Consider the following 57,671-nt stretch of genomic DNA (forward strand, 5'->3'; position numbering starts at 1 on the left):
CGAATGGGCGAATGGTTGAATATGGTATAGGAATTCATCCAAGATGATTATCCCGATGAGTTCCTATCAGCCTTACCAAAGGAGAACATACAATGGCACAAGGACATGCAAATCAACAACAAGTGGCGCAAGCCATAGACAAGAAAGCCATCCGCGGGCCGTTTCAGATTCATTTTCCCGAAGCGGAGCTTACTGAGTTGCGCAACCGCATTATCGCGACAAGATGGCCGGAGAAGGAAACCGTTTCGAACCAATCGCAAGGCGTCCCGCTTGCAACCATGCAGAAGGTCGCGGAATATTGGGCTACCGAATATGATTGGCGCAAGTGCGAAGCTACGCTCAACAATATCCCGCAGTTCTTGACGGAGATCGACGGGCTGAACATCCATTTCATGCATATTCGATCCAAGCACGAAGATGCTTTACCTATGATTATCACGCATGGATGGTCGGGCTCCATCATCGAGTTGCTCAAAGTAATCGACCCTCTAACCAATCCTACCGCGTATGGCGCCAAAGCTTCGGATGCCTTCCATTTGGTCGTTCCATCATTGCCCGGCTATGGGTTCTCCGGTAAACCGACTACGACCGGTTGGGGTCCCGAACGCATTGCAAGTGCATGGATCGAACTCATGAATCGACTCGGATATTCGAAGTATGTTGCGCAAGGCGGCGATTGGGGAGCGATCATTACGGATTTCATGGCCGTTATGAAACCGCCGGGATTACTTGGTATTCACTCCAATATGCCAGGCGCCGTTCCACCTCACATTGATACCGCACTCATGAAAGGCAATCCGCTCCCCTCCAATCTGACGCCGGAAGAGATGCGGGCTTGCGAACAGTTGTCATTCGTATACAGGCATATCGCCTATGCCTCGATGATGGGAACACGTCCACAGACGCTGACAGGACTTGTGGATTCGCCGATAGGATTAGCCGCTTTCTTGATGGACCACGATGCTTGTAGTCTGGAACTGATGATTAAGGCATTCGATGGTCATCCGGAAGGTCTCACCAGAGATAATATTCTCGATAACGCTACGTTGTATTGGTTGACTAAGACAGCCATTTCGGCAGCTCGTCTATATTGGGAGAACACCTTCTCCTTCTTCGTCGTAAAAGGCGTCCAGATTCCGACTGCGATAACGGTCTTTCCGTATGAGCTGTATGAAGCTCCTTTAAGCTGGGCTAAACGGGCATACCCTAATCTTATCTACTTTAACAAAGTCGACAGAGGCGGACATTTCGCTGCTTGGGAAGTGCCGCTGCTGTTCTCCGAAGAGGTTCGCGCGGGGCTTAGGGCACTTCGTACATGATTTAACGTTAGATTCGAAACCTAATCCCACACAAAGAGGCCGCCTCAAAAGTCGTCTTGCACACTTTTGAGATCGGCCTCTACTTATTGCGACATCTTGTTAGCTCGAAGTTCCTGTAACCGGCTTGATATGGTGCTGCTCTCAGGAGCAATGGCTGTGCCGCAGGATAGGATACGAATCATCGCATCTTGTTCTTGATTATTCCGAGCTAACGCTTCGGTGATGCCCACGAACTCATAATCGGATAAATAGTAGCTTTCCGGTTCCTCACGCAGGATACGTTGATACTCTTCCATCGCTTGCTCCACACCATCAGATACAGCCAGAGAAGCAACTTGATGAGCAAGAGATCGCTTAATTTGGGACATGTCACTAAACCCCAACAATTGATCCAGTATGGAGAAGGACACGTTGTCCAGCCAGACATAATCGCTGTTAGCCATAACGGCTATACCGATTTGGTCATCCGGAAGAATGAACAAATGGGTTAGGAAGCCCGTATCCCAGCCGGCATGGGAGAGAATACGGGAGCCCTTGTAATCTCCCATAAACCAGCCCAGCCCGATATGCGATTTCTTAGGATCATAGCCTGTTTCAGCATGCGGCTTCCACATTGCAGCATGGCTGCCGGACTGCAGCGCGGAATATCCATTGCCTGCAATCCCTTGGTTTACATGCATCTGCAGATAGCGGCACATATCATCCGCGCTGGTATACAACGTGGAGCTTGGTGCATGTGCCCTGTTGTATGGAAACACATCGCTGACATAACCACCATAACCCGGGGAAGATCCGAGCACATGCGGCGCGGCCAGCCTCTCTTCTACTTCCTGCTTCAAAAAGGAACTGGAACGCATCCCGATCGGTTCCAGAATGGCTGACTTCATATAGTGCTCGAAGCTCAACCCGCTGACTTTTGCGATAAGATCGCCAAGTATCTCATAACCAATATTGCTGTAAGCAAACTTATCGCCTGGATCGCTTTGCAGCTTAAGATGACTACTACTTCTTACATATCTTTCTAAGCTTTGCTCATCGTATTCCGGCCGGTCCCAAGCGTAATCATTCTCATCCGGCATCCCTGAAGTATGGTTCAACAGCTGCCTGACCGTAATCGACCCATATCGCTCGTCATCCAGCTTAAAGTAGGATAGATACTTCATGATAGGCGCATCCAAATCTATTTTCCCTTGTTCAACAAGCTGCATGATGCCTGTAGCTACGAAGGTTTTGGATACGGAAGCTTGATGAAATAAGGTATCACGAAGCACGGGGGCTCCTGTCCCTTTATTGGCTGTACCATATTCGCCTGCAAAGCACTGATTACCGTTCCACACGATTCCTACCGATAGACCTGGAATCTGTTCATGTTCAACGTATTCGTTCAGCATAAGGTGCAGACGGTTTATTCGATTCAAATCCGTATTCATAGTTACCTCCCACATAGGCACATTTTTCTAATAGCTATTATGAATTATAGCGATCGGGAACGTTTGAACATAGATAAGAAACGAATAGAAACTATTCTTTACCGCTCGTCACGCTTGCTTTACCAGATTATCCGCCGTGCGGAAGGCAAGCGCAAGTATGGTCAGCACCGGATTGACGCCGCCATTAGTCACATGCACGGAACCGTCGCTCACCCACAGATTATCATAGCCATGTACTCTGCCCGTCGGATCGGTGACGGATGTCGCAGGGTCATTCCCCATACGCAACGTTCCGGACTGATGCTGTCCGCCGCTTAGCCCGTTTCCGGCACGTGTCCGCCACACTTGGCGCGCTCCCGCAGCCCAAAGCCACTTCTCTGCTTGCTCGGCCAGCTTGGCCGATGCGCGAAGAGACTCCGGATGAACACCTCCGGATAGCTGAACAACGGGAAGACCGAAGCGATCTTTCACCGTAGGCGATAAGCGAACTCTTGAATCAGCTGTCGGAATTTCTTGGATCGGTCCTTGAATTTGGCTGGTGCGCAGAAACGTCTCGCGCATCATTTCCTTGCCCGCACTCCCCCAACGCGCTGCATCCGGAGCAAGTGCTCGATTCCAGTGAATGAGGGGCAGACGTATGAACTCGTTGGCTAGCAGCCCTCCTCCGATTACACCTGCCTCATCGTTATGTTCGAATCGGAAGGTCGCGATGCTCACGCCCGGACCATTGCCGTCCTGAATTTGCTCGTCAAATATACCGTAAGCTCCGGCATAAACATGCCCCTGCAGATGTCTGCCCACTTGACCAAATCGATTGCCAATCCCGTTCGGTTCCGCCTCATTTGCGGATTGGAGCAGAAGTCTGGCGCTCTCGATTGCTCCGGCAGCGACGACTACATGCCCGGCGCGAATAGATCGGCGCTGCATCGAACCATCCGCACGCTCCTGGATGAGATGAACGCCAGTCGCACGTTTGCCGCCTTCCGTCTCAATACGCTCCACAATCGTATCGCAGATGAGATCGCACTTATTCCCTGGTGCGGTGGCTCTCACCATCATCGTATTATGTCCGCCGTTCTTGCTGTTCGTTGGACATGCGAAACCTACGCACTGACCACACTGCCCGCAAGCCGCCCGTCCATCGCGTTCAACCGAATTGATAAGCAGCGGCACAGCACCTGCATCCCATCCCAGCTTCACGGCCGCTTGGGCTAAACGGTCGCCTTCGATCGTTCTTGGCATGGCCGGCATCGGGTAGGAACGCTCTCGTTTCCCTCGGCCCGGAAAGGCAGTGCCATCACCGGAGACACCAACTTCCCATTCGGCGCGTTCATAATACGGTTCGAGGTCTTGATAAGTAATCGGCCAGTCGCTGAGCGAGCTTCCGTCCGGGATGCCATAACGTGTCGCCATGCGGAAGTCTTCCGGATGAAACCGCCACGCTTGTGCGCCATAGACCCTAGTTCCGCCGCCTACAGTCATCGCATTATTGTGGTATTCCCCTTCGTGGGGAACCGTAATTCGCTCCTGTCCATTAGGCAACAGAATCGTCCGCGGGTTGCCAACAAGCGCCGGACCGGTATTATGTCCGTATTTGCTCAACCGGTGATTGCGCAAGTGATCGCGCCCTACCTGATTATAACGCAGCCAGCTTCCTCGCTCGACGACGAGTACGTGAAGCCCGGATTCGGCCAGCACGCCAGCAGCTACGGATCCGCCGGCTCCGGCTCCTATCACGACGACATCATATTGATCTCGCAGCTCGTCAATAGATCGTTGTGGCAACTCCGTTTCCTCGGCAGGTACTGGATCGCCTGAGACAGGACCCGGACGAAATCCGATCATGTCCCATGACTTGCCGGCGCGATTGCCTCCTGCTTCGGGACTTCCATAATACCCCTCAATGACTAGCGTTAATAACGTATCGAAGAATCGCTTCGATGAAACCGGCCAATCCTGCACTTGTCCCAGCTGGACTGCCGTCAACAGAAGGTCGCTTTCGGCTGCCGACAGCTCAGTAAACGAACGGCTATAAAGGGATAATGCTTCTGCTTGCAAAGCCAGAAGGCCCGGCTCCACGAGGTTCAGCCAAGTATCAGGATCCTCGTCATAATGCCGCTCTAAGTATGTAAGAACACCTGCTTGGGTTGCTGATGGCCATGCATCTTCCGGAACCATACGGTCGGCAACCGCTTTCAACACTATTTCTAATTCCGTAGAAAGAGACTTCTGATCAACGGGATTCATATCTAATGCCACCTCATGCTCATCATTTAGTAGGTACCCCTCTATTTTCCACCTCTATTGTAACATCAATTAGCTGCCTATAAACCCACATAAGAAGACAAAAAAATCCGCTTTCGCGGATTCATCATTTCGATTTTCCTGAATTTACTAGTTCGACCTTTACTTTTACTTTAATCGTCATCTTGGAGTAAATCTCATACCAGTTCATCGCGTGCCATCTTTCATAGGATAAATGATTTCGTACGACTTTTCCTATTCCGATGGGATCTGATTGATATTGTTGCAACTTGGCGATCAACTTTTCCGAATTGGTTTCGATGTATTGTTCAATTCGTTTCTCCAATTGTTTGGCGTACTTTTCTTTGCTTATATCCATTGTACCTGTATATTCGAGGACGCTTCCTTTTACATCCAACTTGATTTCAGCCTGCATATTTCTTGTGTTTATTTTTTTGTCATTATTAGCATTAATGTTGCTTAACGCAAGCTGAACATTGTCTCCCGTCGAACCATCAGACAAATTGATCATCAATCTGCCGTTAGTGATGTCTCCGATTAAATAATTCAGCATTTGTGTTTCCGTTGAAGTAAGGAGTGCAACATATCGATCTTCTTTAAAAGCGGCTAATCCTTGTAATCCAATGGTCTTGCCTTCATAGGTAAACACGGGAAGCACCGGATCGATCCCATCGTCGTAATAATCCCTTAAGAAGCGATATTGATTCGTAACCAGCACCTTATCTTGTTTGCTCGCTCTCTCCAAGAACATATATATAAATTCTGCATTATCCTCGATGGACGGAAACTTCAATTCAAGAAGTTTTCCCGCTTGTCCCTCTACAAGGGCGAATTTAACGCGAGTTCCGATTTCCGGATCCCTCTTCAATGATTTGACGACATTGATTAGACCCTTTTTAGCTAGTTCCTCCCCAAATAGAATCGTCCCCTGACCGCCAACGATTTTGAGATTGGTTAGATTTTGAACTTTAACGAAGGTGTCATGAATGGATTTACCGTTTGCGGCAAGCGTCATGGTATCAAACTTTCCTTCTCTGGTAACGGTGGGGAAAAGAACGGTTGTCGCAATGGGGTTCTCCTTGCTTTCCGTCAAATCGTAAGCACCGGCTTCGAGCACTGCTAGCTTTTCAATGACATTACTCTCTTCGCAACCGGTTAAGAAACAACATATGACGAAGAATAAGATCCATTTAATTGGCATATTCGGTCTCTCTCTTCATCTGGTTTTTAAGCATTTGTATGACAAGGATGCCTAACACGAAGATAGGTATGACCCATGCAATAATAATGGCGCAATTGCTCAACCAATTTAACCACTTGTCTACATGGCCAATCGAATCCGGAATTAACGCGAGCACGAAGCCCGTTGTCAATATGCCGATTATCCACAAATTAGGTTTTACCTTCGCAGTGATATTTCTAAGGGTTTGCTGTGCTCCCCAGTAATAAATAACAGCTGTTGCCAATACCTTGAAAGCAAAAACGCAAAAGCACAGATTTTCGGCCCTCGAAAGGAAAGAAACTTCTGTATATTCAAACAAGGTCATTATGGGATAGAGATCATTTAGGATTTGATCGAAGCTAAAGAAGCCAAAGCTCATAAAGGTGACAAGCAAAGAAGCGAACATCGACAGGAAATTGCCAATAAACAGCGACTTCGTCCATTTTTTATCTACCATTGGGAAGAAGAGCATGGTAATTTCAACACCTAGATAAATGGAGTAAACATGAAGCGTCCCCTTGAAATAATCCGTTCCTCCTTTAAAGTAAAAAGGGGTAAAACGGGAAAATTCGAATTCCGGGATCAAGTAAAGCAGTAAAAAAATCATCGGAATGACGAAGCAAGTAAGAACGACTAATGCCTTCGTTATATGGTGAATGCCACCCGTGAGCAATTGAAAACTGAGCAGCGTAAAGAAAATGACGAAATAAACGGCAGGTAAGGCCGGATAGAAGAATATCTTGATAATGAAGATATATTCCCTCATAATCATGCTTGCCAATCCGACCCACACACAAATCATAAACATATAGAAGGGCATCATTACCCATTTGGGTACTGTCGCCTCAATGATTTGGAAAATGGATCGTCCTTTTCCCAGCTTATACATGATTGCAATCATGACAAGATTCACATTCACGAGAAAGAATACGAACAGGATACTTAACCATCCGTTCGTTCCAAAATAGCGGGCCGTAATTTGAGGCAGGGTATACAAGGCAAGTCCATTTTGTACCGTATAGATTAAGATAGACAGTTGAAATGGCTGCAGTCGTTGATTCATCGTAATCACCATTATTTCCTCGTATTTTCCCCTTCTTGCATCCCTCATTTGTGTTTATAAAAAGGCCTTATGATGACATCCTCCATCCATTTTTTGAAATAGGTTGGAGAAACCGCCTTAATATAAGGTGAGGAAAAGTTCGATAATCCAATCAAGTGGATCGTGATTATCCCTAACGCAAAGAAAATCCCGATATTACCAAGTAATCCTGCCATGATGATAAAGAGAAATCGAACGAGTCTAATGGAAGCACTCATCCCGTAACTTGGGACGATAAACGAAGCAATTGCCGATACGGCGACGACAATAATTAAGATATTGCTGGTAATTCCCGCTTCAACGGCTGCTTGGCCGATTACGATACCACCGACGATGCCAATGGTTTGGCCGATCTTTGTAGGCAGTCTCGCACCCGCCTCCCGCAGCAGTTCAATGACTACTTCTAAGAAGAGCGCTTCAATAAAAGGCGGAAAAGGCACCCTGCTTCTAGACTGCATCAGGCTTTGTAGGAGGGATTGAGGAATCATTTCGTAATGATACGTACATATGGAGACATAAAAAGCGGTAAGTACGATGGTAATAAATAAAGCTAAGTAGCGCAGAAACTTCACTGCTGTTCCTATCGTCCAATGCTGATAATTGTCATCCGGTGAATCAAAAAAATCAAAGAAACCGGAAGGCATACAAATAATATTGGGGCTGTCATCGACAAGTCCAATAATCTTACCGCTATATAGTTTGGTCACGGCTATATCGGGTCTCTCCGTCGTATAAAATTGAGGAAATGGCGAGTTTTGATGATGATCCAACTTTTGGATCAAACAGTTGGAATCCGTTATGGCATCCACCTTAATCGCTTGAATCCTTTCTTTCAGAAGATTCACCATGTCCAGTTTGGCAATACCCTCAAGATAAATGATAAGAACTTTCGTTTTTGAAATGTCCCCGACAGATAATGTAATCATTTTTAAACGAGGACTTCTGATTCTTCTTCTAATTAAGGATACATTCGTTTTTAATACCTCATTAAAAGAGTCATGCGGCCCATTGATTACGGCTTCTCGTTCAGATTGTGAAATAGCGCGCTCTTCGAATCCAGGCACATTGATTAAATAAGCATGGCCCTCGTCGAACAGTGCCACATTACCGTTTAATATGCCCTGTATGACTTCCTCCTGATCATCTACTCGTTGAAAGAGTGACTGTTGCGTGGACTGTTCAAAACTTTCGAACGGCATTTCTCTCAAGGGAGATAGGATTTCCCACTCTAATGACTGGGAATCAATTAAGGAATGCAAATAAATAATACGAATTCGATTCTGATGAAAAGAACGATGAACAAGGTCATAACTATCCCCGAATTCCGCAAGCGTCAGTTCATAATTAGCTTCTGTCATGGTCTTCTTCCTTTTGATAAAACGGATTTCTATCGTTCGAGAGCGCCTCATCATCTAGAACTTTCCGGTAGTATGAGCATCGTTCTTCCATTTTATGAACGATCATCAAAAAAACGCTGCCGAGTTGGCAGCGTCTTGATTGATCCATATTCATCTATTCATATACCTGCTGGCCGTAAAAAGCGAGTATCGGCATATACGTTCCGGAATCCAAAGGCAGGAAGCTGGACGGATTCATTTCATAAGCGGCATGCACGACGGTTTCGCCTTCGGCTACTCTGTCTAAATTCAGTGTAATCTCATTACGAGCGGTTATTTCCCAACTGCTTACATGAACCAGACCATTAACGTCTTCCACCGTGAAAACCTGTGAAACCGGTCCAATCGCAAGCAAGTAACCGACTACGCTCTCGAATTGCAAACGAATGCGAGGCTTGTCCTGCTTATCGATAAAGGTTGCAGAAGTAAGGCACGGTGCCGACGAGTTTAACGATGCACGCTCATACACATGAGTCAGAGCTTGCTTGCCCATTCGTTCTCCAATGATCATATTCCCCGCAGGACTGTTATGAATGCCGTCGGATAACGGGCAATCCAGCGCCGGAATGACATACACATGAGGAATATTCAGCGCAGCTTGACGCTGTGCTTCACGAACGCGCCCCCATGAACGATCGCCGTCTTCCGAAGAAGCATCCGTGCAACGATTAAGCTGAACCGTAAGAATCGGTAAGCTGGCATCATGTAATTCACGGCGCCACTGCTGAACGGTATGTTCAAACCGTTCCAGATAGGTAACCGAATCCGCAGGCGAGCAATCGGAACAACCTTGATACCACAGTATTCCGCGTACTTTCCCGCCGACGGATTGAATGATGTTCATCATATTGCGATGAAGAACACCATCCTCGTCCGGGTTCCACGCTTTGAGCGGAGAGCCGCCTAGAGCGGTTTGAACCAATCCGATCGGAATGCGCAGCTCCTTCTGAAGCAGCTTGCCAAATGCCAGAAACGGAGAATGACCGGGATTAGCCCCTTCTCGATTCTCCATATGTATCGATGCTGTCGATTCATTAAACGGATGCGAGGCCAAATCCCATTGTCCGTTATTGCGGAGCAAATGAATGCCAAGCTGCGGTGGATCCTGAAACGGCCCTTTCCCGTAACCTGCTGCGTTACTCTGCCCTGCTATAACCCAGAGATCGCCGACGCCGATATGATGGATCATATCGCCACGCGTTGCCCATTCTAGAGCCGGATTATCGTCAAGCTGCAAGCTGGTTTCGATACGATAAAGCCCTCCCTGAGCAATGGCGTGTAACGTAATTTCCCATCCTTGCTCGGCTAACATGACAGCCGGCTGCCATGCAACAACTTCTCTTGCATCCTCTTCGCTAACGACCCGAGCAAGCACTTGCGCAGTCTTGTAAGGCACACCTTCCGGAGCAACCCATACCCCGGTTAACGTAATACTGCCTACCCCATTCTCCTGTTGAATGATTGCCCAAGGCTGAGGACCTTGCTGAATGATCGTACCCACTTGATGCATGCGAATATCACAATCCTTTTCGTGAAAGTTGGAATGATTATCCGCTACTATTTCTCTATTATCCCGCCTACTCCTGCCGAGCGATGTTCGGAAATCGTAAAAAGCCGCATCAGAATAAGATCTGACACGGCTTGATTCATCCTATTGGACTTCGACTTAACGCAATGTTTTCAACGCGCCGCTCCAAGCGATAACTTGGTCAAGCATCGTGTTCACCGCAGGCTCTTGATGAGCACCTGGTTTGAATACACTGTAGTTCTCAAAATCAGTAATGAGGGAAAGTCCAACCTGAGCGCGTACATCAGCAATATGAAGCTCGCCAACGATCAAGCGCAGATTCTCGATTGCACGGGCGCCGCCGCTGCCGCCGTAACCTACGAAGCCTGCTGCCTTATCTTTCCACTCGTGGAACAGAAAATCAATGGCATTCTTGAGCGCGCCGGAAGTAGCATGGTTATACTCAGGTGTAACGAATACATAGCCGTCAAAGGAAGAAATTTTCTCAGACCAAGCGATTGTATGCGGTTTGCTGTACTGTCCCATGGACGCAGGAATCGGTTCATCCAATAGCGGCAAATTGAAATCCGCAAGATCGACAAGCTCGAATGATGCATCCGTGCGTTTGCTTGCGATGTCTGTTACCCAGCGTGCTACTGCTTCACCATTACGGCCGGGACGTGTGCTTCCAAGAATAATCGCGATTTTCAACATGATAAGTACCTCCGAGTTTTTATAATTTAGCGTTCGTTTCTTTGTCTTGACTATCTTTAATGCCAAAGCCGATTTTCTTAAACAGTTCGATCAGCTGCTGCTTCTCCTCATCCGTGACAAAGGACAGATTATCCGTAATCGTCTGCACATGCTTAGGGAAAATCGTATCGAAATAGCTGCGTCCTTCATTCGTCAACGCCGCATTCGTCTTGCGTCGATCGCCGGGAATCGGAAGCCGCTCCACATAACCCTTCTTCTCCAATTTATCAACCACATAAGTAATACTCCCGCTTGGAATGGAGAAGGTATCGCTTATTTTCTGAATCGGATGAGGACCCTTATTGTATAGAAACTCGAGAATTTGGAAGGTTTCTATATTGAGACCGTAACTGGTGATGTCGCGCTCTAAACTCCCAAACAGCGTGTTCACCATGTTTCTCATGACGCGTATCAGTCTTAAATCCAGAGTCGTTCCATCAGCATTAGGTTCAACCATTAAATAACCACCTTATCTTGCTTTCTTATACAAAGGATATTCGACTTCGGTTGGAACTTCAATGACAAATATGCGAAGTTTCTCTCCATCCGTGCGAATGCTGACTTCTCCCTCTTGTTCACTTTGGACAATAACAAAGTCTTTGTTCTCAAATGTCGCGGTATCTTGTCCAGCTGACACGATTGAACCGCCTGCACCTCGAATCGCCAAAGCCGCAAACGTCCGCTTCGGTACGATGGGATGAATATAGCTCGCTCCAGGCTCGATCTCAACGTCAAACATCCGCGCATCTGCCACCAACTGGTGGATCGGCGAACCATTTCCCAGTATCGTCTTTATATTCACGCCATCTTGATTCGACTGCGGAAACCGTTCATGTTTAAACAACTCGTACGTAGGCTTGCGTTTTACTGCATCATTCAGATAGGGCTCCAGCCAAATTTGAAAGCTCTCGAATCCGGCATCAACGCTTTCGGCATGCTGAAGACCTGAACCGGCTTGCATGAGCTGAATATCTCCGGCTTCCAAGTAGCTCTCAGTACCGAGTGTATCTCTGTGCAGACCTTTGCCTCGAATCCCATAAGAGAGAATCTCAAACCCTTGGTGAGGATGGAACCCGATGCCACCGGCTTTCCCCGCATGACCCCAAGCCCAGTAGAATAGAGGACCTAATCTGACGGTAACGGCACCTTGACCTGAGAAACCAAGCGGCTTCTGAGCATGAATGGCACCGCCGTCAAACTCCTCTTTCCCTTGAAGTGGAGGACCTAATACTTGGATGTTCACATGAATTGCTCCTTTCTTATCGTGTGTTCTTGCTCTACAACTTAAACAAGCTATCCTATAAATAATTATCCTAACACAATTTATTATAATATTAGGATATCTAACTGTCAACATGCCACTGACTGGATATTGCACGCAAATAACCTGCCGTCTGTAGTCGGGGCAGGTCTCTGATCCAAATAAGCATTGCCAATCTAGCATCCACAATTGCAGCGCGATTTCAATAGGAAGACATCCCTAATAAGGTCTCCAGTTAGGATCACAGACATCAGCTTGTGTGGGCTTCGTGACAAATTGTTTGTACCGTTCTTCACATGCGCCGAATGCCAAGTAGTTCTTCTGCCCCTGCTTTAAGGAAACCTCATTTGCCCCGCCTTCATAATCGGGATCATGAAATTGAATGCCGTCATCTTCCCAGAAACAAATGTGACAGATTTCATAAGTGCCTGTCGGTTGTTCGTCCAAGGTCTGATAGCCGCAGCAAGGACATGTATATTTTGGGGTCATTTGCATCGCTCCATCACACGTACTAGCAGCTTTAGTATTTCCTTTGATTCGAAAATAATAATCGAAAAAAGCCGTCCAAGATCACCTGCGGTGACCTCGAACGGCTCCTTCCAACTTATGGGCGAAACGACGCTGCAAGAACAGAGCGTCTCGCTGATTACTTCATTACTGGCTTTCTTGCTCTTGCATCAGCAGGTAAACGCGGTAGATCATCTGCGCGGTTTCAGCTCTTGTTGCTTTGCCCGTTGGGTTAAGCGCGTCATCGTTACCTTTAACAATGCCTGCTTTGACCATGGCCGCCGCCGCGTCCTTCGCGTACTTAGCCAGCTTGGAGGTATCCTTGAAACCTTCAAGATCTGCATCCGAGCCGCTCAGCTTAAGCTTACCGGTCACTTGCAGAGCACGCTGCAGAAGCAGCATAATTTCTTGCCTCGAGATGTTTGCCTTCGGATTAAACTTATTGTCGCCTACGCCTGTCGCAATGCCAAGCTTCTTCATAATGGCGAGCGATTCATAATAGTAATCCGTTGCTTTAACATCGGTGAAATTGCTGCTGTTGCTGTCTGTTGATTTGAGATCCAGCAGTTTGACCAGCATGACCATAAAGTCGGCTCTCGTCATGTTCTTGGCTGGTTCAAATGTTGTCGCGGAGGTACCGTTAATAATGCCCTCACTAGCTAGGGTTGAGATTGCATCCTTTGCCCAGTCGTAATGCTTGTCCACGTCCTTGAACGGTATCGTAGCCGGAGGAGCTGGCTTGTCTGGCTCTGTCGGTTTCCCTGGTGGCGTTCCTGTGTCGCCATTGCCGCCATTACCGCCATTGCCGCCATTGCCACCATTACCACCGTTACCGCTGTTTCCGGAACTGGTAGTCGTGAATCCCCAAATATCGGAACGCGTAAATCCGCTATTCGCATCCTCGGCTGTTACATACCATTGATAGTAGTTACCAACCTGAAGACCGCTCCATGTGACTCCCGTTGTTGTATCGCTGACAACATCATTGTTCTTTCCAATCAATTTGTCCGTATACACCTTGACGCCGAAATAGTCTGTCGCAACTTGTTTGTGCATCGGCTGCAAGTCGACATCCAGATCAAACTCGTCTTTGCCTGGATAAGTTGCCGGATCATAATAGTTGTAATCGTCCAAATATGGCGAGTACGTCTTCACATGAACCTTGTTGCTCTTCACGTCGAATTGGAGCAGGCGGATGTAACCAAGGCCGCCTTTCTCCGCGCCTTGATAATCGGCTAGCAATTGGTAAACCGTGCGATCCGTAACGCCATCGCCGTCATCGTCAATTTCGGTATTCAGTTGCTGAGCATCATGATAATGCCCGCAAAGTACTGCAATCACGTTCTTGTTCGGCACGACCACGCGCTCATGGATTTTCTCCGCAATCGGCGCACGTGTGTCGGACACGAGCAGATACTCATGGAAATCCAGAATCGCCTTACGATCCGGGTAAGCTTTAACGACTTCGTCCATCCACTGAATGTCTTCGTCGCGGATATCCCAGCCCATATAGATAATGATAAAGTCGTTGCCGCCTGCCGAAATCAAGTCATAGTGACCGCGATTGTTCTGATGCGAACCGCCATAAGTCGGTTGCTTCTTGAAGCGGTCCTCGCCGAAATACTTGTAGAACGTTGCATAGTCGGCATATTGATGCGACACGTCATGGTTCCCGGCAAGTACGCCGTAAGGAACGTTACCATCCTCAAGGACCTTCATATCCTTGCTCGCTTCTTCCCACTGGTAGTTCTTGTCCGCTTCATCGACGATATCGCCGGTGTGGATGACGTACTTGATCTTCATCTTATCCTTGTTATCGATGATCCACTTCACGTTGCCTTGATAAATTTCCGGATAGCTCTCGGAGTAGTATTGCGTATCAGACATCCAGACAAAGCTGAAGTCATATTCGTCCTCTCTGGCCGGCAGCTCATCCTGCACGATGACATGAATCGTTTTGTTGACAGAGTAGTCTCCCGCAAGTACTTCAGCCGTTAAGCTGAAATCCTCATTGCCTGCAAGCTTCTCGTCAAGTTTCTTCCAGTTCTCTTCGGCAGGGCTCCACGCATACATGCTTACTTTACGGCCTTCAAGCGACTTGCCCTGCCAATCGATTTCCACTTTATCCGTTTCTTTCACAGAAGGATCCAGCTTCACTTCGAAACGATGGTACGGGAATTTCTCATCGGAATCATTGCTTAGATATTGACCGTCTGCTTTGCCGATCAAATCATATTCCCCTTGATTCAGCGCGGTTTCCCCTTCAGGCTTCAGCATCTTAGGCGGTTCAACTTCGGATGCGTTCTTGTACGCAGAGAATCCGCTTTTGTGCAGACTGTCAAACAGATAGCCTTGATAGAAGCTTACGTTCATCTTATCTTCCGTTGGATCTTGAACCTTAATCGACAGATTGGGTGCGCCGGTTTCGTCCATGCCAGGCGTTACAAGCTGCGGCTTGACCGGGTTCTCGTTAGGTACCTCGAAAGACAAATTCTCTTCGGTAATATTACCGACGTTGTCTTCTGCTTTAATCGACAATACATGCTTGCCCGGGCTCAGCTTTGAAGACGAAGTAGCCAATGGCAGCGAAATTGTTTTGCCGTCAAGTTTAGCCTCCGACGTTTTCACACCTGCGATGGCATCCGTAACTTTGGCATCAAGCGTAAATGTACCACGGTATGTCTTCCCGTTCTCGACCGTCGGCACGATAACAGGTGCTGAATTGTCGACCTTGATATCAGCCTTCACTTCGCCGAGTTCCGGGCTGCTAACCACGATACGATGAGGTCCTTCGGAAAGTTCCGACGTGTTCAAATCATACGCCTTGGATCTCAAATCCGAATCATTCAAAGCAAAAGTGAAATCGTAAACGGGCTTCTTCCCTGTACTGTCCCCTACTTTAAGTTCCGTCAACGGATTGGCGTAGTTTGGATCTCTTACAAGTGTTCCGTCTGTGAATACCAGTCTGACATTCTTCACCGTGAAGTCATCTTTGTTTTCCGTCGGACGATCGTCGTACGGAGAAGACTTCGTTCCTGCACGAATGGAGATCACATTCTTGCCTACCTTCAAGCGATTCGCCGGAATCGGCACACTCAAGGTTTGATAGGAATTGATGGGATCCATGAAGATGCTCAGGATATCTTCCCCCATCGTAACGCCGTTCTTGAAGTAATAGTTGACCGCATTGGCATCAAACGCAAAGTAAGGATCATTCTCAAGTGCATGGTAGGTGCCCGAAGTCAGCTCCTTATCGTCGATGCTCATGTTCAGCGTATCCGGTCCTGCCTGCTCGGCCGTACCTTTGACAACCTTCGTTCCGCCGATGATATCGTCGTCCTTCAGGTTCAAGCGTAACGGCGTATGTTCTTCACCGCCAGTGATCTTAACCGTGTATGTAGCCGAGGTCACATCATGCGAACCATCCGAGACGACATAGTAATATTGAATCGAAGTTTTGCCAATTAGATCAGGCGAGTAGAGTGTGAAATGATACATGAAATCGTTATAGTCGCGGTACAAATAACGGCTTGCGAAGTTCGCATCTGAGTTTGATTTGTAGTAGAGCTTTACCGACTTGATGCCTTGATCGTCCAGAGCATCGCCTTTGATAGCCAAGTTCTTGGATTGATCGATTGTCGTAACGCCATTGATGTCCGCAATGGTTGGCGGGTCCAAATCATCCTTGCTTTTAATTGGAACAGCTGGCACTTGATCGGCAAGCAAGCTGCCCGGTGTTGGCGCCGCGATGCCAGAACTTACCTTAATCATCGTCGTGCTGCCGTTAGCCGGATATTTATAAACGATGGCTTTGCCTTCTTTTGTTTCTTCATTAGGCGGCATGCCTGCAAGTGCTGCAGTACCGTCATAGTACACGGCGGATAAGTCCACATGCGTATTGGTCCCAATAGCGGCACCTCTTTTACCTGTGTTGGACATGCCGTCCGCATACATTTTGAAAATATCTTTATTTTCAATCAGGTTCGTCTTATAGGTCTTATTAAAGTCTGCTACCGTCAAACTCTTAGCGACGCTGTTAATAATCCAGAAAACAATCGTCTTACCGGCTCCAATTGTCATGTTCTCGCTATCCGTCGGCCATACGATATCGGCATCCGGACCGGAATCCGTGTAGCGGTAATACAGCTTGTAATCTTTCAAATTCACATCTTTATCCGTATTGTTATACAACTCGATATATTCGTATTGGTCACCGCCAACGCCTACACTATTCGGCATCAGCTCTGTAATCAGCAGCGCTGGAACTTTGGCTGGATCAAATTCCGGTACATTGACCTTCACTGTATACGTATCCGACGTCACCGTATTCACGGTATCTTTCACTTCAATATAGTATTGCAGCGAAGCCTCGATCAGATCCTGGCGCGGAATGTCGGCCAGATACGTGTGACCGGTTGTGACGGACATCTTAGCTGCCGTGAATTTAACTTGTGACGAGGTTTTGTAATATACCGTTGCCGCAACGGGATCGACCTTGCCGTCATCGCTTTCCTTATTCGTGATTTGAGCGATAATTTTCAGATTCACATTCGTCTCGGCAGAGGCTACCGGCGTATGGGTAATCACCGGTTTCTCGTTCTCGCCTTCATCCGGAATTGAAGCCGGCATCTTAGGTACTTGACTCGCATCAACTACGCCAGGCGTAGCACTTTGCGTTCCTGCGGATTCCAGCAGCATCGCAAGCGTGCCGTCATCGGGATATTTGTAGAGGAGTGGTTTGTCTTCAATTCCGCTGACTTGCGCGTCATAATGAGCGGACACAATGTCCTTGTTTAAGGCATTGCGGAAAACAAGACTGCGAGCGCCGTCGTTCTCCATCCCTGCGCTGTCGATCTTGAACAAATCCTTGTTCAGGGTCAGAGTAGAGCCGAAATGCATGTTGAAATCGGCAGCCGACAAATTGTCGTTGGAGCCGTTGCCAATCCACAAAACCACCGATTTCTGGGACGGGATTGAGATATCGCCTGTCGGCCACTGCGTTTCCTTGGTTTGATTCGTGTACACATACATGAGCTTATAATTTTTCAAATTAATCGTACGATCGGCGTTGTTGTACACTTCGATGAACTCATATCCATCAAACGCAGATCCATTCACCGTGAGATTCGTTGAGTTAGGGTTCAATTCAGTGATAAGAATCGAAGGTACGTAGTTGTAGTTCAGACTCGCTCGAATGTCCACTGTATAGACGTCCGTGTCTTTCTTAATCGAACCGTCCGTCGTTTCAATATAGTATTGGAGCTTCTTCTGTGTCAGTCTAGGCTTGGGAATTGCGCCTTCAAATGCAGAATGATCCGGTGTAGATCTGCTCGGGTTCAGCGTCATAGGTACTGCCGTGTAGGTCGACTCCGAATCCAGCTTGTAATAGATGCTTGCCGTCGCCTTGGACAGGTCTGCGCCGTTCGCCGCCGAAACCGAAGCGATCATCTCCAGATCGCTGTCGTCGATGCCGTCCTTTACAGGCGTATGATCGATGACAAAAGCAGGCTGCGGTACTGTTGGCTGCTCATCCGAAGCCAGTGTCGGCATAAAGACACTTTCGACTGTACCCGGCGTAGCGGCATGGGTACCTGCGGCATAAGTGCCTTCTGTAACCAAGGTGCTATTCGCACTGCCGTCCGTTGGATAGGTGTAAAACAAGCCTTTATTAGGATTCGTTAATCCCTTAGGATTAGGGGTAGTTACATCCTTATTATCCCTAGAATCATAAGCTGCAGTGGCAACTTTATTCCCACTACTGTCCTTCAGATACAAATCGCGTGCGGCATCGTTTGCCATGCCTCCTCCGCCGTTTATTCGGAATAGATTCGTTCCTTCCACAAGCGATGTACCGGTACCGTAATTAGCATTGAACTGCGCTGCCGTCAAATCTTTGGTTACTCCATTCATCACCCATAAGACGATCGAACTCTTGGCTGGTATTACAGGGTGTTGACTTGGATCAGTGAGTGCCCAAGTCGCATCCACATCGGCGTTTGAAGCGTTCAGATAATGATAATTGATGCTGTAATTGTCAAACGAAACAGGCGCCAGTGAGTTATTATAGACTTCGATAAATTCATACTCGTCCGAATCGGACACATTGAAGCTGTCCGGCACGAGCTCCGTAATCAACAATTTCGGCACCTTCGAGAAATCCAATCCGGCCTCGGCTCCTGCCCCTTCCGCACGAACAATTCCTGAGCCATACGGTGTCATGAGCCCCAACAATAAACTTGCCGTCGTCAGTGCGCCGATGATCGGCTTGACGAGCTTCTTCTTACCCACTTTGAATTACACTCCCCGTTCCATGATTAGTCAATTTGATGTTAGGTTATCGAACAGTGAGCTGTAGACTGTCGCTAGTAACATGTGTGACTTATCTTAGACCCGTTTTGTAATAATAACGTTATCGGGATGTGTAGTAATCGTAAAAGCAGCCCTATTATCAAAAATAGATATTGACAAAATAAGGATCACATGCAAATGATAATAAAATTATTAGTTAATAGGTAGTATCGAATGATAGGTTAGACTTCATCACGTGGTTCTCGTATCTGATTTGTTTACTTATTCTTAATGTGAAAAGAAGCTGCATTTTAAGATGCAGCTTCTTTATTTTCCACAAACTGGAACTAATAACTCATTTCCCCATAGAATAGAGCATGTCTTACTAAGAAAGGAGTGAAATACTATGCCTACCTATTCTACAGGAATAGTAACGAATACAAGAGATTTTGGTACAGCTGCTTCTAATATCGTTGTCAGTACAAGAAATTTAAATCTGCAAAGCCCCGTTACAGTGATGATTGAAATTTACGCTTCCGTCGATTCCAGCGTATTCTATACCGGTTATCTTACTTCGTATGTCGTAGCTGCGGATTCTTTTGATGTACGTGAGTTTTTTATTGCAGGGAATGTTGCTTTTGAAGTTCAAGTCGATCTATCCTTGTCCGATGCTTTGCTGACCGTTACCGGAATTAATGAGTTCGGGAACTTAGTTGAAGATCAAATCTTTACGATCCCGGAACTTAACATTATTTCGGGTCTTAGTCCCGCAGTTATTTAATCTTCTGATCGCATTAAAAAGGCTACCGCTACGGTAGCCTCCTTTAATACAAGCCAACACATATTAAGCTCGGTCACGCTCTCCTGAACGACTTCGTAATCCGGCAAGACCGAGTAATCCAAGCAAGCCTAGCCATCCCCAATCGAAATCATTATCAGTCGTATCGACTGCAGTGGCCCGGAAGTTATTTGCGTTTGTCAGTCCAGCACCACCGGAAATTGTTTTGTTAGTCATCGTTCTATACGGACTCATAGTGCCATTATTGTTGCCATAGCCGCTACCATAATTACTGCTATAGCTCCTCGATCTGTTCGTATTGTTTATGTTGTTCATATTCATGTCCATAGATGATCTCGGCGTACCTGGAATGCCATATATATCCGGTGTACCGGTAGCGCCAGGTGTCCCACTATAATTTCCGTTTCCATACATACTCGAATGACTTTGGTTCGTATTGACATTGCTCATCGAAGAAGTGTGTGCCATAGCTGGAATTGCAAGCATAGCAGACAAAGTGACACATACAGCAGCACTTGCGATTGCTTTTCTCACGGATTCACAACCTCCAGAAGTTTATTTACTTCAAGAAAAGAAGCTACATGTATGGTTTCTCCTTGATCTAGCCACTCCATCCTTGCTTTCTGCTGGTAACCCGTCTAAGGAATAGTCAGGAAGTGATATAAACGCAGCAAACCCAGTGCTGAGCAAGCACTGGGTTTGCAACTCGTTTCGGATTATGGTGAATTATTTCTTCTTAGCAGCCAGCTGCTGGCGATACTCTAGAGCAGGTAGTCCACCCCAGCCCCAATTGTCGGTGTCAACCTCTTCGATGACAACGAAGGTCGATTCGAAAGGCTTATGAAGGACGTTTAGCATGAGCTCGCTTGCCCCTTTAATCAGAGCTGCTTTCTCCTCTGCCGTGACGGACTGCCGGTCTGGCGCTGTACCTTCTTTAGTCACTTGGATTGTTACGATTGGCATGATGATGCACCCCCTTAAGAGATCGTTTGTTTAATGACATCCAGAAATTCATCAGGTGACTTCAGTCCGGAAAGACTGACTTTCTCGTTAATGATAAAGTACGGTACTCCCCTAACGCCCAGCTTCTGAGCATTACGTTGTCCGGCTTCAACCTTCTCGATGCCTTCGCCGCTCAGCAGTCGTTTCTTTAACTCGTCGGCATCATCTGTTACCTTCGAGGCGAGTGCGATGCTAACAAGCTCATCCACATTCCCGATGTCTATTCCTTCTTCAAAATAAGCCGTGGATAGCGCTTCAATCAGCTGCACTTGCAGATGCTCAGGCGTAATCGCAACTAATTGATGGGATTTAACCGTATTCGGCGTATATTTCACAAGGTCCATATTATAGTTAAGGCCAAACAGCGCACCTGTTGTGTTGTACTGCTTCATTCTTGCTTCGAATTGTGCAGTACCGCCTAATCGTCCGATCATCACTTTGCGATAATCTTCACCTTCGGGCCGAATATCTGGGTTAAGCTGAAACGCATGCCAGCGAATCGTTGCTTTCGTGTCTTCCGGCAATTGCTCTATTGCTGTTAGCAGACTCGTTGTTCCCATGCGGCACCATGGGCATATCGTATCGAAATAAACATCTATGATTACTTGGTTCACTTTGCTGCCACCGCTTGTTTAACGGGTTGAACCGTTTTGATATGACGAATATAATCGACTGTGCTTTGCGCCAAGCGCTCATCAGTGAGATTGGACACATCGCTTAGTGCAAAGTGTGGCAAGTATTTTGCGCCGATAAAGCCCGCAAGTGCGTCGATTGGCCGTAAGATTTCTTCCAGCGTGTATTTATTTGAGCCGTCATGTTGGTACGATGCTTCAGAACCGTAAGTGGAAATGGCAGCGCCAATTTCTTTCCCTGCTGTTTTGGTGCCATCCGGTCCAAATGCCCAGCCATATTGCAAGACCGTATCAAACCATCTTTTCAATAGTGTAGGTGTGCTGTACCAGAACAACGGATATTGGAATATGATGCGGTCATGTGCTTCGATCAGCGCTTGTTCCTTCGCAACATCGATATTCTCGTCTGGGTACTCTTTATACAACTCATGAATTGTGATTTCGCTGTGCTTTTGCAATTCTTCGCGCCATGCGCGGTTCACTCGGGATTGTTCCATATTTGGATGTGTAATAATAACTAGTGTTTTCATGTTTGTAATCTCCATTCGGTTTGGTTTTTTTGGTTTTGTTTGATAAGGTCACACGATAATTGCTAATTACTTGACTTCAATTTCAATCAACGGCCTGCATTTTGCCCGCCATCTACATGTAGGATTTCCCCGGTTACAAATTTAGCGGAATCCAAGTAAAGGATCGCATCCACGATGTCGCTTTGTTCCCCCATATGGCCCATTGGATGCAGCTTATTCAAGAAATCATGCGTTTCTTCCGGATGCATCGGTGTTTTGATAATGCCTGGCGCTACTGCATTCACGCGAATTCCCTTATCCGCGTATTCGATAGCCATTGACTTCGTAGCGGAGTTTAAGCCGCCTTTGGTAAGCGAAGCTAAGATTGATGGTACGCCGGCGATCGGTTGATCTACAAGGCTCGTTGTAATGCTCACGATATGGCCGCTGCCGGTCTTCAGCATTTCAGCTGCAACACGTCGCGTAATCTGGAAGAATCCCCCCATATTGATCGACACCACATTTGCAAAATCCTCATCCGTGTATTCCGTAAATGGCTTTGCAAGGAAGATACCAGCATTGTTGAGCAACGTATCCACACGTCCGAATTTAGTCAATGCTACTGCTACTACACGATCAGCGACCCCAGGATCGGAGATATCGCCGGCTACTGCCGCAACCTGAGTGCCCGTAGGATCAATCTCTTGCGCCGCCGTAACTAGTGTGTCCTCTCGGCGTCCGTTAATCACTACATTCGCCCCGCGTTTCACATATTCCAATGCTGCTGCTTTACCAATTCCGCTGCTTCCACCAGTGATGATGACTGTTTTACCTTGCATGTTCATTGTTTTTTCTCCTTTGACCTATTAAAAGGTAGTTTATTTGAAATGCTAAAACCTTCTTCATTAAGCTTTACTAACTCTTCAGCAAATGTGTGTTGCTTTTCTTCATGTTTTTATTCTACCTTTTAGTAGGTAGAAAATCAATGGTAATATCAAGCACTTCTTTCACTTTATTTATTCTTGAAATAATCTACATTCTTCATATAGATACTTTCTTGCTTCGCTACCAAAGCACCGTCGGCCTCCGTAACACTTCTCAATTCGAGCCATTCGGGGTCATTGCGAAACTGCTCATAATTAATATTCCGCTGCTCCATATTCTCATGCTCCACAATATAATACAGCTGATTATGCTCTGCGTCGGCATCTTCCCAGAAATGCGTAATTTTCATGCCATGTTTACCGAATAGCTCTATGACATGATCTCTGAAACGAGCTTGGATTGCCTGCATTTTGCCTGGCATAATGTGATACACACGCAATTCGTACAACATATCGTGATTCCTCCTCCTGAAATTTAGATTGCCCTGTGGAGATCTATATTATCTACGACCTATTGATAGGTAGATAATACTCTAAAAAAGATCCGCTCCAATTCTTACTTCAAAGCGGATAGAATGCCTTCAGCAACCGTGTCGTATCTCTGCATATCCTTGAAGCTTCTAGCTAATAATTGTGCACCTTGCAATGCGGCGAATAATTTATGAGCTTCCATTACAGCGCCGCCTTCGAATCGAAGGTTTCCGTCTTGTCGACCATTCTCCAATACCTGCGATAACCAATCCAAGTTGATTGCAAAAAATTCCGCAACCCCATCTCGTGCTCGATCAGATAACGAGGTTAGATCAGTCGATAACATCACGCCAAGACAGGTACGAAAATTGTCGGCCGGACCACTGCGATACAATGCAATGAACTTGACCAGCTTGTCATAACTGTTCGCCGATTCTCCATCGACTTTGGCAATGAAAGCATTGAAGTTTTCTCGATATCGCTTAATCAGCGCTTCTCCCAGATCCTCCTTACTTGGGTAATGGTAATGAATACTTGCGGTACGTATTCCAACTTTCTCGGCGATGTGTGCGTAACTGAATCCGTTAAAGCCGGATTCCATCACCATGGATTCAGCGGCATCCAAAATGGCTTCTGCTGTGTTTGTGTTTTTGCTCATGTGGTTATTCTACCTTTTAGTAGATAATAAATCAAGTCGGAAATTTCAGGTGCAATTCCTTATCGTTCTCATATCGCGTTGTGACTATGACTTGTATATCTCATTCTGTCCTTGTAAATACTTGGAACAACTATTGTCAGTTAGGAGAAGATGAGCAAATGACCGTGCAAACAAGAGAACAAATCACTGCAACCCAGCTCGGCTTTTTACTGATTACATTCGTCATCTCTACAATCATCTTGACGGTCCCCGGAATTATGGACATGTTCGGCAAACAAAATTCATGGTTGTCCCTCTTCCCTGCCGGCTTAACCGGATTGCTTTCCGTTTGGGTCATGATTACGCTTGGAAAACGTTATCCCGGATTAACGATTACCCAGTATAGCTCCAAAATCGTCGGCAAATGGTTGGGGGCTTTACTCGGAATCAATTATATCTATTATTGGTTTATATCCATAACAACCATTACGATGCAGCACGTAGGTTTCGTAAGCACGCTGTTATTACCGCAAAGCCCGCATATCGTCGGAAGCCTGACATTCTTGATTCTATGTGCGATAGCTGTCATTACCGGAATTGAAGTGATCGCAAGATGCAATGAGCTTATTAGTGTGATCATCTTGGCTTCTTTGCTGCCTCTATTGGTCTTGGCCGCGAGCATTGGCGATTTCAACCAATTAAAGCCGATTTTAGGTGACGGCATTATTCCTGTTCTTCAAGGAGCTGTTAGTCCGGCCGGTGGATTTATGAATCAGTTATTCATATTAGGTTGGCTGTATCCCTATCTGAATCAACCCCATAAAGCACGCAAAGTTTCGTTAATCGCACTTAGCACCATTTTTCTTATTATTGTAGCCATTGTATTGCTTACTATTACGGTACTGGGACCCCTGACAGGCAAACTGACCTATTCCTTCTTGAGTGTCATTCAATATGTCGGCATTACGGGATCATTTGAACGTCTGGAGGCAGTTGCTGTATCCATTTGGGTCATGGGCTGTTTTGTTAAAGTAGCCATTTGTTTGTTTATCTTGTGCCTTTGTGTCTGTCATCTCTTTGGTATTCGGAATTATCGCGAAATCGTCTTACCGGTATCCTTGATGGCCCTCGTTGGCTCTGCGTGGATCTTCAAGAACGGTTCAGAGCTGCTGAACTATCTCTCCTTCACATTCCCGCTCTTAGGTTTCTTCAACCACAGCTTCTTGCCATTGTTATTATTAACGATTGACTCCATTCGAAGAAGTACTCGGCGTTCATTGCTTTAGCAGTATTTTGCCAATGGGTTCGAAGATCAAACGGGCGGGTTCCGTGAAGCTCGGCAGTTTAACCCGGGCAAGTAAGAGGGAACCCACTAGAGCGGAAAGGCCCAGTATACATCCGTATACCGCGGCTTCTTTAACTTTATGCTGACTCCGCAGAGCTTTTATTTTCACAATGGCCCATACCGATAAGAGAAGTACATACCCCGCAATTTGCGCGATCATTTCATGACCTCCTTATCCTTCAATTGCAGTGGAGCTCCGGCCATCCCGGCTCCGTTAATACTCAGGTCAGCACGAATCGAAACTTCAACCTCGGGGTATTTGCGATCCCATTGATTCTTGAGCTGTTTCCAAGCCTTCGGATCGTTTCGATAGATATCTTGTCCAATCCCAATACTGTCAACTTTATAAATCTTTTGGACTTTGACCAGCAGTTTTCGGATTTCCATTTCAACCGATTTCTCCATGGATTTCTGAATAAGCTCAAGGTTGTTCGGTCTGCTTACATCCAAGTGAGTGTTATTCTCGACTAAACTCGCTTGTCCTTGTACCTGAATAGTGACTTTAATGGCATCCCCGTTTACTTGCGAAGTGATTTTCCGCTTAGAATGGTCAATAATGACCCCTACCGACCCTCCGTATTGTGGAAGATAAGTAGTGACTCTTCCTTTCTTCATTCGATTGGTAGCCCACAATAATCCATTTGTTTCTTCCTGGTCCAGAAAACCGACCACTTTTAAATCCTTGAATACGGCTGAGCCCATTAGGCTGAATAGTTTGTTTTTGGTTCCTTTGAGTGAGGTCGAATGCACGTCTTCCTCTATGACCCCTGTAACCGGGTTAATCCCCTCGCTTGTGGCTTCTATGAAGAAATCTCTAAGCGTGGCCACTAAATTCCCTCCCAAAGCTTCCATTTCCTTGACCGCTTCTGTCGGCACTTGTTCAAAGGGGTATTTCGTACGCAGAACTTCCTGTCCTTGTCCCCCTCGTACCACCATGATGTATGTTTTCAATCGTTGGCGCGGATCGTGCGTGAACACATCTAGAACCTCGTTAATCCCCTGTTTGCCGAATGCTTCGCTTATGAAGATAACGCTGCGATGCGATGTGAATAATCTCCGAGAGCTCTGATTCTGAAGCTTCTGGAAGGCTTCGTTTGCATTCTTCCCCGTAGCAGACAGTACAAAAAACCTTTCTTGTTGGCCACTTCCCCCCATACCGGAAGAGGGAATTGCGACCTGTAAGGATAGCAACGTCTCGCCCTCCTCCGTTACGTCAAAAGCCGTACCTAAGATGAATGCAAGGTCATTGATTTCCGTTCGGTCCCAACAACCGCTTGTGATGAATACCATGAATAATAGACCGATGCATAGGATAGGTTTCATTTTCAAATTCATGTCCCTTTCTCCGTTACTTCAAGTCGGTTCATTATTGCCCAGATTGCGGTTTCCTTCTGGACGGGCTTGGCTGCTGACCCTCAGGCTGGCGAACCGGATGGCTCTTTGCAGTTGCAAGCGGACGATGGGTCCTGGCCCAAATTGGTGCCCTTACAAGAACATCCTTCAGATTACTGAAGGAAAGCGGCGCAATCGGTGCAAAATACGGAACGCCAAACGATCGTAGAGATGTAACATGCAGTAAGATACCGAGAAATCCGAGGACTATGCCGTAAAGCCCAAGCGTACCCGCTAAGAATAACATTGGAAATCGGAGCAAGCGGATGCCGTTTGCAAAGCTGTATCGCGGAATCGTAAAAGCCGCAATGCCGGTTATCGAGACGATAATTACGACCGGAGCGGAAATAATACCCGCCTGCACGGCAGATTGACCGATGACGAGTGCACCAACGATGCTTACGGCTTGTCCAATCTGTTTCGGCAAACGAATGCCTGCCTCGCGCAATGCCTCGAATATAACTTCCATCAAGAAAGCTTCAATTAGAGCAGGGAATGGAACAGATTCTCTTGAGGCCGCTATGCTCAAGACGAGATTCGTCGGTATCATTTCTTGATGGAAGGTTGTTACCGCAACATAAAGCGGAGGCGCAAATATGGCGATGAAGATAAAAATAAACCGTATCCAACGCACAAAGGTCGCAATCGGCCAACGAACATAATAATCCTCGCTCGCTTGCATCCCGGTCCAGAATGTCATGGGAACGATTAGTACAAATGGACTCGTGTCCACAAGGATGGCGATTTTCCCTTCCAGCAGCTCAGCCGCAACAACATCCGGACGTTCTGTGCTATGTACGAGCGGGAACAGAGAATAGGGAGAATCCTCGATATACTCTTCAATGTACGCAGAATCGAGAACGCCATCGATCTTAATCCGCGATACCCGATTTCGAACTTCCTCTACAACCGATTCATTCGCAATGCCATTGATATAACTCATAACAACTGTGGTTTGAGTTAGCTCTCCAATCGTTAAAGACTCCATTTTGAGCCGTGGAGTTTTCAACCTGCTTCTTAGTAATCCGATGTTCGTCGATATACTCTCGATGAATCCATCTCTCGGCCCTCGTATAACCGGCTCAGAAGAAGGTTCCTCCAGGCTGCGCTGTTTGGAGCCCTTCACCTTGATCATCACCGCATGACTATCCGCTCTGGTAAGTACGATCGCATGGCTGTCCAATAGGTGATTTACAATTTCAGTAACGCTGGAGGTGACATACGTTTTCGCTGCAGTTATGAAGAGATCATCCAATGTTTCTGCTTGGACCTGACTCTGTTCGTGTTGATTATTTCTAGCGATCAATGGCTGCAGGATATGCTTATCAATCATTTCTTCTTCTATTGAACAGGAGAAGAAAATGACAATCCATTGTTTCTGGCCAGCTGAACGGACAGTACGGAATACGATATCGGCATCTTTGTCGAAGATACGTTTGAACAGCAATTCATTCTGCTCTAAATCCGAAGTAAGACTGGCGCACTCTTCAGCTTCTGAGTAATCCTCCGGAATCGTAGGATACGCGGGCTGGCCTGGTATCCCCTTCCTAAACCTCTTCACTGAATAAGCCTCCTCAATGAAAAATAGATATATCTATCTTCCCATTATTGGGCAAAAATATGCTGATGCTGAGTAGGATAGAGCTAAGAGCAAGCACAAAAAAAGCAGCTGAACCTGAGAATTACAGGTCAGCTGCTTTTGACTTGATCCAATCCATATTTATTAATTTCCGGTGTTCATCTCGGTCATCGTCGTTCTCTTCTTGTACCAACGGTATACCACCGCACTGGCAATGGAAAGCAGCGCAACAACAACCATACCCCAGATCAGATTATCGAATGCTCTTACTTGAGGGAGATCACGCTGCCAAGCAAGCGCACTTGCCGAAAGCGCGACACTGAATCCGCCGCTTATGAATTGCATCAATTGAAACAGTCCCATTCCGGAGCCGACTAGCTCTTTGGGCAGCAATCGTGACATCTCGTTCGAAACCGAACTGGAAATCGCTGTGAAACTTATGCTTGTTAAGATGAAGATCGCACCAAGGGCGTAATAAGAATGTGTAGCAAATAACGCAAGTAATATAACAGAGAGGAGAAGCATCCAAGGCACGTAGCGAATCAACGACGCATTGCCATAGCGGTCAATGATGCGACCTACTCGGTTCGAAACAAGCATAGCCAGCAGCGCACCAGGGAACAATACTAATCCGGATGCTCCGGGTGTCAGACCGTAAAGGTGAGACAGCATTTGCGGTGCAAGGAACAGGAAGCTGAAGCTGACCATGTAAGCTGCAATGGCTACCGACGCTAAAGCCAGATAGGATTTATTACTAAACAAGACCGGCAGAACGAACGGATTCTTGGCCGTGCGAATTCGCCATACAAACAACAAGATTGCAAGTATGCCAACGCCGAGCGCTAACAAGCTCTTCGATGTTAGGAATAACAGCAGTGAAGTCGTGCCAATCCCGATGAGTAATGCGCCAAGTACGTCAAATGATCCACCTGCGGCTTTCTCAGCAGGCAGCATACGCAGGAAAATCGGAATAAGCAGCAGCGTAACGCCAGTAATGACGAAGAGGAAATGCCAGCCCAAATATTGGACGACAGACCCACCGATGACAGGACCAAGACCTAGACCAAGTGAAGTAGCAGCCAGCATGATCGACATCGCTCTGCCGCGGCGAGTCAATGGAATGTATCTGGTTAATAGCACGATGCCGAGCGAAGGAATTGCACCGGCTCCTGATGCTTGAATAAGTCTGGCTACAAGCAACATGCCGAATCCGTCACTAAACAGACCTAGCAGCGAACCTCCCCCAATGGACAGCAGCGCCGCAATAAACAAAGCGCGAATCGGTAAAATGTCGGATAGCCTGCTGTACGTAATGGAAGATATGGCAAATACGATTGAATAGCCCGTAACGATCCAAGATGCCGTCGAAGTCGCGAGTGAAAATTGTTCGGCGACCTTAGGAAGTGCAAGGTTGAACATCATCGTGTTCATGATGACCAATACGACTGTAAAACCTAGCATGAACGTAACGTAATGCTCGTTGGACAGTGTTTTCTTCTCGGTAGTTGCTGACAGCTGTTCGAGCGGTAGATTACCGGTTATTGATTTACTCATTTATATGACCTCCTGTTTGTTATTGTGTGTTTTTTCGGGAACGCTCATTCTCTTAATCGTGAAGTTTTAACTGTCTCGCCGTTGCTTCATGTATCTTATCATTTTGAGAACGATCAGTAAAGAATAAAGTTTTCCAGTCGTCCAATTCATCGGACAGCACAAAAAGCCGCATCAGATGAAGAATCCAACGCGGCTTTATCGCAACTTATTTTTTCGAATAAATGATTTTCTTAATGCTATCGTAGGAAAGACAATAATGCTCGGATAATTGCTCCATCGACAGACCGTTCGAAAACTTATGACGGATCTCATCGTTCCGATGGCTGAGCTGCTTTCTAATCCCTGAATTCTCGCCCCATTTCTTACGAAATCCGTCAGGGGTCGGGACATAGACCATGCCTCCATGGACATATTTCTGTATTTCTTTAAGTAATGCTTCTGGAAAAACGATATCGGCGTTTACATATTTCATGATCGCTCTGCTCCTTAAATATATTGAAAGTTTAAGGGAGCAAAGTCTAAACTATAAACGTTTCTTATTCTAGAAATCAAGGCGGAAATCTATTGCTTGCTCCATACAAACAACCGCCGTTGTTTATAGTTCAAACTTTGCAGGGAGCTAATCGTTAATCTCTTCATGCTGAGGATCCTCCTTTGGAAAAGGTCAGGCTTTTCAACCCAAGCTAACCTTACCATATTTTTCAATTGTTGTGTCATTTCATGTTCGATTCTTACGTATTCGCGCTGCTTGCCGCTCGTTGCTTCTTCTGAATCGCGTGCATCCCCATAATTACGGCTACAAGTTCATAGGAGTCCAGATATTCGCTTTGGTTGTTCAGCTGGAAAGCACCGGAAGAAAACCATCCGTTAACTTGCTCAAAACGAGCGATCAAGGCGCCGGATTCATCGGTAATCTCATATTCTTTGGAGAATGCCGGAGAAATGATCTCGTAGCTGCCTCTCCCTTTTGTTTCATAAGTGAATTTCTTAGAAAAGAAAGTAAATCGGCTTCTGAGTACGCCTATTTGCTCCCCGTTTGCATCGCTAACCTCCCATTTACCGGAGAAGAAAGGAAAGCTTCCGGCACAGAGCAGCTGATTATTCTTCCCGTACACTTCGATCGCAGAGCCAAAAGCGCTCTTCAAGTCCAGATGACCTACGTTCTCCTCCTGTTCGTTCAGAATTTCCGTAACACCGGAATTGAAGAAATTATCTCTGAAATATAAATCCAATGAACTAGCCTCCTCCTGATCGTTAAAGCGATTTTTAATAGCAATATCTGATATCTGATACGGACCTGGACGGCAAGCAGTTTCAGTTTCATGATCTTGAATAAGCAAAACATGGGCTGCCTCTTCGAGGAGGCAGCCCATGCTGTTATTTGACCGATTCAGCAATCTTCATCGCTTCTTCGCCTGACAATGGACCGGTGATGGAGTACTGAATATCATCGACAAGCCAATATAGCTCAACGAGCTCAGGCTGCTCAAATACATAACCGTCACTGCCGCTTACTTGCGTAGGAGTGAACAGATCTACAGGAAATATGGCTTTCATGCGGCTCACGGCGTACGTAATGCTCTTCTCGCCTGACGTATACGTGAAGATTACGTCTCTCACTGGTTCATCCTTCATCCCTACCGTTATGATCTCCGAAAGTGAATAACCATCCGGTAATTCATTCGGCACTCGCAGATTGGGTCCGAATGAAGCAATCGCTTCTTCTACTGTGCTTACTGGTGTTGTGATCAATTGAGACAGCTGGGAACCACTAGTTCCTTGGTTGGTTGAAGGCGCATCCTCGGCCGTATTTGTGCCCGGATTCTGTTGTTGAAGGATCAAGAACACAGCGATGATCATAATAGCCGCAGTCAATCCCAACGTCCATGCTTTCGGAAGAAAGAACCTGCGCTTCGACTTCTCCGCAGCTGCTTCCTGCCGGATCTTCTGCTTCATTCGATTGCTCAATTCCATGTCGGTGAATAGTATTTCATCTGCTTCTTCCCGTAGGTGTTGGCGTAATCGATTATCTGTTTCTGTCATTTGTCCGTTCCTCCTTGTCGATCAAGCTAGCTAACGCTTCACGTGCCCGGTGAAGTCTGTTTCGTATCGTTCCTTCGGGCGAAGAAGTCGCATCCGCGATCTCCTTCGTACTGAGGTCCAGATAATAGTACAAATACAGTGCCTCCTGATAAGGGACTGGCAAACGAAGCAAATATTGCAGTACTTCGCTTTTCTTTAGCCGTTCAAGAGCCTCGTCCTCGACACTGATTGTTTGGCTTCGATCCATCTGGCTCGGATCGGTGGGCTGCTCTGTAAACATTCGAACCCCCATTTTGTCTCGACAGACATTAATGGTAATGGACGTCAACCAGGTCTTCATGCTGCTGTCACCACGAAACGATGTCCATTTGCGAAAGCTGCGCAGAAACACTTCTTGACTGATATCCTCTGCAAGATGGCGATCACCTGTATAGAAATACGCGGTACGCATAACGATTGCGCCGTAACGATCCATTAGCTGCTCAAGCGCTTCTGCAGGGTCTTTCGAGAATTGTTCTTTGTTCTGTTTGCCGGCCGGCTTCACTTGATAACCACCTCCACCCTATTAGACGGTCTTCGTTTGCGTTTCGCTGCATGGTTTTCGATATTTATTCGAAATCTGTCGTCTAGTAAATGGGCATACAACGATAACAATTGATAGATTCACTACATATAGTATTAAGATCCCATGATAAAGGAGTTGATAGATATGGCATGTGGTTGTAATGGTTCGCGTAGTGGTAACCAAGGTTCGCGTAACTGCAACTGTAATCGCGGTAACCAAGGTACGCAAGGCACTCAAGATTCACGTCGTAACCAAAGTTCTAATGGCTGCAATTGTAAGCGCGGCAACCAAGGTACGCAAGGTACGCAAGGATCTCGTGGCAGCAATGGCTCTCGCGGCGATAACGGTTGGCAGAATAACAAGAACGGCTGGTGGGTTTGGCGCGGCCAATAATAATCTCTCTCGTCGACTAGATGATTGAAAGTAATCTCCAAAAGGCCTGTTTTAAATAGGTCTTTTGGATTTTATATAACCGTCTCTAAGCGTTATGATCGCCAAAATGATTTGTACATAAAATCTTTAGGAATAATTTGGGTAGTCCGACAATAAGCGCCAGTTCTCGCTACTCCCTATGCGTTAAACTGGAACTGCACTCAGTCTTGTCTTGGAGGGGGATCGTCATTGAACAAGTTTGATGTCATCATGATTGGCAGTGGCCATAACGCACTGATTGCGGCTGCTTATTTGACACGTGCGGGAAGAAGCGTCCTATTATTGGAGAAGAACGATCGCCCGGGCGGATTTTTGCGTACGGAAGAGCTGACATTGCCAGGGTTCAAGCATGATGTATATTCCGCTGCTCACCCTCTTTTCCTAACCGGCCCTGCATACGCGGATTTCAGAACAGAACTCGAAGCACGGGGCTTGCATTACGTGAATACGGATCTGCCCACCGGTGTTTCTATGGAGAGCGGGGAAACGGCCGTCTTCGCACGGTCAGCCGAAGAGCTCGCGCTCGAAGCCGAACGTCTGGCGCCAGGCGATGGGGCTGTGCTTGGCCGCATGTTCGAAGCATTTACGCCCTATGCCGGAGATGTATTCGAATTATTCAACTTAGACTTATCCAGCCAGCAGGCTACCGAGATTATACATAAGCTGCTATATGACAAACGAGTCGGAGGCAAAAGCTTAACTACCTTCGCCCCTTCACTCTTCTCGACGGCCCGGAATGTCGTCAGCGAATTCAAGTCGCCGGTTATGCGCGCCATGTTGGCTTCTTGGGTCACGCATTTAGGACGCACACCTGACGAAATCGGCAGCGGGATCTGGGTGCCGCTCACCTCGATGGCGCTAATGGGCGGCGGAATGCCAATACCCGCTGGAGGAAGCGAGCAGCTGGCAGTGGCATTATCTCGGTTAGTGCAGGATCAAGGCGGCAAGATCATGACAGGAACGATGGTCAAGAAGATTATCGTGAAGCATGGTAAAGCTGTCGGCGTTCGTACAGCAGGTGGCGAAGAGTTTCACGCGAAGGATGCCGTTGTCGCCTCTACCGGACCGGACCAGTTGTTCTTGTCGCTGTTGTCCAATACTGAAGTCAACCCTCAGATCCGAGCTGAAGCTCAGCGATTCCGCTATGGACGAGGCTGCGTTCAGATCCATCTCGCACTCAGCGAAGCACCGAAGTGGCCGGATGGGCGATTTAATCGCGTAGGCCAGCCTCACTTAACGGATGGACTTGACGGCTTTACTCAAGCTATTGCACAAGGGATGGCTGATCTGCTCCCGGCCAAACCGACGTTCACGGTAGATTGCTCAACGAACCTTGATCCTTCCCGAGCTCCGGCCGGCAAAGCCATTATGCGTCTTCAAGTTCTGGAAGTTCCATGTCGTCCCCGCGGCGATGCTGCTGGACTAATAGTTGTCGGTGACGGAACATGGACGACTGACCTTACCGAACGTTTCGCAGAACGCGTAATAGCCGTCGTCAGCAAGCATATTCCGAACATTCCGGACGCCATTATCGGCAAATCCGTCGTAACGCCGGATACCATCGCTCGCTTTAATCCGAATTCCGGACCCGGCGACCCTTACGGCGGTTCCCATGATTTCGCACAAAGCTACCTGTTCCGCCCGCTCCCATCCCAACCCAGCCACCAAACAGCAATTCCGAATCTGTACATGCTTGGCGCAGCCACATGGCCGGGACACGGCATAAACGGCGGATCGGGCTATATTGTGGCGCAGCAATTATTAGCTCAAGATGTGCATGTATAAGAGCTTAGCTAAAGTGCGCTTATGACTTAGCTCCTTGGAGGTTCGAGTAAAATTGTTGCAAAAAATGCAACAATTTCTGTTCCGATTGGTCGATTATGACTTAATGTTGCACTAAAGGCATCATTTTAAGATAGATTGGCATATTGGCGGCTGGTGGTGGAAATATTGTTGCATTAAAGGCAACATGTCCTTAATTCGGCTGACTTTTGTGGCTTAATGTTGTATTTAAGGCATCATTTTCAGTTCGTGTGAGCTAAAGTAGCGAATCGCCACCATCTCCCTGCCGTGAGAGTCGGAGAATCCGACTCTCACTCGTATATTCACTGAAAAATAATGCTGAGAGTCGGAAAATCCAACTCTCAGCGTCCAAAGCCGTCCACCATCACCATTGCCACACCTCGAGAGTAGGAAAATCCGACTCTCAATCGTAAAATCACCGAAAAATAATGCTGAGAGTCGGAATATCCGACTTTCAGCGGCCAAAGCCACCGCCCACCACCACCACCACACAGAGTCGGATTCCCCTACTCTTAATCATTAAATAACTGACCTGCGCGTGAGAGAGTGAGAGAGTGAGTGAGTGATTGAGTGTGTGTGTGTGTATCTGTGGGCGTGTGGGCGTGTGGGCGTGTGGGCGTGTATGCGTGTGTGAGTGTGTGTGAGTGAGTGTGTGTGTGTGTGTGTGTGTACGTGTGTGTGTGCGTGTGTGTGTGCGTGTGTGTGAGCGTGTGTTTTGAATTCGAAAGTCGAACTCTCAGCGCCGAAACCGTGAAGAAATGAAGCTAAGAATTCAGAAAACGTACTCTCAGAGGCCGAACTATTCACCCTACCCGCGCGTGAGCGAATGAGAATCCGATAATCGAACTCTCACCGTGGTATTCACATTAAGTCGAGGCTGATAGTTCAGAAAACGAACTTTCAGCCTCGAAGAGCGGTTGGTAGAAGCAAGCACTAGAAAGGGGCTATCCGATGCGTCATCGATGATGACGCAGGATAGCCCCTTTCGATATGCTTCAAACTTCCCTTTCAAGCTCAACGAACGCAGTGAACCTCCCTATTGGGAAGGTTTCTTTGTTTGCATGACCATGAACCCTACTCAATCCCGCTCTCGAGGTCCGCCATGTTTGTCATGCCCCTTCGGGGGGCGCTCCTCGTCTTTCTTTCCATGGTCTTTCTTTGGCCCTCCATGTCCTGGTCCTTTATCTGGACCTTGACCCGGTCCTTTATCTGGCCCTTTACCCGGCCCCTTATCTCCTGGCTTATGGTCCTTGTCCCGATCATCAGCTTTCGGCGGTTTACCGGGCTTCTTGACTCCGCCCCCAGGCGCTTTCGGGAAGGCAAGGACCGGTTCGCCTTTCAGCGCCTCGCCCATCAGCTCCCGGAATACAGCCGCGGCGGCCTTTGAAGTTGTAGTCAGATAATGCTGCGCATCCGTATGATCGTATCCCAGCCATACGGCACCGACCAACTGCGGGGTATAGCCGACAAACCAGTTATCTTTGATACCTTCGCCCCCGGTTCCCGGCATTTCGGTTGTGCCAGTTTTACCGGCGACGCGGCGACCTTCAAGTGATGCTGCCTCGCCCGTTCCTTCCTGTACGACACCTTCCAGCATTGCGGTCATCGTACGTGCAACGGAAGCGTCGGTCGTCTTTACCCCTTCATCATCAGCTGCTTCCGCCAGCACTTCACCTTCTGCTGATTCAATGCTAATAATCGAATGCGCAGGCATGCGAACCCCGTCATTGGCGAATACGCCGAAAGCTTCAGCCATCGTTAGCGGCGAAACGCCTTCTTGCAGTCCGCCCAATGCGAGTCCGAGTGTTCTGTCCTCTTCTTTGAGCTCAATCCCGAAGCGCTCTGCCGCCTCCATCCCGGCGTCAATACCCATCTCATTCAATAACCGCACCGCCGGGATATTGTACGAATTTACGATCGCATCGTAAATGGATACTTCTCCGTGGTAGCCCCCTCCGGCATTCTTTGGTTCATATCCACCGAATGCTACGGGCTCGTCAAGCAGCGTATCTTCCGGACGATAGCCTTGTTCGAAAGCAGGCGTATACACGGAAATCGGCTTCATCGTGGAACCGGGCTGTCGCTTCAGCTGCACGGCGCGGTTAAATCCACGGAAAGGCTGCTGCCCTCTTCCGCCAACTAGTGCCCTAATTCCGCCATCACGCGGATCGACCAATACCGAACCACTTTGAATTAGCTGGTCAGCCACGCTATTGGGAAACACCGAGTTCTTCGAATAAACCTGTTCTGCAGCCTGCTGCATTTTCGTATCCAACGCGGTATGGATCCGCAATCCTCCGTGCAGAATTTCATTCTCGGTCAACCCGTACAAGGCGCCCGCTTCTCGAATGATTTGATCCACATAATACGGGTACTTAATACCTTCACCTCGGTTTGGCTTGGAGCTTCCGAGTTTAATTGGTTCATGGATGGTCTTATCAAACGTAGTTTGACTTATCTTTCCTTGATCCTTCATAAGTTGAAGTGCAATGTTACGGCGTTCTAGAGCCTTATCGAGATGCTTGAACGGCGAAAGCGCCGAAGGGGCTCTAATGATGCCAGCAAGCAGCGCCGACTCTGAAAGCGTCAAGTTCTCAACCTTCTTGCTGAAGTAAGTCTCTGCCGCGCGTTTAATTCCCCAAGCCCCTTCGCCAAAATAAATTTGGTTGAGGTACATCTCCATAATGTGCTGCTTATCGTATTGGCCTTCGATTTTCTTGGATAAGAGGACTTCGTTCCATTTCCTTCCCCACGTTCGATCATGCGTCAGAAAGACATTCTTAGCCAGCTGCTGCGTGATCGTACTCGCTCCCTGTACGGTCTGTCCATTCGTTAGGTTGGTCATCAGCGCACGACCGATCCCCCATAGGTCAGTTCCATCATGTTCGAAGAAGCGCTTATCTTCAACCGCAACGACCGCATCGACGAGATGTTTCGGCAACTGCTCGAATTGGACCGGTTCAATGGTATTGAGCGATATTCGGCTTGCTTCTTTGTCATCCTGATCATAAATAATCGTTGCTGCCGGAAGCGGCTTTGCCAGCAAAGTAATATCCTGTTTATTGACCAGTATGCCGAAGGTGGCCCAGCCCAAAGCAACAACCACGATACCTGTCAGTATGATTGCTAATAATATCTTTCTCCACGACAGTCGTACTGTCGATCTCTCTTTGCTTCTCGGTTTCATATCCTTCTCCCAACCTCTTCCTATCCTGCCTTGCCTCAGATAGTAGTTCGTAGAGAGAAGCGAATTTCAGGTGGTTCAACCGATATTCATTCGTTTTTTTATTCCACTGCTTTCTTCTTGATCGGGCAATAAATCGCGATTTCATTTCGTTCATCATCTGTTTCTCGCGTTGTCTTCTCATCATATCGCTCCAAATAATACGATACATCGTCATACTCATAGCCATTCTCGGCAAGCCATTGCGATGTGAAATCGTAGGCTGTAACGAGCTTGCTGGCAGCCCCACGATAGTAGGTAACAGAATACAATCGAGGCAAGAGGTGAAGATGGACCATGCCCTGAGGTACGTTAGCCAGAGGTTCCACTTCATAACAACAGTAGAAATCTAGAAGGCCGTCGTTCCCTTTATAATTCGGAGGCGTGATTCCATAAGTCACTTCACGATTTCTGATATTCGCAATTTCATTGCTTCTCTCTACGACCTCTTGCAGCGCCGAACTAACAGCACTCCCTAAATTCGTCATGAGACTGCTTGCCCTTACTCCAACATAAGATGCAATTGCATTTGTTTGAACGATTTCTATCTTCATATAAACACCTCATTTTGCGTTATATTTACAACATTTCTGGAGCTCGATAACGATTCCTGCCCTAATGAAAACAATATTTTTCCATATTCACTGTAACGATTCCAAGCCATAGCGGATATTCTATATAGTCAAATGACTATTCCAACATCATGGAGGTTACCTAATGAATCGTGGATTTTTCCCTGGAGGCGGATTTGGTGGTGGATTCGGCCGTCGCCCGTTCTTCCGCCCGTTTCCCCATCCTTTCTTCCCAGGACGTTTCTTATTTCCTTTCTTCTCCTTCTCGCCATTTTTCTTCCCATTCTTTCGAGACGGTCAATCGGATGACATGGTTTTCGCACAGTACCAAGTTCAAGCGGGGGACACATTCGCCTCGATCGGCCACAAATATAACATCCCGATGGCAATCTTGGAGGAAGCGAACCCTCAGCATAAGAATCCGAACCAATTGAACGTAGGCGAAATGATCGTCATCCCACGTATATCCAATATGGTTTGTCATAAAACCTATTCCGAGATGGCACATCAGCCGTCTGAAGTTCAGAAATAAAGACATCCATTCTTCATTACGCCGATGAAATTCAATAAGCCCTCGGATCCGCAGCGATTGCGAATCAGAAGGCTTTTTCTGTGCCTGAATATCCCTACATTATTCTGGAAACTATACCAAGTGACCCTAATACTTCCAGCAAACATCACTTCTTAGGAGACCAGGTAATGGATAATTTCTTGCACGCCAAACTAAAAGAAACCGAATTGAACTGTGATATGAAAGTGAAACCACTGCAGCTTGGCTCGGATTGTTTGTGGCTCAATTACTTTGAATCCATCGTGAATTATCAAGAAACGATCAACTATATTTGGAGTTCCGGCATTACTTCCGCAGACTCCTTCCAAGACATCTGTATTCGATTAGCAGGCAAAGAATTGTCCTCAGAAGATATGAATAATCTCGATCAAAGCCTGGTTGTACTTATAGCTACCGATGGAGAACGTGCATTCAGCTTTAAAGGAAAGTTGCAAACCCTGACTAGAGCCATTGATATGCCCAATAGTGAAACTTTGCCCTACGGTCCGGCAGTATCATTCATGGAATCAATAAATACAAATATCGGACTCTTACGTAATGCGATCAAATCCCCTTACTTAAAAACGGAAGGTTTCACTTTTACCGGTGCACTCACAAAGGATACATCTTTAGTCTACCACTCCAATTGCGTCGACAAAGAGCTGCTGAATCAACTAAGAACTTGTTTGCAGAAAGCATCCGCATCAGGCAAGGAGCTGCAAAACGGACAAGACCTGATCAAAGTACTCGGTTGCAATCGTTTCGACATCCTCCCTCCTTTCTGTAAAACAGAAATTCCGGCCCAAGCGCTCGCTTCCATCTTGAAGGGCAGAGTCCTATTGTTGGTTGATGGAGAACCGGTTGCTTATGTGCTTCCTCTAATATTCAGCGATTATATTGCTCTGGCATGGGATAAGAATCATCCATTCCTCGTCATGATGGGTCTACGATTAGTGCGTTTGCTCAGCATTGGCATCTCACTCTTGACTCCTGCACTCTATGTAGCTGTCGTCTCCGTCAATCCGGAAGCGTTACGCAACGAACTCGCGCTCAACATTGCTACCAGCCGAACCGGAATCCCTATACCTACGTTTCTAGAAATCTTAATATTAATGATTGTCAGCGAAATCACGTTTGAAGCTACGCAGAGGTTGCCCAAAGTTATGGCTTCAACCGTTACCCTTACCAGCGGCATCGTCCTCGGAACAGCAATTGTCGACGCTAAGCTCGTGAGCAGTCTTGTCATCATCGTAATCTCGATCACGGCAACGGCCAACTTTGCCTTTCCCAATTACTTGAACTCTTTTACCATTCGAATCTTGAGAATTGGCATCCTCGTGCCTGCGGGAATGTTTGGTGTTTTCGGCGTATTCGGCGGCTTTATCGCCATCTGTTTCTATGTCAGTGGAATCGAACGCTTCGGTGTTCCATTTATGAGTTTCCTAAGCTCCAGGAGGCTGGGGAAAACCTAAGTACGAATAAACAGATAGGGGTGGAGCTGATGATCTATCGATTGAATGCTATTGTGACAATCCCATTATTTGTATTCGTCACTCACTGCAGTATTATATTTCTGTTATTCCCCAAAGCCATGCTGCGAACTACGATGCATGGACATTGGGAACCCTCATTGTTAAATATGCTTATCGAGCTAATCCTTCTGCTTTTTCTACTGAGAGGAATCAGCAAAGCCGGAGAAATGGATTATGCGGATTTATTCCTTCCACTTGGCCGATTCGCCAGCTCTCTTCTATTGCTCCCACTTATCCTGTATTTACTGCTCATCGGAATTATGGGAACGCGTGGCTTTGTTGAACTCATGCAAATTGTTTTCGTTATCCGATCGCCATTATATGCGTTATTGCTATTTCTCTGCTTTATTACTTACGTCGGCTCATCCATTGGTCCACGCGGTATCTTGAGGGCAAGCACGCTATTGTCCTTGTTATATCTGCCAGCCATTTTTTTTGCTTTATTGGGCTGCATGAAAAACTCTAGATTACAGAATCTGTTCCCAATCATGAATACAAGCTTTGATTTCATGCAGCAGGGAAAGTTTCTCGTCCCTTTATTCTCGATCTGCCCTTTCCTCTTACTTGGTATGCTGCCTCCTGTGATCAAAGTAAAGATCAAGCCCATTTTACTTACAATGGTACCCATAACGATCGTTTATGTGGCGATCGTTTACGTTCCAATCCTGGTTTATGGGGTCAACGCTGCTTCTCTGATGAATTATCCGCTCGTAACAAGTATTGACTCGGTCAACATTACTTGGACCTTATTTAATCGAATTGCGATATTTTATGCCGTTGCCTTGCTCGCTTTTGTCATGTTAACTACATCCTTTGTGCTCTGGTCCTCTGCCGTATTAGTAAGAAAGATGGTGCCGGCTTGGAAGGAATCTTATATCCGGCCTTTCCTCTGTTTATTTATTTTTGTTGTTGCCATATGGATTCCTAACTGGAACACGTACGTGGATATCTACACTAGAGATATTTGGTTCCGATTGTTTGTCTTTGTAGTCATCCCTATTGCAGTCTACATACGAGGCGGCTACGTTCAACGGGGAGGAAAGAAAGAAGGGATTCGATAACGATGCGCAGGCTATATACGGGAGCTATACTTATCGTTTGTGCTGCACTATTAACCGGCTGTTGGGATATCAAGGACCTCAATCACAGGGTTTTACCGATCGTCATGGGTATTTCATATGGTACGTCACATAAATACAGAGTTCACATTCAAGTACCGCTGCCTGAAAAAAATCGGATTATTTCCGAGGTCTATTACAAAGAAGCGGATACAATCAGTAAAGCCCTTACAGATATCGATACCGACATTGAAGCTGGTATCGACTATATGCATGTCCAATTAATTGTAATCGATCGCAAGGTTGCGGAGGATGGCATAGAAGATGAAGTTGCCTTCATCATTCGAAGCGAGCAGATTCCAAGCAAAGTGCTTCTAGCCATCACTTCCGATAATATCAAAACCCTTCTCACTCACACAGGGAAAGTGCTTCAAAACCAAGAAAGCGCACTCATTAATTTTTTCAATAAAAATGCCGGTTGGAGTCCCGAGATCAATTTAGCCTTCGTTTGGAGCACCTTCGCTGCGATTCATTCGGATACGGAAGACATCTCCATCCCAATTCTCCGTTCAGGCAAATCGACGATGCTGGAATTCATGGGATCAGCCGTGATGTCGAAAGGTCGGATGAAAGGCGTAATTCAGAAGGAACAATCCTTATTGATTAACTTGTATAAAGAATTGTTTGAAGGCACTGTAGTTCAAACAGCCGGTCCTACAAGTGTTGCAATTGTCGGATGCAAAAACAAGCTGCATACGGATTGGAATGGGCAGCATCCGCGATTACGAATGAATATGCGGCTCTCCTTACACTTAATCGAAAATAACAGCGAACTCAGTAATCGAGAAATTGAAGAAGCATTTTCAAACGATATCAAGAAACGATATGAAGAACTATTTCATCAATTATTGCTGCTTGAATCCGATGCTTTAGGTACAGGGCAATATTTTAGAAACAAGCTTCCCTTTAATCAGCTGCCGGAGTGGCGGGAGAAGTATTATCCCCAATTAGAAACCGATATCCGTGTCGTTTCTAATATTAGAAACAGCGGGGATATAACAAGTAATTAGGTCGTGGTTGCCGTTCTCCTTAGCGCGTGAGTCATGTTTCCAGGTTCATTTCAACCACTTTCCTTGCATAAGCAGCAAAGGATTCGATATGCTCCGGACTTCGATCTATTGCCCACCTGAGCTTATCGAATGCTCTAAGCAGCATCAACGGCTTCAGATTAGTAAGGTCATCAAGCCGTTGCCCATACCCTTCAAGAAAGGCATCCAATTCCTCCGCATTTGGACCGTCGCCTATCAAGATCCCTTGCATAGCTTGAATAATGTCTCCGTCAGGTACGACATGAACCTCCGCGCTGCCCCAATCCAGTAATCGAACTTGTCCTTCTGAATTGACCATCATATTCTTCAATGAAAGATCGCCGTGGTTTAACCCGAATCGATAAGCGGTTCGCTTCACTGCCTCGAATATCTCTCTTACTCTCACCGATTCTGCCTGCGAGATGACGCCAAGATCAATTAGCCGATCATGCTCTGTCAAGCTGTTTATATTATATTGCACATACCCCTGCCAGCTGCCGTCAGACCCTGGGTGAGGTGGTGATTTGAATTCACCGGCGCTCGGATCGAACAGCTCTTCTCCGAAGCCCTTCACATCAATGGCATGTATCCGTTTGACATAAGCGCCAAGTTGCCGCCAAACTTCCGGTTTATGAGCCATGCTGTCTAACCCGTTGTCGCCTTCGACGAAAGATTGAATCATATAGGCGTATTCTCCGGCAATGCCGATGGCCAACACTTTCGGACCGGGTACGCCAACCAAAGCAGCTTGCTCCATGCACCATTGTTCTTTGAGGTAGATGGGATATTCAGATAACTTATTCATGCGGACGACGACTTTATGAGTTGCTGTCTCGACTACGCAGACTTGGTTGATCAACCCTTTGCCTAAGATCTGGTACGAAGATTTCACTTGGTCTTGCAAATAATCGACTGCTAATCGTTCCGCTTGTTGTAGAATCAAGTTCTCCATGGCAGCTTTCAGCGAATCCTCCTTCAATCCTCTCAGTCTCCTTCTTGGCAGCTGTCTATTAAACGCAATGACGTGGAGAAAGTTGCAAATGAAAAAAAAGACCACCGGACAATCGTCCGGCAGTCGTTGTAAATTGAAGTTTATTTCTCAGAAGGAGCCGGATGAGCTTTCAAGTAAGCGACCGCATTATTGATTGCTTCCGTTGCTTCTCCATGTGTAATCTCGCTCTTCGGATTGAAGCTGCCATCGCTGCTTAGTTTCACGATGCCATAGCTGAGCGAGCGCTGGATAGCACCGGAATTAACGACGTCGATTTGGTCCGCATCCTTGATATCGGTAACGACAACATTGATCATTGGCAGCTTGCCTGCTTCTTCAACTGCTTTAACGAGCTGCGTAATAAAGGCTTCACGCGTAAATGCTGCGCTCGGATCTGCATCCTCGCTAAGGGATGGTGTTACTCCGATTGCATCGCCGATCATCTCGTTGCCTTGCTCGATGGATACTTTGCTGTTAGCATCGATCGGGGCTGCATGAGCTTTCAAGTAAGCAAGTGCATTGTAGATTTCAACGGCTGCTTCCGAACGCGTAATGATCACTTTCGGATTCACTTTGCCGTCTTCGCCAAGTTTAATGACACCGTAGTTTAGTGCACGCGTGATTGATCCGGAGTACTCGATCGTAATTTGGTCTTGGTCCGCGATATCTACGACAACCGGTTTGATCATCGGCAATTTGCCCGTTACTTCAATCGCGTGGATCAGCATATGCGTGAATTCCTCACGCGTTAATTGTTTGTTCGGATTCAGGTCCTTCGGCAGTTCAAGGTTGTTGACGGCAGCAATGATCAACGCGTCTGCGTACCAAGCTTTATCGTTTGCATTCACGAAATAATCAGTCGCTTTCGGTTCTTTGAAGAATCGAACCAGATCCAGGTTCAAATTCAGCGCATTCACGATGAGCTGAACGCCTTGAGCCGCTGTCATCGTACCATGCGGTGCAAATTGATCGGCCGAAATCCCTTTGATCAAGCCGCGCTGCTGCAAGGAAATAATCTCGTTCTTCGCTGTGCTATTGCCCAAATCCGTGAAACCGGAAGTTGCTGCGAAGCTTTGGCTTGCAAAAGTAAATACCATAGCGGCTGCTGCTGCAGTTAATGTGATCATTTTGAATGTTTGTTTCATGTTCGTTCACCTCATGGAGTATATTGGCTTTCAGATAAGGTAGACGAGCATGCATTGAAAAAGGTTACAGTGAGTAATCTTTTTTCTTTGTTAAGGTTTTGTAAATACATCAATCGCCGCAATCTCTACCTCTCTATACAATGGCCCGTTTGCATTAGAATAATGCCGGTTTCAATGTCCACGTCTGAAGCTGAGCTAAGCGAATGAGATTGGGCACTTTCAGATCAGGAGGAAACGGACTCCACTGCGGCCCCCAATTCTCATCTGTCCTGGCATGCTCCTTCGACTTCAACACGCCGGAAACGATCGCAATGCGATCTTCATCCCGATAATCGTTAGCGATAATGCTTGCCAATGTACAGGTAAGATCAACGGGATTGATGCGGTACCCGGCTACCGTGAAATAATCCGGCAACTGTTTGTATGCCAACAGTCTGGGATACTCCTCGGAGATTGCCTTCTTGATGTCCGCAACCCGAACAGCTTCGGATGGATCACTTTGCGTTTCATTTTCCGGGCCGTAGATAAGTTCAGGGATTAATTCTTGTCCAAGCAGATAACGACAAAACAAAGCGTGTATTTCAGAAGCAGACAAAGAGTAATCGCGATAAACGGTATAGTTCAACTCATCCGAGAGTCCTGCCGCAATCGCCCGGACATCCGAAGGGTGCAATGGATTCCGATTGGACTTCTCCATCTCCAGCGCTACTGCCGAAGTGATATAGTTCACATTGGATTTTGTACGCGTATAATCAATGAATGCACCCAACATCTCGATATAGCGCTCCATCTCTCCTGCCTGTCTAAGTGGAGCCGGCTGCCATTGATCAGGCGGCGTATTGTGACCTTGATTGTAATTCACGCCGTCCCAGAAACCCGTGCATGCGAATTCACATGGATGATAATAAATGCTAATGAAGCTTTCTTGATCTTGTATAGAGAGCTCATCATACAGCCGGTCGAATAATGCCATGCCCTCTTCCAGACCGTCTGCCTTTAATTCCATTCGCATAATGCCAGGCATATCGGTGAGATTGAGCAACCCGCCGTACCAAAACGGGTTATGATCCAGCGTAATCTGATCATGTACGTCCAAATAAACCGGTATTCCCCACTTTCGAAGTACGGGAAAAGTCTGCGGTGCCCATGAGTAACCTGCTTGGCCATAACACTTGCTTGTTTGTCCCGTAATTCGCGTCACATCCGCTAGCCCAGCTCGTTCTCGCAAGTCAAATTCCTCAGCGCCATCCGCAAATCCGAAATGCTCCAAATATTCGCTGACCGTAGGATGAACGCTATGCCAATCTGTATGATAGCCGATTTCATGTTGTGCCAGCTGCTCTATAATATCAAGCCGGTTGTTTCGCTCCAATTTACGTGCTTTCTCGCCGACAATCTTGAATATTCCCTTCACGCCGCGCTTATTTAACATCTGTACTACCGCTAGTAAGGCATCTTCGGACTCTTTGGTAATATAGTCTTCCGTATCGAACCACAGCATGACATGAACGTTGGCCATCGCAAATTCCTCCCTATCCATTCACTGCCTAAGTAACAAATGACTTAACGACACGTTTCGGAGCAACCAGACTCCACGCCTTGAAGAGCAGACTCTTCAGTTCATTCGGATCCACGAGTTCAAGTTGGATGATGACATAATTCAGTGTCGCGTATTTCGGAGGAACCTGATAAACGGCAGGATCCATTGTCGTGTAGGCTGCTCGATCGTCTGCCGTTAATTTGACAAGCAACGATACGCCATCAGGCTGAATGACGGCATATATTTTATTTCTCACGCGAAAGGAAGGCTTGCCCCAGTGGTCGACTTCGTCCGTTTCAGGTAAAGAAAGCGCATAACTTCTAATTTGATCCTCGGTTATCAAGGTAATCGCCTCCTGTTGTCTATGTTCGCCATATCGTGCCGTTCCCCTCTTGCTCACAACAAAAAAAGACCCGCGAGCTTCGCGGATCTTCCATAACCCTCTCCATCTTCTATGCCTCTTGCAGGACGCCGCTCTCTTCAATCGGCAGGATCAAATCAACCGTTGTTCCTTGATTAAGCTGGCTTGCAATATGGAGCGTTCCTCCGTGTGCTTCAATAATTTTATGACATACCATGAGTCCGAGGCCCGTCCCCTTCTCCTTCGTCGTGTAGAAAGGCTCGCCTAACATCAACAATCGCTCTTCCGAGATGCCGCAGCCGTTATCGATGAAGCGGACCCTAATTTGCTGATCCACGACTTTCATCTGAATGAGGATGCTGCCTCCGCTTGTCATGGATTCAATCGCATTTTTGAGAATGTTGATAAAGACCTGTTTTAATTGATTCTGCTGACAGCTGATCATCGGAATATCATCCGCGATTTCAGCGAGAATTTGTACGTTACTGAGGGTAGCTTGCGTTTCGAGAAGCGAGATCACTTCATAGTAAATTTGCCGTACGTCTCTAACTTCAAAGCTCAGAGCTTGTGGTTTGGCGATGACGAGAAATTCGCTGACGATATCATTGATGCGATCCAATTCCGACAACATAATCTGCAAATATTCTTGATTCATATCTTCTTTAGCTTGAAACAATTGAACGAACCCGCGAAGCGACGTTAACGGATTTCGAATCTCATGCGCTACTCCGGCAGCAAGCTGACCGACTACGGACAGCTTCTCGGATTTAATCAATAACTCTTCGGTCCGTTTCCGTTTGGTAATGTCTTTGGCAATGCCATAGACACCTTCGATTTTGTCATGGATGATAATCGGAACCATCTTCAAATTCAAATCAATTGGATGACCGGATTTATGGCGAATCGCAATTTCAATGCTAGTGGACTCACCGAGTAAAGCTTCCTTGAATAAATCGCAAGTCTTATCCCGGTCTTCTTCGATGATGAACTGCTTGAATTCTTGGAGGAGAAGTTCCTCAAGCGGATAACCTGTAATCTTAATGGTAGCCGGATTTACATTCGACAAACTGCCCTCGAGGTTTACGGTAAAGATCGCATCCGGATTATGATCGACAAGCGATTTATAAGCTTGTTCTTTCTCTTCCAGCATACGTTCGGCTAGTTTACGCTCCGTAATATCTTTACATAGAAGCTGCACGGCAGTTTTGCCTTGGTACTTGATGGGCACTGATCTTACTTCTACATCAATAACTTGTCCATCCATTCGTATAATTTTCTGCTCAACGGGCTCCGTCGATCTTCCCTCGACCATCACTTGCCGAACACGTTCTTGAACCTTATCAATGAAATCGGGATGAATAAAATTAACGATAGGATGACCAATGACTTCTTCCGGACTTGCAGCGCCTACTACTTTGGCTCCTGCAGGATTAATAAACACGATCTTACCGTCTCGGTGAACGGCAACCGGCTCCGGAGAATGTTCGACGATGGCGCCATAACGTTCTTCGCTCTCGGTAAGCGCCTTCTTCACTCCTTTAACCCATAAGTAGAGGATTAAGGCTGTGCTTAACACGTAGAAGATACCCTTCGTCAAATTGACTGAGATGGCATCTGACAAATGAAGCATATCTATTATTTTATCGGAGAGGATAATCCAGAGACTGCCGATTAACACATACATAATTGAAATCTTAACAGCCGAATCTGACCTTTGCACCGGTGACCGGGTTTTCATATCCATTCATCCTTAACTATATAAATTAAATTGAAACGATTCTACTGCTCGTTGATTATATCATTTATTTCTTCAAATCTTTATAGATCTTTTTACCAAGAAAAAACCAACGCTGCCTGCGCTGGTCTCCGGTGAACGTGTTGTTTAGAGGGTTGTTTGGCTAGATGGCAAGCGGCTGAAATAAGAACGGCTCTCCGTTCACATATGCACGTAATAAGGCCTGGGCATAAGGCTGTTCTTCGTTTAATCCTTCGGTTTCAAGCACATTCTCAGCATGGAAGCTGTAAGCTTCGATGATCGACATAAAAAAGAAACTTTCCAGCATCGGAATTGCAGATTCGCTCAACTGCTTTACTTTCTGATAGCCTTCTATAAATTGCTCTCGTTGGTTCGGATACAACCCCATGATCGACTGTGCGATATCATACAAATGAAACCCGAAACCGCATCTGCCGAAATCAATCGGGAACGGCTTTCCATGCTGATACACAATATTGCCGACATGTAGGTCTGCATGAATCATCCCATAATCATCGTCCCGCTCCAGCGATTCCATAAGATGAAGATGTTGGCTCACTTTTTCTGTGGCCTTCACATATAATCCGAGCGCTTCCTCCGGTGGCATTCCATTCGATATCGTAGTGCAGCAGTGCGTTAAGCGCCGCCTGTTTGGTTTGCTTAAGTGTAAGCTGCCGACTGATTTCGGTATCCACTTGAAATCCGCTATGCATAACAATCTCCTTCTCTATCGACCCTCTGAAACTAGAATCTACTATTCAAAAGTAACATTCATGCTCTTTGATGTAAACGGAAAAGTTACCAGAATCTGCATAGCTGCAACCTGCTTGGCTCATAATATTCACCGAGTGCACTTTAACAACTGGGGGATCATCTATGGTTGCCATTAGCAGCAGCGTTGAAGCGAATGAAGCTTACCTGAGAGATCATTTCGATCTTTGTTCGGATATTGTGTTTCGTCGATTTACATTAAATGATGAAACTTTGCTATTACTCGCTTATCTGGATGGCATGGCTAATGTGCAAAGCATCGAAAATAATGTGCTGAAGCCGCTAATCTTCAGCGGTTTGCCGCAAGGCATAGAACGGATCCAAACACTGGCAGCAATGCTCGAACGGGAATGGCTTCCTCTAGCGAACATTAAGACGGATGAATGTATGGAAGATCTCGTTCAACATATTTTGCATGGCAGTCTAGCAATCCTGGTAGATGGAGAAGCAGCTGCACTCCTTGCTCAGGTTCAAGAATTTGAGATGCGAAGCATTCAAGAACCGCATAAGGAGTCCACGCTGCGTGGCTCCAAGGAAGGTTTTGTTGAGAATATCCGTACCAATACTTCATTAATTCGGCGCAGGATCATTCATCCGCAGCTGAAGATGGAATCGTTCACGATCGGGGAGTACACGCAAACCGAAGTCGTCCTCACTTACGTGCAAGGCTTAGCTTCCGAGAAGGTTTTGGCTGAAGTGAGAGCGAAGCTTGCGAAGATCGAGATTAACGGCGTCATCGATTCCGCCTATATCGAAGAATGGATCGAGAATAATTCCTTCTCCCTCTTCCCGCAAGTTCAGAATACGGAACGACCGGATATCGTGACCGCAAGTTTATTGGATGGGAAGGTCGCGCTTCTCACGAACGGAACTCCCTTCGCTCTTATCCTTCCCATTACGTTCTGGTCAGGTCTCCAATCCGCGGATGACTATTTCGAGCGATTCGTCTTTATCATCCTAACCCGAGTAGTTAGATATATCATGACCTTCATTTCATTTGCTTTACCTGCCATCTATGTCTCCCTCTCGACGTTCCATCCGGAGATGATTCCAAGCAATCTTATGATCGGCATTGCGACTGCCCGGGAAACCTCTCCTTTTCCAACCGTTATCGAAGTCTTCATCATGATGTTTATTTTTGACGGCTTGCAAGAAGCCGGCGTCCATCTTCCCAATCAGCTTGGCCCTGTAGTCAGTATCATCGGAGCGCTGGTTGTCGGACAAGCTGCCGTTGAAGCCGGCATCATCTCTACGCCGATCATCATTGTCATTTCCTTAACGGGGATCGCTGCTTATACGATTCCCAGATATAGCGCTACCCTTCCTTTTCGTATCATTCGCTACATGATGCTGTTTATTTCCGGCGCACTTGGCTTCGTAGGTTTCGCTTTCGGCATTATTTTCTTGTTGATCCATATGGTCATGCTGGAATCCTTCGGAACCCCATACTTAAGTCCGGTCGCCCCTTTCGATCGCAAACGAATAAGAGATCTGATCATTCGATACCCATTCTGGATGAAAAACGGACGAAATAAGAAAGGGACTCCATGATGGTTCGGTTTACACTGCTCTTGAGTGTCGCTGCCATCCTGCTGCTGTCGCTTTCCGGCTGTACAGATTTTATCGAACCTAATCAGTTAGCCATTATCTTGGGGACGGCGGTTGATCATGCCGAAGGGGATAATATTGAAATCAGCAATCAGATCGTTATTCCCTCTCAGCTTAACGGTTCCAATAAAGGCGGAGGGTCCGGCGGAGAGGATAACTATATCGTCGTATCGGCTACAGGCAGAAATGTATTCGACGCCAGTCAGAAGATCCAAGGTAAAATATCTCGCAGATTGATGACGAGTCACCGAATCTTAATTGCTGTAGGCGAAGAGTTTTTCGCCAAACACGAATTAAACAAGCTATTCGATAAGCTAGGTAGAGATCCTGCAAACAATTTAAGGGATACCATTGTTATCGTACGAGGGAGCAGCGCGAAGGAATTTCTAAAGCTCAAGCATCCCATGGAATATAATTCGAGCGTTGCGGCCGGGAAGGAAATGCAGATCAACGGGTTAGAAGGGTTTACGTCGAGACATATCGTGATCGAAAGTCTGGCGCAGGGTACTCGACCGTTTATCCCCTATATCCAGATCCAAGAAGTAGAATTAAACAGCAAGAAGAAGACGCCAATAGCTGCCGTTGCAGGCTTCGCCGTTATGGACAAGAATATGAGGATTAAAGGATTTCTGAACGCGGGTGAAGGTGCTCTGGCAATCTGGATGATCGGGAAAGGCAGTAACGGCGGTATTACAATTCCATCGAAGAATGGTAAAGGTGTCCTATCCTTTCGATTAACCCATCAGAAACGGCGAATTCACGCTGGCAATGATCCCGCGCACGTAGTGCTGACGGTAAAGGCGCAAGCGTATTTGCTCGAGAATTCAACGTCTCTCGATATGTCCAAATCAGAGAACATGGTCGCCCTTCAGCGCTATCTGAATAAGCAAATACAGAAGGAATTGCAGCAAACGATGGGGAAAATCCAGCACTTCGGACCTGATGTAATCGGAATTGGAGAGTATTTGCATCGCAAATACCCGTACTGGTGGAAAACACAGAAAGCGGATTGGGATAACAACTTCAAGAAAATCGACGTTACCATTCAAGCGAAGATTCAGCTGCGGTCAACAGGCGTGACTGGTGCACCGCTCGATTAACGGAGGAAGGTGGGCAATGAGGCATGAAAGTAAGCAGCTATCAGATGTTCTGGTTGATCAGTATTTCATCCATTATTATGTTCTCCTACCTTCCCATCCGATTAGCTACGGAGGAATCACGCCAGGATAGTTGGATTTCCATACTACTGGGCACGATGATCATGATGATCGAAACCTGGATTATACTTCGTGTTTGCAAACAGCATAAAGGCAAATCGGTCGTACAATTCGTTAAAGATCTGTTTGGAACCGTGTTAGGTAAAATAATCGTTACCGTTTATTTCGCGCTGTGGTTCATGCAGATGTCTTCTGTCGTAGAAGGTACTGTTGAATTTCAAAACTTAGTCATGCTCCATAACACACCGATGATCGTCATCTTAATTTGTCTATTGTTTCTCATTGCATGTGTCATTTGCAAAGGCGGGCTTACCGCGATTAGCCGCTGTGCAGAGATCATTGGTCCGATCTTTGTCACTTTTTATTTCGCCATTCTGTTTCTGAATCCTCAGGATATGAATATTAAGCGTATTCTCCCCATCTATGCCGACTCCGGGTGGCATTCCATTCTGAATGGCGCACTGCTATCGTGCAATTACATGGTCGATCCATCCATTGTCCTGATGTTGTTCTTCTTCGCGGAAAACAAACGAACCGCATCACGGGCCATTCTCTGGGGCACAACGGTCTCCATGGTCTGGGGGTTGATAACTACACTTGTCGTTCTATCCGTAACAGGTCCTTTCCTAGCCGCTCAGCTCGTGGTCCCTGTTTATTCCCTCACAAAGTTCGTCTACATCCTCAATTTCGTGCAAAATATCGACGCTTTCTTTATCCCGCTTTGGTTATTTGGCGCCTTCATTAAGCTATCGATTGCGATGTTCATCCTTAGTTATGGATTATCGGAATGGACCGGTTTCAAGAATTGGAAGTTCATATCCTGTACGTTGTCCTGCATTCTACTGGGAAGTGTTATCTATAGCACGCACCACATTCAATTTGCGAATACAACCAGGAATGCATTTCTGATCCGTTACTTCTACCCCTCCGCCTTCCTGGGCATTCCACTGATATTCTGGATGATCGGCAGCATCAGACAGAGCCGTAGAACGTAAAACAGGACGCAGCGAAGTTCATCGATGCGTCCTGCTTCCTTGTTACTGCTATACGGCTAAATGCTGAAGTTTGTCGGGATTCCTCAGAACATATAAATTTCGGATGGCGTCCCCTTCAACATGGAGCATCACCACGGTATGGATTCCTTCATCCGAACGTAGAATAATCGCTGGCTGCCCGTTTAGCCCAGCCACCTCAACAATCGATCCTTCAAACGCTTTATGAAGCGGTTTACTGAGAAACTTAGCCACAATATCTCTCGACGCAACCGGTTTGACGACCGCAGAAACCTTGCCTCCTCCGTCTGAGACAAGCACAACATTCTGATCGAGCATGGATAGGATTTCATTGAGGTTCCCTTGTTTAAGCGCTGCTATGAACCCATGTGCCCATTTATCATTAGCTGCCTCAGGTTGAACGAGTTCTTCGGAGGAAATCCCCATCTTCGCCCTTGCGCGGCTAAGCACTTTGCGGCAATTCACTTCGCTCTTCTCCACGAGCTCCGCGATTTCGGGAAACTCAAACCCAAGTGCCTCGCGTAAGACGAACACGATACGTTCCGTAGGTGCTAACCGTTCAAGCATAACAATCATGGCGTAGGATAGTAGCTCATCCCGGGCAACCGATTCCATTCCATCATCATAAGAGCTGACTAACGGCTCCGGCAGCCATTCTCCAAAATATTGTTCTCGCTTCTTGCGAGCGGACTTCTGTAAATCCTTGCAGCGATTCGTCACCATTTTGCATAAATAAGCTTTGGGCTGCGTCAGCTTCTCCGGTGGAATTTCATATACCTTCATAAATACATCCTGCACCGCGTCCTCAGCATCAGAAACGGAGCCGGTCAGCTGATAGGCGAGTTTAAACAGCAATCCTTTGTACTGCTCATATAATTCCTGCATCCTAACACTTCCATTCATAATCCTTACCTTCCTAAAGCATAGAAAAAGGCCATTACATATAACGAGGTACCAAGGTAAATTGTGACAAGCGATTTGAACAAATTTTCAAAATGCTAATGCATTCATTTGGTACATAGCTTTTCCTTCATCCATGTTAATATGTATGTCCACTATCGATTCCGGCTTGTGTCACAGAAAATGATGCTGCTTCGTTATATGTTCGAAGAGCGGTTGAGACATACTAAACCGAACTTACAAAACGAGCAAAGCGAGGAATTAACGACTATGAGCCAACGTATAAATTACATGCAGCAATCACCGGAATTTTTTAAGCAATTGATGAATTTCAGCAATGCCGAGAAAACAAGCGCGATTGAAGAATCCATTCTCGATCTTGTTCATATCCGTGCATCCCAAATGAATGGCTGCGGCTTCTGCCTTGACATGCATGCTAAGCAAGCTAAGATCAACGGTGAAAGAGAGCTTCGTCTGTATCACCTGTCCATCTGGAGAGAATCCACGTTGTTCTCGCCGCGTGAACGCGCAGCGCTGGCATGGACTGAAGTGCTGACTAAGCTTCCTGAGCATGGCGTGTCGGACGAAGTGTACAATCGCGTTCGCGAGCAATTCTCGGAGAAAGAACTTTCTGACCTCTCCTACTCGGTTATGGCCATCAATGCATGGAATCGCATCAACATCGCATTTAAATATGAGCCTGGATCGGCAGATGTGGCATTCGGTTTGACTAAAGCCGGCTTGAACTGATTGAAGCGGTTGAAGTTCGAATAATCGGCTGAACCCACAAAGAAGCTCCCGAATGCCTGCATTCAGGAGCTTCCTTTTTTTGCTGCTAACAAACTCATTCCATGAGATGCAGACTAGTGATTGCCGCTCCCTCGCTCCAATTATCTTGAAAGCTAGTCTCTGATGCACGGGCATAATAAACTCGTTTGATACCGCTCCACCGGATAGCACTCATACACATCGGGCAAGGCTCGTCGCTGGCATACAATTCGCAATCTATCAGCTCGGTGACGTTCATTGCAAGACAGGCGGTACGGATGGCTTGTATTTCGGCGTGTGCGGTCGGATCGCATTTCCAATTCACTTCATTCGTTCCGGTGGCGATGATGCTGCCGTTCTTCACCAATACAGCTCCGTAACGGTCGCCATGGCCGGTCTGCCAATTCTCATCGGCTAATTTCACAGCTAACTTAAGTGTATCTTCAATGTACAAGATGTTCCGCCCTTTCCTCCGATCTCTGGATTAGAACCGCCTAGTCTCTACGAACATCTCGGCTTTCTTCACTCCATTCTTCCAAACGCCTAAGCGTGGAGGGCGATCGATGATGATATCCTCTACCCGTTCGGCCTGCACCATGACAAGATCGGCTTTAGCGCCAACAGCCAGCCCATATTGCGTTAAACCCAGTGCACGCGCAGCATGGCTTGTCGCCATCTGCATGATTTGCTCGAGTTCAAGCACCGTCCCAAACTGCGCGGTATTAGCTAATAACAAAGCTATATCTAGCGGATCGCCTGTTCCAAACGGTGTAAAAGCATTGCGCATATTGTTCGTCCCCATCGTCACGTTCACGCCTGCTTCGTGCAGCAGCTTGACCGGGGTCAACCCGCGGCGTGCGGCTTGAATATCTTGCCTGCCTCCGAGATAGAGGTCTGTCGCCGGCAGACACATGATTTGCAAATCCGCCTTAGCCAGCCGCTCAGCATATTCAAGCGCATTCTCGCGCATGACGGAGCCAAGCGATGTAACATGACCTGCGGCTACTCGCCCTTGATAACAACGATTAATGGTTTCTGTCGCAACCGTAAGCACGTTCAGTTCACTCGGATTATCAGAGAAATCGATATGTAAATCTATAGGTTTTCCATACTTCTCCGCAAGATCAAATACGAATGTGATATGATCACTCGCTGAGTAATCGTTATAAGGTATACCACCGACCACATCGGCCCCCATCCGCAGCGATTCCTCCATCAGCTCCGCGGTACCTGGCTGCTGCATGATCCCCTCTTGCGGAAAAACAACAAGCTGCATATCAATCGTATCTCGCCACTTCTCCTTTAGTGCGAGTGTAACCTCCATCGCCTGAAGTCCAATGATCGGGTCCACCTCAACCTGGCAGCGCATTGTTGTCACGCCGAATCTCGCACTGCGTTCGAGAACCCGCGTTGCCCGGTTATATATATCTTCGTACGTATAATTGCTTTTCAACGCTCGAGTTACAGCAATCGCCTCAGCCAGTCCGCCTGCAGCGACCTGCGACTTTTCGGTTAGAAATGCTTTATCGAGGTGAATATGCGTTTCAACCAAACCAGGCAGCAGGATGTTGCCTTCCCCTTCAATTATTTCGCGTGCATTAGGTAATTCAACGCCTGCAGGCTCGCAAAGGACAATCGACCCGCTCTTAACTCCGACATGATAACGACCCTTGCCGGTGGGAATCCCAATGTTATGAAATAATAAATCTAACATAGACACCTGCCTTCTCTCCGCTAACGACGACTATCCTCTCAGAAACAATGCTCCTAATGCCAATGAACCTAAGATGCCCCAGACCGGATTCCAATGTAAATACTGCACCATAATAAAGAACATGCATGCAATCATAAACGGTAGAAAGCTTAAGCCAAGCGCGCTTGTGCCGGGCTGGAAAGCATATTTCGCAAAGTCATAAGCAAGAAGCGCCATCATCGTGAAGATAACTGGCTGAACGCCTTTGATCATGCCTTTGATGACCGGAACATGCTCCAGCTTCACCAATATGCCGGAGAGCACGACCATCAGTAATGCGGTGGGCAGCACTACCGCACTCAAAGCGACAATTGCGCCGCCCCATCCGGCAACTTTAAAACCTATATACGCGGCAAGCTTAGTTGCAATCGGCCCCGGCAACGCGTTCCCGAATGCCAACGCGCTGCCGAACTCCGACGTATCCATCCAACCGTTGCGGTTGACCACTTGATCTTGATAGAGCGGGATGATCGAAGGTCCTCCGCCATAACCCAGCATCGTCGCTGAGCCGAAAGCAATGAATAATTTCCATAATAGGCTCATCTGCACAATTCCTTCCCTCTACGAGCTGATCGCCATACCGTCTCCACGCGGATCGACAGCACCGCTTCGAAGTCCGTTCGCATCGATGACGATGCCCTGCGCCTGCCCCATAATCCGATCCCAACTGCCAAATAATTGTACTTGATGCCCCCATGCCGCCAATTCGCAAGCCGCTTCTTCCGACTCCGGATCACGATTTTCCATTCGAAGTACGTCACTGTCTGTTCCCCATGTTCGGCCGTATACCCATCTCGGCAGCTCGATCGCCTCGGCAATGGTAAGGCCATAATCGATTAAGCCCGTAATGAGAGACAGCTGCGTCTGGGGCTGACCTTCCCCGCCTTGCGTACCGAGCAATGCGTAGAGCGCACCATCTTTGCAGATCATCGCAGGCATTAAGGTATGGAAGCTTCTTTTCATCGGTTCCAACGTATTCACATGGCCCGGATCAAGCGAGAAGTACGAACCTCTGTTTTGCAAAATAATCCCTGTATCTCCCGCCATATAACAAGAGCCGAAATCGAAATAGAGGCTTTGAATAAACGAAACTCCATTTCCTTCACCATCGACGATTGCAGCGTAAG

At 46.9% G+C, this 57,671-nt stretch carries 51 protein-coding genes (1 of these 51 only partly in view); 13 read left to right on the plus strand and 38 right to left on the minus strand.

The genetic code is table 11. The features are described 5' to 3' along the window. Positions 1 to 92: 92 nt before the first annotated feature. Positions 93 to 1,319, plus strand: a complete 1,227-nt coding sequence (locus BLW29_RS21975; protein WP_090983589.1) for an epoxide hydrolase family protein — start codon at positions 93 to 95, stop codon at positions 1,317 to 1,319. A gap of 83 nt (positions 1,320 to 1,402) precedes the next feature. On the opposite strand, the gene BLW29_RS21980 is transcribed toward BLW29_RS21975, so the two are convergent. The 11 genes from BLW29_RS21980 to BLW29_RS22030 all read right to left on the minus strand — a co-directional run bounded on the left by BLW29_RS21980 (position 1,403) and on the right by BLW29_RS22030 (position 19,051). Then, positions 1,403 to 2,749, minus strand: a complete 1,347-nt coding sequence (locus tag BLW29_RS21980) for a serine hydrolase domain-containing protein (protein ID WP_177186759.1) — start codon at positions 2,747 to 2,749, stop codon at positions 1,403 to 1,405. A 108-nt stretch (positions 2,750 to 2,857) separates the two neighbouring features. Beyond that, complete coding sequence (locus tag BLW29_RS21985; protein ID WP_090983593.1) at positions 2,858 to 4,996, minus strand: GMC family oxidoreductase; 2,139 nt, start codon at positions 4,994 to 4,996, stop codon at positions 2,858 to 2,860. A 124-nt stretch (positions 4,997 to 5,120) separates the two neighbouring features. Continuing rightward, on the minus strand, positions 5,121 to 6,215 hold the full coding sequence (locus BLW29_RS21990; RefSeq protein WP_090983595.1) for a Ger(x)C family spore germination protein: 1,095 nt from the start codon (positions 6,213 to 6,215) through the stop codon (positions 5,121 to 5,123). Further along, positions 6,205 to 7,311: a GerAB/ArcD/ProY family transporter gene (locus BLW29_RS21995; RefSeq protein ID WP_177186760.1), complete on the minus strand. Its 1,107-nt coding sequence runs from the start codon at positions 7,309 to 7,311 to the stop codon at positions 6,205 to 6,207. Before BLW29_RS21995 ends, BLW29_RS21990 begins: the two co-directional genes overlap by 11 nt. 32 nt (positions 7,312 to 7,343) lie before the next feature. Continuing rightward, the gene (locus BLW29_RS22000) at positions 7,344 to 8,696 is read right to left on the minus strand and encodes a spore germination protein (RefSeq protein ID WP_177186761.1); all 1,353 of its coding nucleotides are present in this window, start codon (positions 8,694 to 8,696) and stop codon (positions 7,344 to 7,346) included. A 154-nt stretch (positions 8,697 to 8,850) separates the two neighbouring features. Beyond that, the gene (locus BLW29_RS22005) at positions 8,851 to 10,245 is read right to left on the minus strand and encodes a sialate O-acetylesterase (RefSeq protein ID WP_090983602.1); all 1,395 of its coding nucleotides are present in this window, start codon (positions 10,243 to 10,245) and stop codon (positions 8,851 to 8,853) included. A 156-nt stretch (positions 10,246 to 10,401) separates the two neighbouring features. Then, positions 10,402 to 10,956, minus strand: coding sequence for an NADPH-dependent FMN reductase (locus tag BLW29_RS22010; protein WP_090983604.1), 555 nt, complete (start codon positions 10,954 to 10,956; stop codon positions 10,402 to 10,404). A 19-nt stretch (positions 10,957 to 10,975) separates the two neighbouring features. Then, positions 10,976 to 11,452, minus strand: coding sequence for a MarR family winged helix-turn-helix transcriptional regulator (locus BLW29_RS22015; RefSeq protein ID WP_090983606.1), 477 nt, complete (start codon positions 11,450 to 11,452; stop codon positions 10,976 to 10,978). 12 nt (positions 11,453 to 11,464) lie between these two features. After that, positions 11,465 to 12,238, minus strand: coding sequence for a pirin family protein (locus BLW29_RS22020; protein WP_256208788.1), 774 nt, complete (start codon positions 12,236 to 12,238; stop codon positions 11,465 to 11,467). 237 nt (positions 12,239 to 12,475) lie between these two features. Then, positions 12,476 to 12,745 carry a CPCC family cysteine-rich protein gene (locus tag BLW29_RS22025; protein WP_090983607.1) on the minus strand — a complete coding sequence of 90 codons (270 nt, stop codon included), beginning with the start codon at positions 12,743 to 12,745 and terminating at the stop codon, positions 12,476 to 12,478. A 165-nt stretch (positions 12,746 to 12,910) separates the two neighbouring features. Next, complete coding sequence (locus BLW29_RS22030) at positions 12,911 to 19,051, minus strand: S-layer homology domain-containing protein (protein ID WP_090983608.1); 6,141 nt, start codon at positions 19,049 to 19,051, stop codon at positions 12,911 to 12,913. Positions 19,052 to 19,457: 406 nt separating this feature from the next. Here BLW29_RS22030 and BLW29_RS22035 point away from each other — a divergent pair, with 406 nt between their 5' ends. Further along, positions 19,458 to 19,832, plus strand: a complete 375-nt coding sequence (locus tag BLW29_RS22035; protein WP_090983611.1) for a hypothetical protein — start codon at positions 19,458 to 19,460, stop codon at positions 19,830 to 19,832. Positions 19,833 to 19,895: 63 nt separating this feature from the next. Here the strand turns inward: BLW29_RS22035 and BLW29_RS31890 are convergent, their stop codons facing one another. The 7 genes from BLW29_RS31890 to BLW29_RS22070 form a co-directional block, all read right to left on the minus strand. Next, positions 19,896 to 20,384: a WGxxGxxG family protein gene (locus BLW29_RS31890; RefSeq protein WP_090983613.1), complete on the minus strand. Its 489-nt coding sequence runs from the start codon at positions 20,382 to 20,384 to the stop codon at positions 19,896 to 19,898. A 192-nt stretch (positions 20,385 to 20,576) separates the two neighbouring features. Next, positions 20,577 to 20,813, minus strand: a complete 237-nt coding sequence (locus tag BLW29_RS22045; RefSeq protein ID WP_090983615.1) for a tautomerase family protein — start codon at positions 20,811 to 20,813, stop codon at positions 20,577 to 20,579. Between the two features lie 14 nt (positions 20,814 to 20,827). Then, the gene (locus BLW29_RS22050) at positions 20,828 to 21,466 is read right to left on the minus strand and encodes a DsbA family oxidoreductase (RefSeq protein ID WP_090983617.1); all 639 of its coding nucleotides are present in this window, start codon (positions 21,464 to 21,466) and stop codon (positions 20,828 to 20,830) included. Continuing rightward, the gene (locus tag BLW29_RS22055; protein WP_090983619.1) at positions 21,463 to 22,014 is read right to left on the minus strand and encodes an NAD(P)H-dependent oxidoreductase; all 552 of its coding nucleotides are present in this window, start codon (positions 22,012 to 22,014) and stop codon (positions 21,463 to 21,465) included. Before BLW29_RS22055 ends, BLW29_RS22050 begins: the two co-directional genes overlap by 4 nt. A gap of 86 nt (positions 22,015 to 22,100) precedes the next feature. Continuing rightward, positions 22,101 to 22,838: an SDR family NAD(P)-dependent oxidoreductase gene (locus BLW29_RS22060; protein ID WP_090983622.1), complete on the minus strand. Its 738-nt coding sequence runs from the start codon at positions 22,836 to 22,838 to the stop codon at positions 22,101 to 22,103. Between the two features lie 167 nt (positions 22,839 to 23,005). Then, positions 23,006 to 23,329, minus strand: a complete 324-nt coding sequence (locus BLW29_RS22065) for an NIPSNAP family protein (RefSeq protein ID WP_090983624.1) — start codon at positions 23,327 to 23,329, stop codon at positions 23,006 to 23,008. A gap of 104 nt (positions 23,330 to 23,433) precedes the next feature. Further along, positions 23,434 to 24,006: a TetR/AcrR family transcriptional regulator gene (locus tag BLW29_RS22070; protein ID WP_090983626.1), complete on the minus strand. Its 573-nt coding sequence runs from the start codon at positions 24,004 to 24,006 to the stop codon at positions 23,434 to 23,436. Positions 24,007 to 24,164: 158 nt separating this feature from the next. Between BLW29_RS22070 and BLW29_RS22075 the strand changes: the two genes are divergently transcribed. Then, positions 24,165 to 25,271 (plus strand): GerAB/ArcD/ProY family transporter, encoded by a 1,107-nt coding sequence (locus tag BLW29_RS22075; protein ID WP_177186762.1) that lies wholly within the window; start codon positions 24,165 to 24,167, stop codon positions 25,269 to 25,271. Between the two features lie 215 nt (positions 25,272 to 25,486). On the opposite strand, the gene BLW29_RS22085 is transcribed toward BLW29_RS22075, so the two are convergent. The 7 genes from BLW29_RS22085 to BLW29_RS22115 form a co-directional block, all read right to left on the minus strand. After that, the gene (locus BLW29_RS22085) at positions 25,487 to 26,665 is read right to left on the minus strand and encodes a Ger(x)C family spore germination protein (protein WP_090983632.1); all 1,179 of its coding nucleotides are present in this window, start codon (positions 26,663 to 26,665) and stop codon (positions 25,487 to 25,489) included. A gap of 31 nt (positions 26,666 to 26,696) precedes the next feature. Then, positions 26,697 to 28,283, minus strand: a complete 1,587-nt coding sequence (locus BLW29_RS22090; protein WP_090983634.1) for a spore germination protein — start codon at positions 28,281 to 28,283, stop codon at positions 26,697 to 26,699. A 162-nt stretch (positions 28,284 to 28,445) separates the two neighbouring features. Further along, entirely contained in the window at positions 28,446 to 29,855 is a 1,410-nt protein-coding gene (locus BLW29_RS22095; RefSeq protein WP_177186763.1) for an MFS transporter, read from the minus strand. Positions 29,856 to 30,060: 205 nt separating this feature from the next. Continuing rightward, complete coding sequence (locus tag BLW29_RS22100) at positions 30,061 to 30,327, minus strand: CD3324 family protein (RefSeq protein WP_090983636.1); 267 nt, start codon at positions 30,325 to 30,327, stop codon at positions 30,061 to 30,063. Positions 30,328 to 30,586: 259 nt separating this feature from the next. Next, the gene (locus BLW29_RS22105) at positions 30,587 to 31,087 is read right to left on the minus strand and encodes an LURP-one-related/scramblase family protein (protein WP_090983638.1); all 501 of its coding nucleotides are present in this window, start codon (positions 31,085 to 31,087) and stop codon (positions 30,587 to 30,589) included. Positions 31,088 to 31,232: 145 nt separating this feature from the next. After that, positions 31,233 to 31,898, minus strand: a complete 666-nt coding sequence (locus BLW29_RS22110) for a DUF4367 domain-containing protein (protein ID WP_090983640.1) — start codon at positions 31,896 to 31,898, stop codon at positions 31,233 to 31,235. Continuing rightward, a complete protein-coding gene (locus tag BLW29_RS22115; protein WP_090983641.1) occupies positions 31,882 to 32,442 on the minus strand; it encodes an RNA polymerase sigma factor in 561 nt (186 codons plus the stop codon). The genes BLW29_RS22110 and BLW29_RS22115 overlap by 17 nt, the downstream gene beginning before the upstream one ends. A 181-nt stretch (positions 32,443 to 32,623) precedes the next feature. On the opposite strand from BLW29_RS22115, the gene BLW29_RS22120 reads away from it, so the two are divergent. Further along, positions 32,624 to 32,884, plus strand: a complete 261-nt coding sequence (locus BLW29_RS22120) for a hypothetical protein (protein WP_090983643.1) — start codon at positions 32,624 to 32,626, stop codon at positions 32,882 to 32,884. Positions 32,885 to 33,084: 200 nt separating this feature from the next. Continuing rightward, the gene (locus BLW29_RS22125; RefSeq protein WP_090983645.1) at positions 33,085 to 34,680 is read left to right on the plus strand and encodes a phytoene desaturase family protein; all 1,596 of its coding nucleotides are present in this window, start codon (positions 33,085 to 33,087) and stop codon (positions 34,678 to 34,680) included. A gap of 1,096 nt (positions 34,681 to 35,776) precedes the next feature. Here the strand turns inward: BLW29_RS22125 and BLW29_RS22130 are convergent. Both BLW29_RS22130 and BLW29_RS22135 read right to left on the minus strand, forming a co-directional pair. After that, the gene (locus tag BLW29_RS22130) at positions 35,777 to 37,885 is read right to left on the minus strand and encodes a PBP1A family penicillin-binding protein (RefSeq protein WP_090983647.1); all 2,109 of its coding nucleotides are present in this window, start codon (positions 37,883 to 37,885) and stop codon (positions 35,777 to 35,779) included. A gap of 98 nt (positions 37,886 to 37,983) precedes the next feature. Next, positions 37,984 to 38,475, minus strand: coding sequence for a GyrI-like domain-containing protein (locus tag BLW29_RS22135; RefSeq protein ID WP_090983649.1), 492 nt, complete (start codon positions 38,473 to 38,475; stop codon positions 37,984 to 37,986). 163 nt (positions 38,476 to 38,638) lie between these two features. Between BLW29_RS22135 and BLW29_RS22140 the strand changes: the two genes are divergently transcribed. From BLW29_RS22140 to BLW29_RS22155, 4 genes are all read left to right on the plus strand, one after another. Next, positions 38,639 to 39,025 carry a LysM peptidoglycan-binding domain-containing protein gene (locus BLW29_RS22140; RefSeq protein WP_090983651.1) on the plus strand — a complete coding sequence of 129 codons (387 nt, stop codon included), beginning with the start codon at positions 38,639 to 38,641 and terminating at the stop codon, positions 39,023 to 39,025. A gap of 167 nt (positions 39,026 to 39,192) precedes the next feature. Beyond that, entirely contained in the window at positions 39,193 to 40,515 is a 1,323-nt protein-coding gene (locus BLW29_RS22145; RefSeq protein WP_090983653.1) for a spore germination protein, read from the plus strand. 29 nt (positions 40,516 to 40,544) lie between these two features. Continuing rightward, positions 40,545 to 41,636, plus strand: coding sequence for a GerAB/ArcD/ProY family transporter (locus BLW29_RS22150; protein WP_090983655.1), 1,092 nt, complete (start codon positions 40,545 to 40,547; stop codon positions 41,634 to 41,636). A gap of 2 nt (positions 41,637 to 41,638) precedes the next feature. Then, positions 41,639 to 42,703, plus strand: a complete 1,065-nt coding sequence (locus tag BLW29_RS22155; protein WP_090983657.1) for a Ger(x)C family spore germination protein — start codon at positions 41,639 to 41,641, stop codon at positions 42,701 to 42,703. Positions 42,704 to 42,734: 31 nt separating this feature from the next. On the opposite strand, the gene BLW29_RS22160 is transcribed toward BLW29_RS22155, so the two are convergent. The 6 genes from BLW29_RS22160 to BLW29_RS22185 form a co-directional block, all read right to left on the minus strand. Further along, positions 42,735 to 43,700: a phosphotransferase family protein gene (locus tag BLW29_RS22160; protein ID WP_256208790.1), complete on the minus strand. Its 966-nt coding sequence runs from the start codon at positions 43,698 to 43,700 to the stop codon at positions 42,735 to 42,737. A 113-nt stretch (positions 43,701 to 43,813) separates the two neighbouring features. Next, the gene (locus BLW29_RS22165; protein WP_090983659.1) at positions 43,814 to 44,857 is read right to left on the minus strand and encodes an S-layer homology domain-containing protein; all 1,044 of its coding nucleotides are present in this window, start codon (positions 44,855 to 44,857) and stop codon (positions 43,814 to 43,816) included. Between the two features lie 154 nt (positions 44,858 to 45,011). Next, on the minus strand, positions 45,012 to 46,376 hold the full coding sequence (locus BLW29_RS22170) for a polysaccharide deacetylase family protein (protein ID WP_090983661.1): 1,365 nt from the start codon (positions 46,374 to 46,376) through the stop codon (positions 45,012 to 45,014). A 28-nt stretch (positions 46,377 to 46,404) separates the two neighbouring features. Next, entirely contained in the window at positions 46,405 to 46,740 is a 336-nt protein-coding gene (locus tag BLW29_RS22175) for an MmcQ/YjbR family DNA-binding protein (protein WP_090983663.1), read from the minus strand. A 109-nt stretch (positions 46,741 to 46,849) separates the two neighbouring features. Further along, positions 46,850 to 48,496 (minus strand): PAS domain-containing sensor histidine kinase, encoded by a 1,647-nt coding sequence (locus BLW29_RS22180; RefSeq protein ID WP_177186764.1) that lies wholly within the window; start codon positions 48,494 to 48,496, stop codon positions 46,850 to 46,852. A gap of 160 nt (positions 48,497 to 48,656) precedes the next feature. Beyond that, positions 48,657 to 49,073, minus strand: coding sequence for a phosphotransferase (locus BLW29_RS22185; RefSeq protein WP_177186765.1), 417 nt, complete (start codon positions 49,071 to 49,073; stop codon positions 48,657 to 48,659). A gap of 317 nt (positions 49,074 to 49,390) precedes the next feature. On the opposite strand from BLW29_RS22185, the gene BLW29_RS22190 reads away from it, so the two are divergent. The 3 genes from BLW29_RS22190 to BLW29_RS22200 are packed head-to-tail and all read left to right on the plus strand — an operon-like array spanning position 49,391 to position 53,105. Next, positions 49,391 to 50,836, plus strand: a complete 1,446-nt coding sequence (locus BLW29_RS22190) for a spore germination protein (RefSeq protein WP_090983669.1) — start codon at positions 49,391 to 49,393, stop codon at positions 50,834 to 50,836. Further along, the gene (locus BLW29_RS22195; protein WP_090983671.1) at positions 50,833 to 51,993 is read left to right on the plus strand and encodes a Ger(x)C family spore germination protein; all 1,161 of its coding nucleotides are present in this window, start codon (positions 50,833 to 50,835) and stop codon (positions 51,991 to 51,993) included. The genes BLW29_RS22190 and BLW29_RS22195 overlap by 4 nt, the downstream gene beginning before the upstream one ends. A 23-nt stretch (positions 51,994 to 52,016) precedes the next feature. Next, positions 52,017 to 53,105 carry a GerAB/ArcD/ProY family transporter gene (locus BLW29_RS22200; protein WP_090983673.1) on the plus strand — a complete coding sequence of 363 codons (1,089 nt, stop codon included), beginning with the start codon at positions 52,017 to 52,019 and terminating at the stop codon, positions 53,103 to 53,105. Positions 53,106 to 53,153: 48 nt separating this feature from the next. Here the strand turns inward: BLW29_RS22200 and sigJ are convergent, their stop codons facing one another. Next, the gene (gene sigJ, locus BLW29_RS22205) at positions 53,154 to 54,008 is read right to left on the minus strand and encodes an RNA polymerase sigma factor SigJ (RefSeq protein WP_090983675.1); all 855 of its coding nucleotides are present in this window, start codon (positions 54,006 to 54,008) and stop codon (positions 53,154 to 53,156) included. Between the two features lie 285 nt (positions 54,009 to 54,293). Here sigJ and BLW29_RS22210 point away from each other — a divergent pair, with 285 nt between their 5' ends. After that, positions 54,294 to 54,773 (plus strand): carboxymuconolactone decarboxylase family protein, encoded by a 480-nt coding sequence (locus BLW29_RS22210; protein WP_090983835.1) that lies wholly within the window; start codon positions 54,294 to 54,296, stop codon positions 54,771 to 54,773. A 94-nt stretch (positions 54,774 to 54,867) separates the two neighbouring features. Here BLW29_RS22210 and BLW29_RS22215 read toward each other — a convergent pair whose 3' ends face one another. The 4 genes in view from BLW29_RS22215 to ggt are tightly spaced (at most 30 nt apart) and all read right to left on the minus strand, a layout consistent with a single transcriptional unit that may run on beyond the window. Further along, entirely contained in the window at positions 54,868 to 55,245 is a 378-nt protein-coding gene (locus tag BLW29_RS22215; protein WP_177186766.1) for a nucleoside deaminase, read from the minus strand. Positions 55,246 to 55,275: 30 nt separating this feature from the next. Continuing rightward, the gene (locus BLW29_RS22220; RefSeq protein ID WP_090983679.1) at positions 55,276 to 56,505 is read right to left on the minus strand and encodes an amidohydrolase family protein; all 1,230 of its coding nucleotides are present in this window, start codon (positions 56,503 to 56,505) and stop codon (positions 55,276 to 55,278) included. A 30-nt stretch (positions 56,506 to 56,535) separates the two neighbouring features. Continuing rightward, entirely contained in the window at positions 56,536 to 57,087 is a 552-nt protein-coding gene (locus BLW29_RS22225) for a chromate transporter (RefSeq protein WP_090983681.1), read from the minus strand. A gap of 18 nt (positions 57,088 to 57,105) precedes the next feature. After that, a protein-coding gene (ggt, locus tag BLW29_RS22230) for a gamma-glutamyltransferase (protein WP_256208810.1) crosses the window boundary here: on the minus strand, positions 57,106 to 57,671 show its 3' portion. 1,030 nt of this gene lie beyond the right edge of the window; only the last 566 of its 1,596 coding nucleotides appear in the window; its start codon lies beyond the right edge, outside the window; the stop codon is at positions 57,106 to 57,108.

Origin of the sequence: Paenibacillus sp. CF384 (assembly GCF_900106745.1) — a bacterium.
GTDB lineage: Bacteria > Bacillota > Bacilli > Paenibacillales > Paenibacillaceae > Paenibacillus_Z.

Coding starts and splice junctions, on each gene's coding strand:
- BLW29_RS22035 (WP_090983611.1), top strand. CDS start 19,458: ATGCCTACCTATTCTACAGGAATAGTAACGAATACAAGAGATTTTGGT.
- BLW29_RS22145 (WP_090983653.1), top strand. CDS start 39,193: ATGGATAATTTCTTGCACGCCAAACTAAAAGAAACCGAATTGAACTGT.
- BLW29_RS22120 (WP_090983643.1), top strand. CDS start 32,624: ATGGTTCGCGTAGTGGTAACCAAGGTTCGCGTAACTGCAACTGTAATC.
- BLW29_RS22055 (WP_090983619.1), bottom strand. CDS start 22,014: ATGAAAACACTAGTTATTATTACACATCCAAATATGGAACAATCCCGA.
- BLW29_RS21985 (WP_090983593.1), bottom strand. CDS start 4,996: ATGAATCCCGTTGATCAGAAGTCTCTTTCTACGGAATTAGAAATAGTG.
- sigJ (WP_090983675.1), bottom strand. CDS start 54,008: ATGCAGGAATTATATGAGCAGTACAAAGGATTGCTGTTTAAACTCGCC.
- BLW29_RS22100 (WP_090983636.1), bottom strand. CDS start 30,327: ATGAAATATGTAAACGCCGATATCGTTTTTCCAGAAGCATTACTTAAA.
- BLW29_RS22000 (WP_177186761.1), bottom strand. CDS start 8,696: ATGACAGAAGCTAATTATGAACTGACGCTTGCGGAATTCGGGGATAGT.
- BLW29_RS22195 (WP_090983671.1), top strand. CDS start 50,833: ATGATGGTTCGGTTTACACTGCTCTTGAGTGTCGCTGCCATCCTGCTG.
- BLW29_RS22225 (WP_090983681.1), bottom strand. CDS start 57,087: ATGAGCCTATTATGGAAATTATTCATTGCTTTCGGCTCAGCGACGATG.
- BLW29_RS22015 (WP_090983606.1), bottom strand. CDS start 11,452: ATGGTTGAACCTAATGCTGATGGAACGACTCTGGATTTAAGACTGATA.
- BLW29_RS22085 (WP_090983632.1), bottom strand. CDS start 26,665: ATGAATTTGAAAATGAAACCTATCCTATGCATCGGTCTATTATTCATG.
- BLW29_RS22140 (WP_090983651.1), top strand. CDS start 38,639: ATGAATCGTGGATTTTTCCCTGGAGGCGGATTTGGTGGTGGATTCGGC.
- BLW29_RS22060 (WP_090983622.1), bottom strand. CDS start 22,838: ATGAACATGCAAGGTAAAACAGTCATCATCACTGGTGGAAGCAGCGGA.
- BLW29_RS22070 (WP_090983626.1), bottom strand. CDS start 24,006: ATGAGCAAAAACACAAACACAGCAGAAGCCATTTTGGATGCCGCTGAA.
- BLW29_RS22210 (WP_090983835.1), top strand. CDS start 54,294: ATGAGCCAACGTATAAATTACATGCAGCAATCACCGGAATTTTTTAAG.
- BLW29_RS21995 (WP_177186760.1), bottom strand. CDS start 7,311: ATGGTGATTACGATGAATCAACGACTGCAGCCATTTCAACTGTCTATC.
- BLW29_RS22075 (WP_177186762.1), top strand. CDS start 24,165: ATGACCGTGCAAACAAGAGAACAAATCACTGCAACCCAGCTCGGCTTT.
- BLW29_RS22110 (WP_090983640.1), bottom strand. CDS start 31,898: ATGACAGAAACAGATAATCGATTACGCCAACACCTACGGGAAGAAGCA.
- BLW29_RS22170 (WP_090983661.1), bottom strand. CDS start 46,376: ATGGCCAACGTTCATGTCATGCTGTGGTTCGATACGGAAGACTATATT.
- BLW29_RS22005 (WP_090983602.1), bottom strand. CDS start 10,245: ATGCATCAAGTGGGTACGATCATTCAGCAAGGTCCTCAGCCTTGGGCA.
- BLW29_RS22200 (WP_090983673.1), top strand. CDS start 52,017: ATGAAAGTAAGCAGCTATCAGATGTTCTGGTTGATCAGTATTTCATCC.
- BLW29_RS22155 (WP_090983657.1), top strand. CDS start 41,639: ATGCGCAGGCTATATACGGGAGCTATACTTATCGTTTGTGCTGCACTA.
- BLW29_RS22180 (WP_177186764.1), bottom strand. CDS start 48,496: ATGAAAACCCGGTCACCGGTGCAAAGGTCAGATTCGGCTGTTAAGATT.
- BLW29_RS22165 (WP_090983659.1), bottom strand. CDS start 44,857: ATGAAACAAACATTCAAAATGATCACATTAACTGCAGCAGCAGCCGCT.
- BLW29_RS22220 (WP_090983679.1), bottom strand. CDS start 56,505: ATGTTAGATTTATTATTTCATAACATTGGGATTCCCACCGGCAAGGGT.
- BLW29_RS22095 (WP_177186763.1), bottom strand. CDS start 29,855: ATGAGTAAATCAATAACCGGTAATCTACCGCTCGAACAGCTGTCAGCA.
- BLW29_RS22065 (WP_090983624.1), bottom strand. CDS start 23,329: ATGTTGTACGAATTGCGTGTGTATCACATTATGCCAGGCAAAATGCAG.
- BLW29_RS22190 (WP_090983669.1), top strand. CDS start 49,391: ATGGTTGCCATTAGCAGCAGCGTTGAAGCGAATGAAGCTTACCTGAGA.
- BLW29_RS21990 (WP_090983595.1), bottom strand. CDS start 6,215: ATGCCAATTAAATGGATCTTATTCTTCGTCATATGTTGTTTCTTAACC.
- BLW29_RS21980 (WP_177186759.1), bottom strand. CDS start 2,749: ATGAATACGGATTTGAATCGAATAAACCGTCTGCACCTTATGCTGAAC.
- BLW29_RS22135 (WP_090983649.1), bottom strand. CDS start 38,475: ATGAAGATAGAAATCGTTCAAACAAATGCAATTGCATCTTATGTTGGA.
- BLW29_RS21975 (WP_090983589.1), top strand. CDS start 93: ATGGCACAAGGACATGCAAATCAACAACAAGTGGCGCAAGCCATAGAC.
- BLW29_RS22045 (WP_090983615.1), bottom strand. CDS start 20,813: ATGCCAATCGTAACAATCCAAGTGACTAAAGAAGGTACAGCGCCAGAC.
- BLW29_RS22130 (WP_090983647.1), bottom strand. CDS start 37,885: ATGAAACCGAGAAGCAAAGAGAGATCGACAGTACGACTGTCGTGGAGA.
- BLW29_RS22025 (WP_090983607.1), bottom strand. CDS start 12,745: ATGACCCCAAAATATACATGTCCTTGCTGCGGCTATCAGACCTTGGAC.
- BLW29_RS22150 (WP_090983655.1), top strand. CDS start 40,545: ATGATCTATCGATTGAATGCTATTGTGACAATCCCATTATTTGTATTC.
- BLW29_RS22010 (WP_090983604.1), bottom strand. CDS start 10,956: ATGTTGAAAATCGCGATTATTCTTGGAAGCACACGTCCCGGCCGTAAT.